The sequence below is a fragment of the Deltaproteobacteria bacterium genome, from assembly GCA_016208165.1.
Lineage (GTDB): Bacteria > Desulfobacterota > Desulfarculia > JACQYL01 > JACQYL01 > JACQYL01.
This window is the reverse complement of record JACQYL010000100.1, coordinates 1-57,671: the sequence shown is the minus strand read 5'-3', so window position 1 is coordinate 57,671 and position 57,671 is coordinate 1. Positions and strand designations below refer to the sequence as shown.

At 56.5% G+C, this 57,671-nt stretch carries 47 protein-coding genes and 1 pseudogene (1 of these 48 running past the window's edge); 22 read left to right on the top strand and 26 right to left on the bottom strand.

The annotated features are described in order from the left end of the window. On the top strand, positions 1-110 hold the final stretch of the coding sequence (locus HY788_18955; GenBank protein MBI4776228.1) for a nucleotide pyrophosphohydrolase. Its footprint begins 196 nt before the window's first position; only the last 110 of its 306 coding nucleotides appear in the window; its start codon lies off the left edge, out of view; it ends in the stop codon at positions 108-110. Positions 111-245: 135 nt separating this feature from the next. On the opposite strand, the gene HY788_18950 is transcribed toward HY788_18955, so the two are convergent. Beyond that, a complete protein-coding gene (locus tag HY788_18950) occupies positions 246-488 on the bottom strand; it encodes a GIY-YIG nuclease family protein (protein ID MBI4776227.1) in 243 nt (80 codons plus the stop codon). Between the two features lie 130 nt (positions 489-618). After that, positions 619-1,239 carry a hypothetical protein gene (locus HY788_18945; protein ID MBI4776226.1) on the bottom strand — a complete coding sequence of 207 codons (621 nt, stop codon included), beginning with the start codon at positions 1,237-1,239 and terminating at the stop codon, positions 619-621. A 601-nt stretch (positions 1,240-1,840) separates the two neighbouring features. Between HY788_18945 and HY788_18940 the strand changes: the two genes are divergently transcribed. Together HY788_18940 and HY788_18935 are read left to right on the top strand one after the other, a co-directional pair. After that, positions 1,841-2,266 carry a response regulator gene (locus HY788_18940; GenBank protein ID MBI4776225.1) on the top strand — a complete coding sequence of 142 codons (426 nt, stop codon included), beginning with the start codon at positions 1,841-1,843 and terminating at the stop codon, positions 2,264-2,266. Between the two features lie 74 nt (positions 2,267-2,340). Further along, positions 2,341-3,471, top strand: coding sequence for an aspartate--ammonia ligase (locus HY788_18935; GenBank protein ID MBI4776224.1), 1,131 nt, complete (start codon positions 2,341-2,343; stop codon positions 3,469-3,471). A 160-nt stretch (positions 3,472-3,631) separates the two neighbouring features. On the opposite strand, the gene HY788_18930 is transcribed toward HY788_18935, so the two are convergent. Then, a complete protein-coding gene (locus HY788_18930) occupies positions 3,632-3,937 on the bottom strand; it encodes a Dabb family protein (protein ID MBI4776223.1) in 306 nt (101 codons plus the stop codon). Positions 3,938-4,299: 362 nt separating this feature from the next. Between HY788_18930 and HY788_18925 the strand changes: the two genes are divergently transcribed. From HY788_18925 to HY788_18915, 3 genes are all read left to right on the top strand, one after another. Further along, complete coding sequence (locus tag HY788_18925) at positions 4,300-5,427, top strand: NADH:flavin oxidoreductase (GenBank protein ID MBI4776222.1); 1,128 nt, start codon at positions 4,300-4,302, stop codon at positions 5,425-5,427. Between the two features lie 186 nt (positions 5,428-5,613). Then, on the top strand, positions 5,614-6,336 hold the full coding sequence (locus HY788_18920) for a DUF169 domain-containing protein (protein ID MBI4776221.1): 723 nt from the start codon (positions 5,614-5,616) through the stop codon (positions 6,334-6,336). 45 nt (positions 6,337-6,381) lie between these two features. Further along, on the top strand, positions 6,382-6,915 hold the full coding sequence (locus HY788_18915; GenBank protein ID MBI4776220.1) for a hemerythrin domain-containing protein: 534 nt from the start codon (positions 6,382-6,384) through the stop codon (positions 6,913-6,915). Positions 6,916-7,323: 408 nt separating this feature from the next. On the opposite strand, the gene HY788_18910 is transcribed toward HY788_18915, so the two are convergent. Together HY788_18910 and HY788_18905 are read right to left on the bottom strand one after the other, a co-directional pair. Continuing rightward, positions 7,324-7,791: a MaoC family dehydratase gene (locus HY788_18910; GenBank protein ID MBI4776219.1), complete on the bottom strand. Its 468-nt coding sequence runs from the start codon at positions 7,789-7,791 to the stop codon at positions 7,324-7,326. Between the two features lie 327 nt (positions 7,792-8,118). Next, positions 8,119-8,556: a MaoC family dehydratase gene (locus HY788_18905; protein ID MBI4776218.1), complete on the bottom strand. Its 438-nt coding sequence runs from the start codon at positions 8,554-8,556 to the stop codon at positions 8,119-8,121. A gap of 409 nt (positions 8,557-8,965) precedes the next feature. On the opposite strand from HY788_18905, the gene HY788_18900 reads away from it, so the two are divergent. After that, positions 8,966-9,838, top strand: coding sequence for a hypothetical protein (locus HY788_18900; protein MBI4776217.1), 873 nt, complete (start codon positions 8,966-8,968; stop codon positions 9,836-9,838). Positions 9,839-9,871: 33 nt separating this feature from the next. After that, a complete protein-coding gene (locus HY788_18895; protein MBI4776216.1) occupies positions 9,872-10,360 on the top strand; it encodes a hypothetical protein in 489 nt (162 codons plus the stop codon). 356 nt (positions 10,361-10,716) lie between these two features. Here the strand turns inward: HY788_18895 and HY788_18890 are convergent, their stop codons facing one another. Beyond that, positions 10,717-12,444, bottom strand: a complete 1,728-nt coding sequence (locus HY788_18890; GenBank protein MBI4776215.1) for a TolC family protein — start codon at positions 12,442-12,444, stop codon at positions 10,717-10,719. A 705-nt stretch (positions 12,445-13,149) separates the two neighbouring features. Between HY788_18890 and HY788_18885 the strand changes: the two genes are divergently transcribed. From HY788_18885 to HY788_18865, 5 genes are all read left to right on the top strand, one after another. After that, the gene (locus tag HY788_18885; GenBank protein MBI4776214.1) at positions 13,150-14,487 is read left to right on the top strand and encodes a KamA family radical SAM protein; all 1,338 of its coding nucleotides are present in this window, start codon (positions 13,150-13,152) and stop codon (positions 14,485-14,487) included. Continuing rightward, positions 14,478-15,494: an ATP-grasp domain-containing protein gene (locus HY788_18880; GenBank protein ID MBI4776213.1), complete on the top strand. Its 1,017-nt coding sequence runs from the start codon at positions 14,478-14,480 to the stop codon at positions 15,492-15,494. The genes HY788_18885 and HY788_18880 overlap by 10 nt, the downstream gene beginning before the upstream one ends. After that, entirely contained in the window at positions 15,479-16,510 is a 1,032-nt protein-coding gene (locus HY788_18875) for a hypothetical protein (protein MBI4776212.1), read from the top strand. The genes HY788_18880 and HY788_18875 overlap by 16 nt, the downstream gene beginning before the upstream one ends. Then, positions 16,470-16,952, top strand: coding sequence for a GNAT family N-acetyltransferase (locus HY788_18870; GenBank protein MBI4776211.1), 483 nt, complete (start codon positions 16,470-16,472; stop codon positions 16,950-16,952). Before HY788_18875 ends, HY788_18870 begins: the two co-directional genes overlap by 41 nt. A 102-nt stretch (positions 16,953-17,054) precedes the next feature. Continuing rightward, positions 17,055-17,288: a hypothetical protein gene (locus HY788_18865; protein MBI4776210.1), complete on the top strand. Its 234-nt coding sequence runs from the start codon at positions 17,055-17,057 to the stop codon at positions 17,286-17,288. Between the two features lie 197 nt (positions 17,289-17,485). On the opposite strand, the gene HY788_18860 is transcribed toward HY788_18865, so the two are convergent. After that, positions 17,486-20,038 carry a PAS domain S-box protein gene (locus HY788_18860; protein ID MBI4776209.1) on the bottom strand — a complete coding sequence of 851 codons (2,553 nt, stop codon included), beginning with the start codon at positions 20,036-20,038 and terminating at the stop codon, positions 17,486-17,488. 55 nt (positions 20,039-20,093) lie between these two features. Further along, positions 20,094-20,714 carry an MEDS domain-containing protein gene (locus HY788_18855; GenBank protein MBI4776208.1) on the bottom strand — a complete coding sequence of 207 codons (621 nt, stop codon included), beginning with the start codon at positions 20,712-20,714 and terminating at the stop codon, positions 20,094-20,096. A gap of 905 nt (positions 20,715-21,619) precedes the next feature. Here HY788_18855 and HY788_18850 point away from each other — a divergent pair. The 8 genes from HY788_18850 to HY788_18815 all read left to right on the top strand — a co-directional run bounded on the left by HY788_18850 (position 21,620) and on the right by HY788_18815 (position 37,718). Then, positions 21,620-22,624 (top strand): ABC transporter substrate-binding protein, encoded by a 1,005-nt coding sequence (locus HY788_18850; GenBank protein ID MBI4776207.1) that lies wholly within the window; start codon positions 21,620-21,622, stop codon positions 22,622-22,624. A 6-nt stretch (positions 22,625-22,630) separates the two neighbouring features. After that, entirely contained in the window at positions 22,631-24,679 is a 2,049-nt protein-coding gene (locus HY788_18845) for a PAS domain S-box protein (protein ID MBI4776206.1), read from the top strand. Beyond that, positions 24,676-26,955, top strand: a complete 2,280-nt coding sequence (locus HY788_18840; GenBank protein MBI4776205.1) for a response regulator — start codon at positions 24,676-24,678, stop codon at positions 26,953-26,955. Before HY788_18845 ends, HY788_18840 begins: the two co-directional genes overlap by 4 nt. Before the next feature lie 206 nt (positions 26,956-27,161). Then, entirely contained in the window at positions 27,162-29,603 is a 2,442-nt protein-coding gene (locus HY788_18835) for a response regulator (GenBank protein ID MBI4776204.1), read from the top strand. Between the two features lie 411 nt (positions 29,604-30,014). Beyond that, positions 30,015-32,840 (top strand): PAS domain S-box protein, encoded by a 2,826-nt coding sequence (locus HY788_18830; protein MBI4776203.1) that lies wholly within the window; start codon positions 30,015-30,017, stop codon positions 32,838-32,840. 188 nt (positions 32,841-33,028) lie between these two features. Beyond that, positions 33,029-34,027: an NrtA/SsuA/CpmA family ABC transporter substrate-binding protein gene (locus HY788_18825; protein MBI4776202.1), complete on the top strand. Its 999-nt coding sequence runs from the start codon at positions 33,029-33,031 to the stop codon at positions 34,025-34,027. 8 nt (positions 34,028-34,035) lie between these two features. After that, complete coding sequence (locus tag HY788_18820) at positions 34,036-35,784, top strand: PAS domain-containing protein (protein ID MBI4776201.1); 1,749 nt, start codon at positions 34,036-34,038, stop codon at positions 35,782-35,784. Continuing rightward, positions 35,781-37,718 carry a response regulator gene (locus tag HY788_18815; GenBank protein ID MBI4776200.1) on the top strand — a complete coding sequence of 646 codons (1,938 nt, stop codon included), beginning with the start codon at positions 35,781-35,783 and terminating at the stop codon, positions 37,716-37,718. Before HY788_18820 ends, HY788_18815 begins: the two co-directional genes overlap by 4 nt. Before the next feature lie 156 nt (positions 37,719-37,874). Here the strand turns inward: HY788_18815 and modC are convergent, their stop codons facing one another. Genes modC through modA form a run of 3 tightly spaced genes read right to left on the bottom strand, consistent with a single transcriptional unit; the run spans position 37,875 to position 40,468 of the window. Continuing rightward, positions 37,875-38,966: a molybdenum ABC transporter ATP-binding protein gene (gene modC / locus HY788_18810; protein ID MBI4776199.1), complete on the bottom strand. Its 1,092-nt coding sequence runs from the start codon at positions 38,964-38,966 to the stop codon at positions 37,875-37,877. Positions 38,967-38,969: 3 nt separating this feature from the next. Then, positions 38,970-39,668, bottom strand: a complete 699-nt coding sequence (gene modB / locus HY788_18805; protein MBI4776198.1) for a molybdate ABC transporter permease subunit — start codon at positions 39,666-39,668, stop codon at positions 38,970-38,972. Next, on the bottom strand, positions 39,668-40,468 hold the full coding sequence (gene modA / locus HY788_18800) for a molybdate ABC transporter substrate-binding protein (protein MBI4776197.1): 801 nt from the start codon (positions 40,466-40,468) through the stop codon (positions 39,668-39,670). Before modA ends, modB begins: the two co-directional genes overlap by 1 nt. 150 nt (positions 40,469-40,618) lie before the next feature. On the opposite strand from modA, the gene HY788_18795 reads away from it, so the two are divergent. Next, entirely contained in the window at positions 40,619-41,557 is a 939-nt protein-coding gene (locus tag HY788_18795) for a helix-turn-helix domain-containing protein (GenBank protein ID MBI4776196.1), read from the top strand. A 158-nt stretch (positions 41,558-41,715) separates the two neighbouring features. On the opposite strand, the gene HY788_18790 is transcribed toward HY788_18795, so the two are convergent. The 15 genes and pseudogenes from HY788_18790 to HY788_18720 form a co-directional block, all read right to left on the bottom strand. Continuing rightward, positions 41,716-42,702: an XcyI family restriction endonuclease gene (locus HY788_18790; protein ID MBI4776195.1), complete on the bottom strand. Its 987-nt coding sequence runs from the start codon at positions 42,700-42,702 to the stop codon at positions 41,716-41,718. Further along, the gene (locus HY788_18785) at positions 42,693-43,553 is read right to left on the bottom strand and encodes a site-specific DNA-methyltransferase (protein MBI4776194.1); all 861 of its coding nucleotides are present in this window, start codon (positions 43,551-43,553) and stop codon (positions 42,693-42,695) included. The genes HY788_18790 and HY788_18785 overlap by 10 nt, the downstream gene beginning before the upstream one ends. A gap of 289 nt (positions 43,554-43,842) precedes the next feature. Next, positions 43,843-44,295 carry a lipocalin-like domain-containing protein gene (locus HY788_18780; protein MBI4776193.1) on the bottom strand — a complete coding sequence of 151 codons (453 nt, stop codon included), beginning with the start codon at positions 44,293-44,295 and terminating at the stop codon, positions 43,843-43,845. Positions 44,296-44,340: 45 nt separating this feature from the next. Further along, positions 44,341-45,762, bottom strand: a complete 1,422-nt coding sequence (lpdA, locus tag HY788_18775) for a dihydrolipoyl dehydrogenase (GenBank protein ID MBI4776192.1) — start codon at positions 45,760-45,762, stop codon at positions 44,341-44,343. Between the two features lie 117 nt (positions 45,763-45,879). Continuing rightward, positions 45,880-46,974 (bottom strand): 2-oxo acid dehydrogenase subunit E2, encoded by a 1,095-nt coding sequence (locus HY788_18770; GenBank protein ID MBI4776191.1) that lies wholly within the window; start codon positions 46,972-46,974, stop codon positions 45,880-45,882. Between the two features lie 103 nt (positions 46,975-47,077). After that, positions 47,078-47,896 (bottom strand): SDR family oxidoreductase, encoded by an 819-nt coding sequence (locus tag HY788_18765; GenBank protein ID MBI4776190.1) that lies wholly within the window; start codon positions 47,894-47,896, stop codon positions 47,078-47,080. A 104-nt stretch (positions 47,897-48,000) separates the two neighbouring features. Beyond that, entirely contained in the window at positions 48,001-48,975 is a 975-nt protein-coding gene (locus HY788_18760) for an alpha-ketoacid dehydrogenase subunit beta (protein MBI4776189.1), read from the bottom strand. Then, positions 48,975-49,946, bottom strand: coding sequence for a thiamine pyrophosphate-dependent dehydrogenase E1 component subunit alpha (locus tag HY788_18755; protein MBI4776188.1), 972 nt, complete (start codon positions 49,944-49,946; stop codon positions 48,975-48,977). The genes HY788_18760 and HY788_18755 overlap by 1 nt, the downstream gene beginning before the upstream one ends. Before the next feature lie 29 nt (positions 49,947-49,975). Beyond that, positions 49,976-50,443 carry a VOC family protein gene (locus HY788_18750; protein MBI4776187.1) on the bottom strand — a complete coding sequence of 156 codons (468 nt, stop codon included), beginning with the start codon at positions 50,441-50,443 and terminating at the stop codon, positions 49,976-49,978. 79 nt (positions 50,444-50,522) lie between these two features. Beyond that, positions 50,523-52,931: a xanthine dehydrogenase family protein molybdopterin-binding subunit gene (locus HY788_18745; GenBank protein MBI4776186.1), complete on the bottom strand. Its 2,409-nt coding sequence runs from the start codon at positions 52,929-52,931 to the stop codon at positions 50,523-50,525. A gap of 293 nt (positions 52,932-53,224) precedes the next feature. Continuing rightward, positions 53,225-54,331, bottom strand: a complete 1,107-nt coding sequence (locus HY788_18740) for a glycerol dehydrogenase (protein MBI4776185.1) — start codon at positions 54,329-54,331, stop codon at positions 53,225-53,227. An 87-nt stretch (positions 54,332-54,418) separates the two neighbouring features. Then, positions 54,419-55,108 (bottom strand): annotated as a pseudogene (locus HY788_18735) (ABC transporter ATP-binding protein). Then, the gene (locus HY788_18730; GenBank protein MBI4776184.1) at positions 55,101-55,862 is read right to left on the bottom strand and encodes an ABC transporter ATP-binding protein; all 762 of its coding nucleotides are present in this window, start codon (positions 55,860-55,862) and stop codon (positions 55,101-55,103) included. The pseudogene HY788_18735 and the gene HY788_18730 overlap by 8 nt, the downstream one beginning before the upstream one ends. Further along, positions 55,852-56,832: a branched-chain amino acid ABC transporter permease gene (locus HY788_18725; protein ID MBI4776183.1), complete on the bottom strand. Its 981-nt coding sequence runs from the start codon at positions 56,830-56,832 to the stop codon at positions 55,852-55,854. The genes HY788_18730 and HY788_18725 overlap by 11 nt, the downstream gene beginning before the upstream one ends. A gap of 44 nt (positions 56,833-56,876) precedes the next feature. After that, on the bottom strand, positions 56,877-57,671 hold a 795-nt coding region (locus HY788_18720; protein MBI4776182.1), incomplete at its 5' end, for a branched-chain amino acid ABC transporter permease.

Below are 57,671 nucleotides of genomic sequence, written 5' to 3'. Positions count from 1 at the left end.
ATATCCTGATCTGCCTGATCAATTTCTCGGATAAGTTCGATATCGATCCCTTACAGTGCGCAGAAACGAAGATCGAGAAAAACCGAATCAAATACCCGGCCGGAAAGTGAATTGGCAATCGGAGGCTTCAGACCGTTCCACCCGCTTCCCATTGCCGCTCGGTGTTACCACCCTCCGTTCCGCCTCAACAACAGGAAGTTCCATCGGCATCGTCTTGTAGTCCAATCTGTCTGGGAAAATCGAGCTTAGAAAAAGTGAGTCTCGGCAAAAGCGCGGCCTGTGTGCGAATCCAGGAAAGCTTCAAATTCGATGGCTTTTTGCGCATCTTCGAAGGCGACGGCCACCACGCACTTCCATGGAGCGCGCGAAGCCGTATCCGTTATTCCGCCCGAGTTGTGATCCGTCATGCTCTGCTTCAGGTCTTGGGTCAGATCCACATATCGTCGATCCGGGTGCGCGACACTCTGGATCAAGTAGACGATGGTCATTGTAAATTCCCTGACTTTAGGCTTCCTTCGTATGGTCGATAGCCGCCTCCCGGATCACGACTCAGGCACGGATTTGCACGGCTGAAGTCGGCAAGCGTCCGGGAGGCTGCTGACAAAGCTGTTTCGGCTGCTATTGCGTCAAACGAAAGATCACGATGCCGCTTTGGAATGTGATGGGATTTTGCGAATCGCCGATGAGGAGTCGGGTGCCGACAACGTGCCCTTTCCAACCCGCCAGGTTACCGGTGGATTCGGTAATCCCCATGGAGAAGTCCGTCCAGCGAACGTCCCCCGGTTGCAGCGACGGATCGTCCGGATCCTGAACCCATCGGATGATGGAGCTCCCCTCAAAAGACATGGTGGCGCCGGACATGGCGAACGACCCCGATCCGCCGAGGATCTGAAATTCCTGACTTTTGTCGGCATAAACGCCCGCAGGAAAGTAGATCTCGGAGGTAGTCGTGCCGATAGGGCTCCCAAGGTCCTGGTCCGGTGGCGGTAAAATCCCGCTGTCCATGGTCGTGTTGATCAAGTACGCCTCAGAGGATGTTGAGAATCCGATGATGCGCGTAGGAGCGTTCTCGTGGCGCTGCTCGTAGATGGGCGTGCTGGAGAGCAGCTCCGACCGAAGCACGATTTCGAAGAGCACCGGCTCCTCGGCGGCCAGAGCGCAACGATCAAACCCGGTTGGTCCCATCCCCACACATAAAGCTAACACGGCTGCCGCCAAAATGAACTCAATCTTCCTCATGATGTTCCTCATAGTGATTCCTCCGTCGAGGTTGTGAGATTCCCGGTAGCTCGTCTCCGAGCCACTCCTCGTCTTCTCCTATACTATTTCCCATTCGTACGCTCATCAACACTTTTTTTGGATCCATTCCGGCCACTGGAGTTCCCTTATGTGCTCCCTATGATAGGACGAAGATCCGGACGCCCAGTGAGATCAACAGGCCGTTTGGAGGTCGTAGCACGATTTGGGGGAAGCGGTAGTGGATTTACTTCCATGGGATGGTATAATAAGTCCTAAATTTTGTTTAGAGCGGCGAGCAATTCGAATCGAAGTGTCGACGTTTTTCGATCCGCTTACTCTCAAGCGGATGAAATCCTTTGCTCCACAGCGCCCGTATGCATGGCAGGCAGGCCTCACGGAGAAGAGGAAACGAAGCCCGGCCCTTTTAACACGTCGGACAGGAAAACGGGAGAGCCTACCGCAGGCTCTTTCGGAAGCTCTTTCCGACCTCGTGGACACACGCCTCTTCGGAGTTGCTATAGTCAAGAATCGTTTGTGCCTGCATAACCGATTGAAGTGCAGCCGGAAAAGGACTGGACGTTTCGTGTCCAGCGGCCATTGAATGGTGAGCGAAAAGAACAAACAGTCTCATTTAGGACGTCCCCCGATCCCCGCCGGAACGGAACGAATTCTGTTTGTGGACGACGAGGAACACTTGGCGGAACTTTGGGGGGAGATGCTCGAGTCGTTGGGCTATCATGTCACGGCATACACCTCCAGCAGGGAAGCTCTCGAGACTTTTAAAGCAAATCCGGACCGATTCGACCTGATGATCACGGACATGACCATGCCGCAGCTGACGGGCGCTGAACTGTCCAAAGAAATAAGACGGATTCGTCCCGAACTGCCGATCATTCTCTGCACCGGGTTCAGCGTGCACATTTCGGAAAGAGAGGCTGAAGACATGGGCATTCGACGCTTTCTAACAAAGCCCCTGGCCCTCCTTGACTTGGCCAATACAATCAGGGAAGTGCTCGACGAACATTGATCGATTCACGGCCTATCCATGCCGGCGGAACTTCAAACGACAACAGCCCGGAAACCTCACAGGAGAAATGGAACATGGCGGACAAAAAAGCGGATCTGGCCGGACCCGGTATAGGCGATTACGCCGACCTCGAAAAGATCCTGCCCCGGAACTACCGCTCGCTGCTGAGCCCCAAAGAAACCCAGAGGGCGATATTCGAACTGAAAAACTACATTGAGGAGCATTTGTGCAGGGAACTCAATCTGATGATGGTCACCGTTCCCCTCATTGTGGATGTCCGGAGTGGCGTGAACGACTATTTGGACCGGGACGGTTCACGCACGCCGGTCCGCTTCCATATTTCCAACGACAACGACCAACATCCCGTCGACGCGGAGGTTGTTCAGGCTGCAACCAAGTGGAAACGCATGGCCCTGAAGCAGTTTGGGATGGATATCGGCGAGGGGTTGTGCACGGACATGCGAGCCGTGAGAAAGGACTATTTCCTCGACCATGACCATAGCGCCTACGTGGATCAATGGGACTGGGAGCTAGCCATCACCGATGCGCAGCGCAACCTTGCATTCCTTCGGGAAGTGGTCGAGAAGATCTGGAAAGTCGTCACCGGCGCCGAGAAGCACGTTCAAGAGCGGTTTCCGCAGCTCAAGACGGATCAATATCACAATCTTCCCGAAGAACTAACCTTCCTGCACGCGGAAGACATCCTGGACAGGTATCCGGATTTGCCGCGCAAGCAGCGGGAAACGACGATACTTCAGGAGCACCCCGCGGTTTTCATTTACGGAATCGGATGGTCCCTCGCGGACGGCTATCCACATGAACTCAGGGCTGCGGATTACGACGATTGGTGTACCGAATGCGTGTCCGAGGACGGCCGGCCCATGCACGGGCTCAACGGCGACATCCTCGTCTGGAACCCGGTGACCAGGCGCCGTCATGAATTGACGTCCATGGGGATTCGAGTGAACGCAGACAGGCTCAGGCAGCAGTTGGAACTCGCCGACCAGACGGACTCCCTCAAATTGCCTTACCACCGGGCGATCCTGAATAACGAGATTCCCCTCAGCATCGGCGGAGGCATCGGGCAGTCGCGCACCAACATGCTGCTTCTCAAGAAAGCACACCTGGGCGAGGTCAGTGTCACCGTGTGGCCGGAAATCCTCAAGGAGATGTGCAAGAAGAAGAACATCCATGTCTTGGAGTAAGAATAGAGGTACGGTAACAGCCGGTACGTATGCCGCGCCCGGTAACCCCCATGTTCTGACCAGGAATCGCCTGCTCCGCCCAAGACGGCGCGGCAGCGCTTGGACATGTGATTGGACATGTGAAAGGAGTCTGAAGGAAGCCATGTGACGCTTCCCTCGCTTAGTCGGATTCATAGTCTACAACGGCGCGCTCCAAACTGACCTTAATGACGAACTCGCGGACGCCGGAATGTTCCGGATGCTTGAGGTACGCTTCCAGATCCCTCCAATCATTGAACGAGGAAGATAGAACGATATCGTAATTGGATGCCGAACGTGCGGCGCCGATGCCGATCTCCATACACTTGATTTCCTCAATTTTGTCTTTAAGTTTCTCCAGCATCTGCTTCATTGTTTTGGCGTTTTGCGCTTTGCTATGGTTGTCAACGAATTCTTTCAGTTTCCACATGACTATGTGTTTGATCATGCTTCCCTCCCGACTTGTGTCTCATCCCAATCATCCATTGGCACAACACGGTTGAAAACGTTCCCCCTACCCGCTTTTGAAATGTGTCGGGCGGGCTTGAATCCTGACCCCGGAGCTGTAACATTTGTAAGCCCGCAAAGGTTCGCGGACCTTACTCTCGGGTAATTCAAGTTGTTTTTGATCAGTAGTTCAAGTAGATTGTGGACCGACCCCAGCTATTGACGGAGACATCCATGATCGAGATCGAGTTGAAATTTATCTTCGTGGCGGGCATCTTCAGGGTGGGATCGTTCCTATCGAATTAAGAAACGACTCCGAGATTTCTTATGAATCTTTTTCCTCACGAGGAAAGGAGGAAACGCATGCGTGGCCTTTTTGAGTCCGGCAGTATCGGAAGTTTGCGTTTGTCCAACCGATTCGTCCGATCGGCCACCTGGTCGGGAATGGCTTCGGACGACGGCGCGTGCACCTCTAAGCTGACAGGCCTCAAATCTTCGCTGGCGCGTGGCGGTGTGGGCCTGATCATAACGGGCCATGCCTACGTCCGACCGGACGGGCAGGCGGGACCGTGGCAGCTCGGAGTGTACAAGGACGACCTCATCCCCGGACTTCGAACCATGACGGACACGGTCCACCGGGAAGGGGGAAAGATCCTCATGCAGATGTCTCATGCGGGTTTCTTCTCGCATCCCAAGCTGACGGGAAAAACGCCCCTGGCCCCATCCATCGTCGAAGGATTTGCCAAATCTCCCAGAAACGAGCTGACCCTTGAAGACATACAGGGGATTGTCGACGCTTTCGGAAAGGCCGCCCTTCGAGCGAAACAGGCCGGATTTGACGGCATTCAACTGCATGCCGCGCACGGGTATCTCTTGAGCCAGTTCCTATCGCCTGCCTTCAACAAACGCACGGACTCCTACGGGGGAAGCATCGATAACCGGGCAAGAGCGCTGATGGAAGTACTCGAAACCGTACGAAAAGCCGTGGGCGAGGACTATCCCGTACTGGTCAAGATGAACTCGCAGGACTACCTGGACGGAGGACTCAGCCTGGAAGACTCGGTTCAAGTGGGCCAGATGCTGGCCGGCGCCGGCATCGACGCCATCGAGTTGAGTGGCGGCACCATAGCCTCGGGAGACCGCAACCCGAATTTCAACAAGGTCCTCTCCGAAGAGCAGGAAGCGTTTTTCCGGGACGCAGCCGGAGCGTTCAAGAAGGAAATCGACGTACCCCTTATCCTGGTGGGAGGCATTCGATCGTACCATCTAGCTGAGAAGATTTTGGCCGAGGGACTGGCCGACTACATTTCCCTTTGCCGGCCCCTGATCCGGGAACCAGGGCTCGTGAATCGGTGGAAAGCCGGAGACCTTCGCAAAGCCACCTGCATTTCCGACAATAGTTGTTTGGGGGCCGCCATGTCGGGCGAAGGGCTGTATTGCGTGGTGGAAAGGAAGGCTGAAAAGGCCGGAACGAACGCACCGGAAGGCTAATTCGCCTTTACAGTCTGAAATTCCACGAACAAGAGACCTGGCGCCCAAAGGTGAACTCGAATACCATTAGATACGGACGACTCATCGCCACGAAAGCGCTTGAACCACGCGACGGCACTGGAACGGGCGACTCCGCTGCACGGGGGCGTCCGTCCGGGCAAACGAGTCAAATACACGAGGTTTCTTATGAACGACTTGAAGGGTGTCTCCCATGACCTGGTGCAACGTCTTTCTCTGGATTACGAACCCGTGGGGGTCGCTTTTTTCAGGCAATCCGACCGGCTCCCCGAGGGAGTTTCGTTCGCCCAAAAAGAGTTGAAGAGCTACTGCCAGGCTTTGGTGTTGGCCGGTAAGGGCGAATCCCTCCTTCTCGGGAAGGAACAGATGGGCTGCAAGCTGGGGACTTCCGTGCTCGGATTCGAAACGGACATGGAGGCGTATCTGGACGACGGCGTGCTGGAAAAATACGGCGTTGGCCTGTATGCCACCGAGGAAGCTTCCGCTGAAACGATCCTCAAGTCCACGTATCTGGAAAAAGGCAACACTGAAGCGGTGTTCATCGCGCCCCTCTCACAGTTCGCGGAGAATCCCGAAGTGGTGATATTTACGGCCAACAGCGAACAGGTTATGTGGCTCCTGTACGCAGTCAACTACGAAACGGGTGGAAAAATGAATCTGCCCCAATCGGGAGGGGCTTTGGGAGGCTGTTCCGACATTACCGTGCTGCCCATGCTGGAAGGGATTTCCAACATTACGTTCCTGGGACTGGGGTGCCGCATAAAATCCGCCATCGATCCTTGTGACCTCATGATGGGCGTTCCCGGCAATCGGGTGGCCATGCTCCACGGCCACATCGTCGATATGGCCAAACCGATCGCCATGCTGAACAAGCTGCGCTCCGGCGCTTGACCCTTTTGATGGACTCGGAAGCGAAATAGGAAGGAGGGCCGACATATGCTGCCCATAGGACCGTTGATGATTGAACACAGACTGATCGAACGCATGGTTACCGTGATGGGCCTGCGGGTGCGCGAGTTCGATGAAACCGGGAAAGCGGATGTTGATTTCATAGACGAAGCGGTGGATTTCATCCGCACCTATGCCGACCGCTGCCATCACGGGAAAGAAGAAGACATCCTGTTTCGGGAGTTGGCGAAGAAAGCGCTTTCCGACGAGCATCGACAGGTCATGAAGGACCTGATCGGCGAGCACGCCATAGCGAGAGACTTTGTCCGCAATCTGACGGAAGCACGGCTTCAGTATGCAGCCGGCGACGAAACCGCTCTCGAGAAGATTAAGCACGCCATATCGTACCTGGTGGATTTCTATCCCAGGCATATAGAAAAGGAAGACAAGCGTTTCTTCATGCCCGTCATGGGGTACTTTACCACCGAAGAAAAGGGTAAAATGCTCGAAGAAGGCTTCGAGTTCGATCGGAACCTGATACACGCCAGATACCGGGATATTGTGGAACGAAATGGTGGGTAGAACGGAGGCTGCGTTCATCGCCTGATACATTCAGGCCTCCTCCGTAAGAAAGACAACGCGGAAACAGTCCGGTCCGCCGCGGTCCCGAAGCATGGCAAGCGAACGGCCTTACGGCCGAATAATACGAACGCCGCGACATCCGATGGCCGCACGCACGGTTGTCGGGTCCCAAGAAAAGTCCGGACCCCGTATCACCGTTTCCGGGTCACCATAATCCGTACCGGATGGGTCTTCAAGTCACCTCTGAAGGGCATGCGGGGTCATCAAAGGCCGTAGTCCCGAGTTCGCACCGCACCCTCTTCAAATGCACATCAAGGAAAGTCGAAGGCGGCCGGAAAAGCCTTTTCAGCGAGCATTCCAGGTCACTTTGCGGATGGTGTAGTCGCATCGTGCTGCTGACGATGGCCTTTATGCGTTGAACATGCCGATGTTTATCCCTTCGGCTACGTTTTCATCAAGTTGGTTTCTCACGACCCATTTGTACCGGCAGAACCAGTTCGTCTTTCCGTTCTTCTCTTTTCGCTCTTTCGAAAGTACCTCGGCTTCCACGCGGATTTCGTCGTACACATAAACGGCTTTGTTGAATCGCAACCCATCGCACCCGAGAAAGGCTTTGGCCTGCATGATGAACCCGGACTGGATCAACAGACCCATGGCTTGAGAGAAGGTCAGAAGTCCTGGAACCAACTGTCCTTTCCATCCCCTTTCCTTGGCGGCTGCTTCGCTCAAAGCGGCAGGAAGCGTGTCGCCATTGATCGTCGCATACAGCTCCACCTCCGTTCTGGTAACGACTTTCGACTTCGTGAAGAACTTGTCGCCGACTTCCAGTTCCTGAATGTGCCTGTGCAAATCCTCTTCACGGTACTCCATACCCATTCTTCGCTCCCTCACTGCGCGGCGATCGAGGCATTGGTTTCACTTTATGGCGCGCCGGATCGAAACAGCTGCGCTCTTGACGCCGCGGACCCGGGTCACGCTCCCGATCATGACATTCCGGGGAACTCGAGAACTCCATGGCTAACACCGGACATGGGGGCCTTTGAAACCCAAAAGGTTCAGAAAGGCGCCCCACTTGTCATCATCCTCTTTGTTCCCTTGGGATTGGATTAGCGCTTCGCCGGGAGCAAACGCATTTACCCGATATCGAAGGGGATGTTTTTTCCCCCTCACACGGCCGTCGGATTCTTTGATGGCTGCTCGATGCTATTTCCTGGGAGGCACCACCACAAAAAAACCCGTTATGACCACTTCATTCCGCTGATTGTACCATTCGACCTGCATTCGCACCCATTTCTTCTCCTCCAGCTTTTCGGCCACCTTGGCGACCGCAGTGATCGTATCCCCTATAAAGACGGGCCTTTTGAACCGAGTATTGATCTCCACCAGTATGGTTCCTATGCCCGGGAGCACCATTCCGAGTATCGATCCGGCAAGACTCATGGACAACACCCCGTGAGCCACCCTTTTCTCAAACCGGGTCTGCCGGGCATACTCCTCGTTCAAGTGGACCGGATTGAAGTCGCCGCTGATTCCGGCGAACTGGTAGATGTCACATTCTCCGATAGTCTTTGAAAAAGAAGCCTCGTCTCCGATTTCAAGCTCTTCGTAGCTTTTCCCCAACGCGATCTTTGTTTGCACCATGAACCTCCTGATAGGATTTTCAACGGGCCATGGGAATACACCGGCCCCAAACGGCGAGGTAAGATTCTAAGCCGGTTCTTAGGAGCGGGCAACCCCAAACTTACTCCGTCGAGCTATACCGACGCTTCCACCAGCCTCCACCCGGCGAAGCGGCCGAGCGATGCCGAGAACAAACGCTTACGATGGTCCGAATATATCGTCCAGGCCGCTTCGGGCACAGCGATGGCAAAATCTATTCGAAAACGGTGGAGACGCTCCCGAGGACGACGTCCCATGGGCTCCCCTTGCGATGGGCATGCGAACAAAACCCGCTCACAATGGGATTGTCAGATTTCCCCGTGAGATGCTATATTTTTCGAGAAACGCTGCAAATCGCCCCTAGATTTCCTTCAGCCGTCGTATGAAGAGCATGTTGATCAGAAGCTATTCCGAATTTCGCCTGTCCAGGGCGGGGGTACGATCGCATTTTTTGCCTGGAACGAGTTTGAGCGCTCGATTCAGGCTGGACAATGACGTCGCTTCTCTGTTCCCGTATATCAATTCACAATGTAAGGACGCCAAATTTCACGATAGCCCGGAATACATTCAATTTGTAATGGATAGTATCATCTGTACCCTGTATCCGGTCGACGTTATCGCGGCGCCGTTTTCGAATCGGGACCAGGCCCTCGGGTTCGCTGACCGTCTTGTGGCCTTTCTCAACGATCTTCATATCAATAGGGATTCGATCGAACCGAACCATAGAAAATTCAGGCCTCTTTCCGCTATCGATATCTACCGGCTGCTGCCGCGGACAAACTGTGGGCAATGCGGATTCCCCGCCTGTCTGGCCTTTGCAGGCGCGATGAGCAGAGGCCGGGTGTTTCCGAACCGGTGTCCGGGTTTCCGTGAGCCGATTTACGAGAACGCCGTCTACCCTGTGTACGACAGATCCGGAAACCTGATTTCCACTATCGCCGTGGAGCTGGATACCGCATCGAAAAGAAACGAATCCCGAGCTGACCCGACAACGGAGAGCCCGAACGTTGAACCCAATGGAGAAAAACAGGAGAATCCGACCTGTTCGGAACGCGATCCGACATACATTCCAACGGAGCTGACTCGGCGGGAGGTTCAGGTGCTCCGCCTGGTTGCGGATGGGGACACCAACAACGAAATCTCCGACGCCCTCTCCATAAGCCCCCACACGGTAAAGAGTCACATTGTCCACATACTCGACAAACTGGGCGTCAACGACCGGACCCAGGCGGCCGTTTGGGCGACCCGCAACCGTCTGATCTGAAACGAGATGCCGGCATTTTCATAGGGGATCGCTGTGGAAAACTCCCAACAGTTTGATTTTTCCGATGATAAAGCGCGAAGATATGCTACGGAACTTGGAATTATTTTCTTTCTCACCGTTCTGGTCTACTTTATTTCCGCTCGATACGATATCTTCGAACATATCTATCGATTTTCGAGAACGCATGAAGCCTATGAACTGGATGAAGTTCTCTCGATATTCATCTTCCTGGTCTTTTCCATGTCCTTTTTTGCCATATGTCGTTGGATGGAAGTCAATCGTACTCTGGGAGAACTAATCAAAAAACATGGAGAGCTGGAAAAGGCATTTGCTGAAATCAAACAACTAAGGGGCATCATACCGATCTGTTCGTCCTGCAAAAAGATACGGGACGACGAGGGATATTGGCATATGGTCGAAGAGTACATCCAGAATCATTCCGATGCGCAATTCAGCCACGGTATCTGCCCGGAATGCTTCGAGAAGGTCTACCCCGAGCTCATGAAGATGAAGGCTGAGTAAAGAACGGAGGTTCAGGAGGATAGCCAAAACGCTGATACATGTGGCATCATTTCACCGGTGCGCTGAACATTTCATCGACTGCCGCAACGCCGGTCGCCCAGCCAAGGTAAAGAGACTCCCCCTGCGGAGATGTGTCGCGATTCCTCCTGTCCCGCCAACGCCGGCTGGGAATCCCCAACGCTCCGGATTGATCCCGTTTTTCTGAATTCCCGCTGCACTGCGTCTGTCCGCAACGACGTTTCGAAATTGCGACATCAACTCCTTGCCCCGAAATCTTCTTGAAATCCTCCTTCTTCTCATTCTGATGAAACCTGCTCAAGGGAGATATGGAAGGCCCCTCCCGATACTTTGAGCGCCTACGGTGAGTTTCTTCGCATTGGACGGGTCAGGCTCCCCGAAGAACGTTCCACAGGTTCGGCGCCGGGCGCGGCGATACCGCGCCGCACCAGGAGGGAGCCCTCGAGGCGGTAGAAGCTGACCAGCGCTTTCAGGTAATTGACCACGGATTGCACCTCGTTGATACGGCTGACGAGCAAATCCCGCTGGGCCTGAGCCACAAAGAAATTGGTGGATCGGCCCACCCGGAACTTCTCGGTTTCAACCCGCAATTTTTCTTCCTGAAACTTTCGCGTGGCCGTGCCGGCTGAAATCTGTTCTTTGGTTCGGTTAACTTCGATGTACGCATCCCGCACGTCGAGTTCGACCAGTTGTCTCAGATTTTGCAGGGCCTTTTCGGCCTGATCCCGTTGAAGAAGAGCCCTCGTGTGCTGCGCCCCGGCGCTGCGGTTGAAAATAGGATATCCGAGATTGATCCCTAGAAGGGCGTCATAGCTGCCTCCGTCCATTTCGCTCACGGACCTGGGGAACGAGTCGGCATATCCGGACTTACCCAGGGTAATGAAGAGATCCATGCGGGGAAGCAACCCGTTTCGGGTGCGAACGATTTCCAGATCCTCCCGCCGGATACCCAGTTCGGCCTGGTTGATCTCGGGCCGCATCCGAAACGCCACAGCCACATGTGTTTCCACATCTCCCAGGGTGATTTCCGGCAGCGCGGGCGGATGCACCAGCGTGACCTCGCGCTTCCACAGGTTCTCTCCCGGCGGGTTGAGCAGCCGGAGCAGTCGGAGGCGGGAAGATTCCTGCGCGCTTTTTGCGTTGATGAGTTCCTGCTGCTGGACAGCGACCTCGGCCTGCACCGCCGCAAGCTCGGCTTTCGCCATGCTTCCTACCTGGATCATCTCTTCGGTCTCATGCAACTGCTGTCTGGCAAGCTTAAGCGATTCATCCACGATTTCGATCTGCCGCAGGGAAAGGGCGTAATCCCAATAGGCATCCTCAACCTGAGCCAGCAGGCTTTCGCTGAATCCCCGGAGTTCATATTGACTGATATCGGTTTCGAGGCGCGACTGGCGCAGGCGAGCGAGGTTCACGTCCGTTCCGTACCCGCGAAGCAACGACTGGGTGACCGACAGTCCCAGCCGGGTCTGGGTAAAGGGATCCAAGTATAGCGAGGAATCCGTGGTGTCCGAGGTGACCCCTGCTTCAACAAACGTCCCTGTGGGAAAAAACTCTCTCAAAAACACGCTCCCTCGGTATTCATCGCTTCTCGAACTTTCAGCCGCGCTCACGGAACGGGTGAGGCGTTCACTGTCCGCCCGCCCGACGGAGACTTCCGCCTCCACGGTCGGGTCGAACTCGGCCCGCTCCTCATCTTCGAACGTTCGCCGGATTTCGGGATTGAGTCGTTCGACTACGAGCGACCGGTTATTTTCCGTTCGCTGGATTTCGGGATTGAGCCGTTCGACTACGAGCGAGCGGTTGTTTTCCAGTGCGGTGAGAACGGCGTCTTCGACCGTAATGCGGAGCGGGCCCGGTTGGGGCTCTTCCGCGCTTTCCGGAGGCTCCTGAGGCCTCGCCTGCACCGTGCCCGACAGCTCCTGTTGGTTGTAGCCGGTCCACGGCGTCGCGCCCGGCTGTGCGATCGTCGAGCGCTCGTCGGTCGCACAGCCGGGCGCCGGCAGCAAAAGGCTCCAGAGGAGCACTGTACCTAGGAATTGGGAGATGGAGCGCGGCTCTGACATATGAGATCCTCGTCGGACGTTTTCCGGGGCTTCAGGTCCCCCGTCGACCTATGGCTGGACGGCCCGTCAGCAGGCCCCTCTTATCCAAAAGCCGGCCGGCGGCATCAACCGCAGACCATTTAAGGGGTCTCGACAAAACCTTCTACCCGGATGGCGTCATCATCCCTAAAGGGAAGAACGTACTTGTGCCGGAGACTATGCACACATTTAGGATAGGATCAAATAAAAAAACGAACCATCGCTGACAGATCTGAAAACGGGATCGAGGTCGCTGCCTGACGACACGGCATAAAGACAAATGGCTTTCCCCTGCACTGAAAGGATTCGTGGCTGCGGCTATTGAGGTCCCAAACGAATCCCATCTGGGCGGAAACGCACTTCCGGAGCGGGAACCATACCCAAGTTCATGAAAACACCACGATTTCGGAACCGAGAGTTCCGAAATCGCCCATAAATTGGAATCCTGATTTCGACCATTTTTTCCCTTTGTTATCAATGGGTTATCCTCACACTTCCACCACGAGGAACCGGAACCCGCTTCTCATCCCAGGCAATGGGAGATCCATGTTCCGGTGCCGTAGGTTTGTTCACAATAAATCTAACTATATCAAAGTCTTGCACTTTGGAACAACTTATGCTAATGCTGACCTCAAACGGCGAGGCTCTGCCTCAAGACTACCCAAAAAGGGAAGGAGCAAGCACAAAATGGAAGAAAGCCATTGCGGCCAGGATTGGGAACCTCCAAGTTCCAGCGGCGGTCGGGCAAGGGTATGTTGTGAACAGTGCCCGGAAGCCTCACTGCCGGAAGGAGGATTGGAAGCACCGAAAGTCACATCGATACGAATTGTAAAGAGTACTCCGAGGTTTCGCTCGAGTGAGCGGACATCGGCATTTCGCAGAACGTTTTTCCCTCAAGCCGGCCAGTCGGAATGGAACGACTGGCGTTGGCAGCTGCGTCACTGTATCAGAAACATCGAGTTTCTGAGTCAGGTAGTTTCGCTCTCCGAAGATGAGAAGAGAGGCATTTCCAGCCATACGGCTCTGCCCCTGTGCATCACCCCTTATTATGCCAGCCTCCTGGATAAGGACAACCCTCTGCAGCCCCTTCGACGAACGGTCATTCCGGTTTCAGCCGAATTTCTCCAAACTCCCGGCGAAGCGGAGGACCCTTTAGGAGAGGAGCATGACAGTCCGGTTCCCGGTGTGGTGCACCGCTACCCGGATCGTGTCCTTTTTCTAACAACGGACATGTGTTCAACGTATTGCCGGTACTGCACCCGTTCGCGCATGGTGGGAAACGGCAAGTCGGCCACATTCGGAAAGAACAGGTGGAAGGAGGCGATAGAGTACATCGAGCGCACTCCGTCCATCAGGGACGTTCTCCTATCCGGCGGAGATCCGCTGACCCTGTGCGACGAGGATATCGAGTGGCTTCTCTCTCGTGTTCGCGCGATACCCCACGTGGAGATCGTTCGAATCGGCACCAAAGCGCCCGTGGTCTTGCCCCAGCGCGTAACGCCGGCTCTCACGCGCATGCTGAAAAAGTACCACCCGCTATTGATGAGCATCCACTTCACGCACCCCGATGAGTTGACGCCTGAAACCGCCCAGGCGTGTGAACGCTTGGCGGACGCGGGTATTCCATTGGGCAGCCAAACGGTCCTGCTCTCGGGAATCAACGACAACGTGGATACCATGAAAAAGCTGGTGCACGGACTACTCAAAGTCCGGGTAAGGCCGTATTACCTTTACCAGTGCGACCCCATTTCAGGTTCGTCCCACTTCCGTACGCCGGTGGCAAAAGGCTTGGAAATGATCCAGGGCCTCAGAGGACACACGAGCGGCTATGCCGTTCCCACCTACGTCATTGACGCGCCGGGCGGCGGCGGTAAAATTCCGCTGCTACCGGAATATGTGGTAGGCCGGGATGAGGACAACTGGATATTGAAGAACTACGAAGGGGGCATTTACCGGTACCCCGACAGGCCCGTGTCCGGCGACTTCAAATGTTCTCTAACGGCAGGGATAGAGCCATGCGGGTAGGAATTACGTACGATCTTCGAAACGATTATCTGGATCGAGGCTTCACGGAAGAGGAGACGGCGGAGTTCGATCACGTCGATACCATCGATGCGATCGATGGGGCCCTTCTGGAGCTTGGCCACGAGACGGTTCGCATTGGAAACGTCCGTCGACTGGCCTCGCGCCTGGTGGCGGGCGAGCGATGGGATATGGTCTTCAACATCGCCGAGGGACTCCGGGGGTTCGGTCGGGAGGCGCAGGCGCCGGCGTTGCTGGACGCCTACGATATCCCCTACACGTTTTCCGATCCGCTGGTGCTTTCGCTGACCCTGCACAAGGCCTTGACCAAACGGGTGATCCGGGATCTGGGTTTGCCCACTCCTGAGTTCCGTGTCGTGGAGGAGGAATCGGACGCGGTTCAGATGGATCTGCCCTTTCCTCTGTTTGCCAAGCCGGTGGCGGAGGGCACTGGAAAGGGGATCAATACGGCGTCCAAGATTCGGGGAAAAGACGAGCTGGTGTCCGTATGCCGGGACTTGCTCCAGACCTATCGACAGCCCGTTCTGGTGGAGAGCTTCCTTCCGGGACGCGAGCTCACCGTTGGGGTGCTGGGCACCGGAGCCGCGTCTCGGGTCCTCGGGGTTATGGAAGTGATCCTGAAGAGCGAACGTGAATCCGGTTGGTACTCCTACCACGAGAAGGAAAACTGGAGAGCCTTGGTCAGTTATCGCCTGGCTTCGGATGTCACCGCCGTAGCGGCCGCCGAGACCGCCCTGGCGTTGTGGAGAGGCATTGGGGGACGGGACGGGGGACGTATAGACCTGCGGGCGGACGATAAGGGAGTGCCGAATCTGCTGGAAGTGAATCCCCTCGCCGGGCTGCATCCGGGGCATTCGGACCTCTGCCTCCTGGCGGACCTGACGGGCATGTCCTACGTCGCCTTGATCGGGGAAATAATGAACTCGGCGAGCGCGCGCATTTCCGGTGCGGGATTCGGGCCGGGGGAGCGAGGATGGACCACGGCTTGATCGGTATCCTTCACAATGTGCCTTTGGCGCCGGGCTCTGCTTTTTCGGAGGCGTCACGCGACGTCTTGGACCAGGTGGAAGCCATCGAGAAGGCCCTGGGAGAGTTGGGGCGCCCTGCTGTTCGCGTTCCGTTCAGCAGAGATCCCGGCGAGCCCGTCAAAGCGATCCGCGATCGAAACGTGATGATGGTCTTCAACCTCTGCGAGACGGTGGACGAAGACCCACGATTATGCGGACACCCGGCGGCGGTCCTGGAACTCGTGGGAATACCCTTCTCGGGCTCCCCATCGTCCGCCCTGACCCTCAGTACGGATAAATGGGTCGCCAAACAGCTCCTCGATGCCGCCGGGATTCCGACACCCGCCTATGTGCTGCACGGGAGTACGTCTCCCTTGGAATCGGTCGGCCTGAGATACCCGGTCATTGTCAAACCGAGGTTCGAAGACGCGAGCATCGGAATCGATCAGGACTCGATCTTTCGGGACGAGGGGGAACTGAGGGGGGGCATACTCTCCTTTTCCCGTCGTTTCGGAGATGTACTCATCGAGGAGTACATCGATGGAAGGGAATTCAACGTATCCGCTTTCGGCTATCCGAACGCTTTTGTCCTGCCCGTAGCCGAGATCGATTTTTCGGGTTTTCCCGACGATCTCTACCGCATCGTGGGGTATCGGGCGAAATGGAAAAGGGACTCCGTGGAATTCCGGCACACGCTTCGGGTGTTTCCGGAGACCCTCAAGCCGTCGGTTGCGTCGGAGATCGAAAAGCTGACCGCTCGTTGCTTTAATTTGTTCATGCTTCGGGACTACGGACGAATTGACTTCAGGATGGATGGGCGTGGAAATGTCTACGTTCTCGAGGTCAATGCAAACCCCTGCTTGAGTCCGGACGCCGGCTTCGCCGCCGCTATGGAAAGGTCGGGAATCAACTACCGGAGTATGGTGGATCAACTAGTATCATTTATGGTTCTGCGAAATGGAAGAATTGACCGTTCGATCACTACTCCCCCAAGATAGAAACCGCATCCAACAGATCATCGAAGGAGTCGGTGTTTTTACCCCGGAAGAACGCAAGGTCGCTCTCGAATTGATAGACGAAGCGATTCACCACGCCGAGCGGGATGAATACCATGTCCTTTGCGCGGTGAAGAACCCGGACACGGTAATCGGCTATGTGTGCTTCGGCTCTATCCCCATGACGGATCGACGCTTTGATCTCTACTGGATCGCCGTGGACGAGAGTTGTTCAAAAAAGGGAGTGGGAGGCAAGCTGCTCGCCCGCGCTGAAGATTTGATCGAGAGCAGAGAGGGAAGACGCATCTATGTGGAGACTTCTTCAACCCCTCCCTACGAATCTGCGAGGATCTTTTATGAGCGTTATGGCTATCGCCTGATATCCGTCCTGAACGACTACTACCGGCAGGGTGATCACAAGATGATTTTCATGAAAGAGCTCTAAACCATTGCAACCGCCCACGAGGGAATCATCGAAGATCGAAATGGCGCACACCGCCATAGGGACAGGTACACGTGGTCCAAGACGGAATTTTCCGAGCCCTTGGTGCAGAAGATGATAGACACCTATCGCCGTCACGGCGTGGAACCCGAAGTGTGGCCCATCGCCCCATGGGCGGCTCCCTATTTCGTTTTTTCCGGAATCCTGGGTTTACCGGTGATCTCCGGCGGTCTCGGTCACGGAGGGAGACAGCACGTGGCCAACGAGTACATGACCGTAAAGGGACTCAAGGACTTTGAACGCTTTGTCGCCACATTCCTTTACGTGTTGGCGGAATAGCGCCGCCGTCGGCACGGGAACCCCTGTCTATTCAATTGTGGTCCAACCAAAGAACGGTACGGCGGGTCGGAGAAAAGATACACGTAGCAGCGGCTCGGGCATGTATCGCCCCTACCGTTGGCAATCATCGGTTTGTCGATAACCTATTTCGATTTGTCTAAAAACCTCCGGCTGCAACTCTCTTGGAGGAGTCCGGGCTAGCCGCGGCCAACGACCCGGCAGATCGCCTTCAGCAGTTCGGCCGAGGAGGCGGTTTTGCTCACAAGGGCCTCCGCCCCTGCCTGGCGCATCGTATCTGCTATCAATTCATCCTCGTACATCGAGAGGCCGATTACCCGCACTTCAGGCGACTCGGCCTTGATGCGTCGAGTGGCCTCGATGCCGTCCATCACCGGCATGGAGACGTCCATCACCACCACATGAGGTTTTAGCTGTCGGACTCCTTCGATGGCCTCGTGCCCATTGGCAGCCTCACCAACGACCCGAATGTCCGGGTGGCCGGAAATCAACCGATTCAGCCCCTGACGCATCACCTGATGGTCGTCGACGAGCAGTACCCGGGTTCCTCCTGCAACGGTGGAACCCTGGCCTCCGGCTTGTCCGCTGTTCCTCGGTTCGGACGGCGGCGCTCCATACGGCTGCAGTCGATCCGCTTCGGGCAGGTTGAGCGGAACCCTCACGGTGAAACGGCTGCCGCACCCCGGTGCGCTTTCGATGTCGAGATTTCCCCCGACGTATCGAGCACGCTCCCTCAGACTCAGCAGTCCAAACCCCTTCATCCGGGTGGAGCAATCCAGGACCTCGGGATCAAATCCTTGGCCACAATCGGTGATCTTCATGACAACGTGGGCGTCAAAACCGGAAAGCGCGACGCGGGCGTGTTTCACGCCGGCGTGTTTGACAACATTGAACAGAAGCTCCTGCGCGGCGCGGAACAGAAACACCTTCAGGGGGGAACCTTCAAATCGACGCGTATCGTCCGCCTCCAGCTCGACTTCCAGTCCAAACTGGTCCTTCATTTGCCGGGCGAGCCATTCCAGGGCGGCGACAAGGCCGGAGTGGTGCAGCACGGCGGGACTTAGCTCGTGCGACAGGCGGCGTGATTTTCCGATAGACTCCTCGAGCAACTGCTCGACGTTTTCCAGCAGAGGTACGTAGAACAGGTCTTCGCGAGCCGCTTGGAGCTGCATCCGGGCGGCGGCGAGAAGTTGCTGCAGATCGTCGTGCAGGATTTCGGCAACTCGCCGACGCTCCCGCTCCTCGGCCTCGATCAGTTCCGCCGCCAGGGCCTGCAGCTGCTTCGACCGGGTCTCGGCCATCTCAGTGCGCTCGGCCACCCGCCGCTCGAGGACTTCATTCAACTGACGGAGGGCCGCCTCTATGCTCCTTCGCTCGGTGATGTCGCGGAAGACCAGTACCACTCCAAGAATACGGCCTTCATTGTCCCGGATGGGCGCCCCACTGTCGTCAATGGGCACCTCGGTCCCGTCCCTCCGGAGCAGCACCGTATGGTTGGCCAGACCTGCGATCTTACCGGTCTGGAGCACTTTTCGCACCGGATCCTCTACGGCCTCACGGCTATTCTCGTTGACGATGTGGAACACCTCCTGCACCGGTTTCCCGAGCGCCTCCGGCATGTTCCAACCCGTCAGCTCCTCCGCCACCTTGTTTAGAAACGTGACCCGTCCCGCTGTATCGGTCGCAATCACCGCATCCCCGATGCTGGCCACAGTAACGGCCCAGAGCTGCTCGCTTTCCCGAAGCGCCTGCTCCGCCCGCTTGCGCTCTGTTATGTCGCTGAACGTCACGGCGAAATAGCCCTTGTGCGGACTGAAGGCCGAAATCGAAAACCACTTTTCAAGCAACTCGGAATAGCGTTCAAATTGCACCGGTCTTCCGGTCAGAGCGACTCGTCCATACGTTCCGATCCAGTCGGCAGGGTCCTTCTCTATGCCGGGAAGAACGTCCGTGGCTTTCCTACCGAGGATGCTTTCCGCTTTGAGCCCGGTGAGTCTCTCGAAGGCCTCGTTGACTTGACAAAAGACGTAATCGCAGGGCCGCTCTCCGGCATCCAGCACGATCCGGTGATAGGCAAAGCCCTCGGACATGTTGTTGAAGAGCGAATGCAGCTTTTCTTCGCTCCTCTTGAGAGCATCCTTGATGGTCCGCACTTCCGAGCTTTCGATGAGCTCCCAGCGGTCTCCATTCCGGACAAGGGCAAACCGATGGTTCTTAATGGCTTGCATAAAGCCGGCAGCATCGAACTCATCGCGCGGATACGAAAACAAGGCTATTATGTTGTGTCTGCTTATAACATCGGGCCCGTCCAGGATAATGCCACCGCCGCCCCCTTCTTCGGGGAAAGCGTTATATGCGAGTCTGAGACCGTCAAAACCACTCAAAATAGCCCTGTCCAGCATTGAAACGACGGCCTCGTCCGTCCTTCCATACCGGGCCCACCACCGGCTTCGAGGAATGATAACCATCTGCCCCTTATCGACATATTCCTTGAAGTGGGGCGGGAATGTTTCCAAAGCCGTACACGCGTCTTCACTATCGAACGGTCCGGACGTGATCCATATGCAAAGCTCGTTGCTCTCGACACCCGCCTTGAAGTAGGGCGCCAGAATCTCGAACAGGTCCTCCTCCGTCTGATAGAACTGACAGAAATCGGTACCCCAGGGAAGATCGCCGATCAACGGGATGCCGGATTTTCGTGTATCCGAGTAAATGGTCTGCATGCTTTCCATTGGCCTCTGCCTTACGCCGAGTCTGCCCATAATCGCGGGTGTTTGCCGCCGAATATCATGCAAGATATCCTTGAGCGAAAGCGGGGTTGGTGACCATCTGCCATGTCCCCCGATTCTTGGCAAGCGCAAACGCGTGGTTTTTCACCACGTCCAAGATCTCCATCACACCGCATTTTTTGAGGGAGTAAGTACAAAGCACCAGCAGCTTCGTTCCCCCGATTACGTTGTTGATCTCCGCTTCATAAGCCGCGAAATCGTCCCAGTCCTTTTTGTTGTCTATCCAATAAGGGTTGCCGCTTACCCTCGTGCCCGCAAATCCTTTGGACAGAGCGTCATCGTGCTTTTCCATCCACATGTTGAGCGTCCTCTGGAGATCGAAATTCCCGCCTATGAGGTACCAGTCAGTGTAAGGAAATATCTCCATCTGCCCCTTGGCCAAGTGATCCGAAAAGCCGGGCACGCTCTTTTTCAAGGCATGCAGGGCTTCCCTCCTAGTCAGGAAGTCCGAGGTCACCCATACACAAAGTTCGTTATTCTCGAGACCTGCCTTAAAGTACGGGATAAGCACGTCCAACAGGTCCTGCTTTGTCTGGTAAAATTGACAGAAATGGCTACCCCAGGGCAGATCGCCAATCAGAGGTATTCCAGATGATCTTTTCTCGGTTGATGGTTTCATTTGGGGAGCCTCCTCCTGTGTGTTAAGGCGGGTGTCACTTTTTGTCTCATGCCTCTGCCGCGCTTTGTTGCGTTGCTGCTCGTGGACGATCGCTGAAAATCATGGGCAGGACTAGGAGCGCATTCAAGATGTTTTCTGAATCTCGGTTGCCACCGGCTTCATGCAAGGGCCGTCCTTGTCTTTACGCCGGGGTCGTACACGCTTTCGGTTAATGGCGGTCTTTTCGTTTGGATAGGCGCGGCGACAGCAAGATTGTGGAAATTTATATCCCTAATTCTTAATTGCGTCAACACAACCTTTCGTCCATACAACCCCTGTTAGACGCCCCCAATGGAAAGAGGAAAAAAGATCCGGATCTTCCAAGCCGTGTAATCCGTTTTGTCCAAAAAAATTCGCTACGTCTGCGCCTCGACCGATAACATGCCGAAGATCCCTGGAATATCCATGGGTGCAGCTATCAGCCCGTTGAAAAAGCCGGGTTGTTACAGGCCGTTGAAAAACGATGAGATGCAAGGCGCGCGAATCTCGAGGAATGAGGCGTACATAGAGTACGTCGCAGTGACGAGGGATGAAGCGCAACGCCGCAGATCGCGTCTTTCAAGAGCCTGTTATGGACGAACGAGCTTCCCTCCATGCCCGCATTCTCGGATCGGAATGAATAATCCGATGTGCGCACTCTATTTCATAGTACGCTCATGACCCCTTGTACTTACACATTTTTTCGGTTACTCTTGTCGAAATTAGCTGGGTTCGAACTTCTCTGAGCCAAATTCCAAGCAGGGACTCGGAAGGTATTCTATTCATTCGCACGCAATCCACCCTTACGACCCCTCCGGAAAAGGACGACAAATCGTTATGGAAAGAAGTTCTATCCGTTCCCTTGAGCCCATGGATAGGGGCCGCAAATGACAAACTCCCCGCATAAACCCAAGCTGCTGAAAGTCCTGCTGTTGATCGTGGTCCTCGTTGCATGGGGATGCGAAAACGACGAGTATCCGGCGCCCGAGGGTCCCCCTGTCAAATTGTCCCTGGCCGTTTCGCCTGCCACCTATTCCGGACTGATCGCCATAGCCGATGACAAGGGCTACTTCAAGGATGCGGGACTCGATCTGTCGATGGATCTGTATCCGTCCGGGCGAGAGGCCCTCGAGGCGGTGTGCCGTGGAGAAGCCCAGGCGGCCACGGTGGCGGATATCTCTTTTTCCGCCAAGGCTCTGGAAGAACCTTCCATCCGTGTTCTGGCGTCCATAAGCACAACCGTGGGAAGCAGGATCGTGGCCAGAAAGGATAGAAACATCCAAAGTCCTTCCGACCTCAGAGGAAAGAAAGTCGGTTTCAGCACCGGCACGGTGAGCGACTATTTTCTTTATGCCTTTCTCATGACGGAAAATATTCCGCCAAGCGACATCACGGCTGTGGACATTCCCCCTGCCCGACAGGTCGAGTCCGTGGTAAACGGGGAATTGGATGCGGTGTCCGCCTTTGAGGTTTTCGCATTCGAGGCGGAGAAGCGCTTGGGGGAGAACGCGGTTTCCTGGGACAGCCAGAATAACCTGGCGTATCATTGGTTGCTGGCAACCAAAGCAAGCCTCATCCGATCGCCCGAGCCGCTGAAACGGCTCTTTAGAGGGCTGCTGAGGGCCGAGGGTTTTGCCCAGACCCATGAGGAGGAGACCCGGACGATATTGGTTCGCAAGTGGAATTTAGATCCCGCATTTGTGCTGGAGTCCTGGCCGCGAACACGATTGAGCGTCTCACTCGGTCAGTCCGTAGTCACTTCTCTCGAGAATTATGCCCGTTGGCAAATGGTTAAGGAGGGGAAGCTCGAAGACTCGACCGATGTTTTGAATTATCTCGACACCGGAATTCTGGACGAGATGGCCCCAAAAGAAGTCACCATTTTCAGATAGGTTCCCATGAGAATTCAGAAACGAATCCTGCTGAGCGTAGCCGCATCCGTCGCTATTTCTCTAGTGATCGTCTTTATTGTCTTTTCCGTCCTTCGGGAGCTCGACAACGAAGCCGCGCGCAGAAAAATTTACAGGGAAATCGGAAGCAAGATTTATGCCCTGAACATGTCGATTGCACGATTGTCTAGCCTGCCCCATCCCAGCCGTACCCGCCAGATCAAGGAAATCCAAGGCTCGTTGGAGATCCTTCTTGGAACCATAGCCCCCTTGGGCGCCGGTGAAGAATTCCTCATCCGACAGATCAAAACCAACTCCGAGGAACTCCAATATTCCCTCGAGAAGCTAATATCCGGCTCCATGGAGTCGAAGGGCGCCATGGACGCCGAACGATACAATGTTCTCGTCTCTCAGCTCTGGATGAAGACTCAATTCATCTCGGACGATATTCAACACCTCATAACCATCAGCCAGTCTCGAATCGAATCCTCCCGGAGAAGGGCCCGCATCTTGATCCCCGGCTTGATTGTGGCCCTGATGCTGATCAATGCCGGCATTTCTTTCTTTTCCGGCAGGAGCATCGCTCGTGCGCAGCAAGCCCTGAACCTGGCCCTGGCCAAAGCCGAAGAAGGCGACCGGATGCTTTCCGCCTTGATGGAATACGTGCCCGAAGGGATCACCATGGCCGATAGGGAGTTGAATTTAACACGGGTCAGCCGCTACGGGCAGAGGCTGCTCGGGGATACGCATGAGGGCATGTCCGCGGAAGAGGTGGCCTCACAATGGAACGTGTATCACGCCGACGGGAAGAGCCCTATGGCCGTCGAAGACCTGCCCCTTGTGCGGGCAGTCCGGCGCGGTGAGGTGGTCCATGATGCCGAGATCGTTCAGATTAACGCTTCCGGCGATCGTCTGCCCCTGCTGTGCACGGCGGGACCCATCCGCGACGACGCCGGCGTTGTCATCGGGGGCATCGTCGCCTGGCGCGATATTAGCGACCGCAAGCACGCTGAGGAAGCGGTACGCGCCAGGGAAGTGGACCTCAGCGAGGCACAACGAGTGGCGCACATTGGCAGTTGGCATTGGGACGCGCAAACGGATATCACCACCGGCACGGACGAACTGCTGAGGATTTACGGCTTCGATCCGGCGACGCAAACCATCCCCAATTTTAAGGACCAGCGCGGGCTTTGGTATCCGCCGGAGGAATGGGACCGGCTCAACGCTGCTGTGCAGGAGTCAGCCCGGACGGGCGCAGGTTACGATATAGAAGTGCAGGCGCTGCGCAACGGCCGGTGCATCTGGGTCCAGACGCGCAGCGAAACCGTATGCGACGCCGAAGGGCGGATTGTGGGCCTGCACGGGACCGTCCAGGACATCACGGAGCACAAGCGGGCAGAAGAGGCGCTGCGCCAAGGTGAGGAGCGCCTGAGGGCCTCGCTCGGCGAAAAGGAAGTGCTGCTCAAGGAAATCCATCATCGCGTGAAAAACAACATGCAGGTTATCTCCAGCCTGCTGGCCTTGCAGGCCGATGAATTGCAGGATACGGCCATGCGCAGTATTTTGCGGGACGTCACCCATCGGGTGCGCTCCATGGCCATGGTTCACGAGAAACTCTACCAGTCGACCGACCTGGCCAGGGTCGAGTTTGCCGACTACGCCCGAAGCCTGCTCAACTACCTCTGGCGCGCGCACGGGGCTGCCGCTTCCGGTGTGGGTCTGGATCTGGACCTGGAGCCGGTGTTGCTTCCGGTGAACGAAGCGGTGCCGTGCGGGCTGATCCTGAACGAATTGTTCAGCAACGCCCTGAAACACGCCTTCAGCGGCCGCGACGGCGGTCAAGTGGCCGTATCGCTACGTGGCGACACGCAAAGGCATGTACGCCTGAGTGTACGCGACAACGGGGCCGGCCTGCCGCCGGGCATGGACTGGGGCCAAACCCGCTCTCTTGGCTTGCGCCTGGTGCAGATGCTCGCCGGGCAATTGCGCGCCGACGTGGAAGTCACAAGCGATAAAGGAACCGAATTCACCATCACCTTCGAGAGACTCGAGACATGAGCAAGACCAGCATCCTCATCGTTGAGGACGAGGCCATCGTCGCTGCAGACCTGGCCAACAAGCTGACCCAGTTAGGATATGAAGTGGCCGGGATCGCCGCACAAGGTGCGGAGGCCGTGGAAATGGCCCTGAGCCTTCGTCCGCAGCTCATTCTGATGGACGTCCGGTTGGAAGGCCCGCTGGACGGCGTCGAAGCGGCCGGGGAGATCCGAGCCCGACACGACGTGCCGGTGATCTACCTGACGGCCCATTCCGATTCCGCCACCCTGGCCCGAGCCAAGCTCACCGGGCCTTTCGGTTATATCCTGAAACCCTTCGAAGAGCGGGATCTGGCGACGCAGATCGAGCTGGCGCTGTTCAAACATCAGGCCGAACGAAAGCTCCGCGAGCAGCGCGAGTGGCTGCGTGTAACCCTCACCAGCATCGGCGACGCAGTGATCGCCACCGATGCCGAAGGCCTCATCAGCTTTCTCAATCCCGTAGCCGAGTCCCTTACCGGCTGGAGCATGGCCGAGGCGGTCGGAAGGCCGCTCAAAGAGGTCTTTCGCATCGTCAACGAACACACCCGAGCGCCCGTGGAGGATCCGGTGATCAAGGTACTCCGGAACGGCAAGATTGTCGGGCTGGCCAACCACACAGTGCTGCTCCGCAAAGACGGCCGCGAGGCGGCCATAGACGACAGCGACGCACCCATCATAGACGAACAAGGACGCGTTCAAGGGGTGGTTCTAGTCTTTCGGGATATCAGCGAGCGCAGACGGACCGAAGCCGAGCGTGAACAACTGCTGTCCGCCATCGAACACGTCGCCGATACAGTGGTCATCACCGACCCCGGGGGAACCATCCAGTATGTCAACCCGGCCTTCGAGCGCGTCACCGGTTATACCAAGGCGGAAGCACTGGGCAAGAACCCGCGCATCCTCAAGAGCGGGAGGCAGGACCAAACGTTTTACAGCGAATTGTGGCAAACGATCTCTCGAGGAAAGACGTTTCAGGGACGGATGGTCAACAAACGCAAGGACGGAACCCTATACACCGAGGACGCCACCATTTCCCCGGTATTTAGTACGAAAGGCCGTATTGTTGCCTACGTGGCCGTGAAACGCGACGTCACCCATTATCTGGCGCTTCAAGAACAGTTTCACCAGGCCCAGAAAATGGAGTCCGTGGGCCGTCTGGCAGGCGGCGTGGCCCATGACTTCAACAACATGCTGGGCATCATCATCGGGCATGCGGAACTGGCGCTGGAAGAAACGGCCCCTGTTTCGCCGGTGTATGACGACCTTAACGAAATCCGAAGAACGGCCCTGCGATCCGCGGATCTCACACGTCAACTACTTGCATTCGCCCGGAAGCAGGTCACTTCGCCTCAAGTCCTCGATCTCAATGACACGGTGACCGGCATGATAAAGATGCTCAGGCGTCTTATCGGCGAAGATATCGATCTGGCTTGGGCGCCGGGTGCGAACCTTTGGCTGGTCAAGATCGATCCGGCTCAGACCGACCAACTTCTGGCAAATTTGTGTGTTAACGCCCGGGATGCCATCGGCGGGGTGGGGAGAATCACGATCGAGACAAAAAACACAATCCTTGACGAGGCCTATTGCGCCGCGCACGCGGGAACCAAGCCGGGACAATACGTGACGTTGTCGGTAAGAGACAACGGCTGCGGTATGAATGAAGAGACGCTGAATAATCTTTTCGAGCCGTTTTTCACCACAAAGGAAGTCGGAAAAGGAACGGGACTGGGGCTTTCCACGGTATACGGTATTGTGCGGCAGAACGAGGGATACATCGACGTAATCAGCCGGCCGGGGCAAGGTGCCAGATTCACGATATACCTCCCAAGGACCCTCGAGGCTCTGCAATTGGACGGAGAACCGCACGGCAAGCCAACGGCGAAAGGCGCCGAGACCTTGCTCCTGGTGGAGGATGAACAATCCATACTTCGTCTCGCAAAGGCCGTGCTTGAACGGCTCGGGTACACGGTTCTGGCGACCCCCTCACCGGTGGAGGCGCTAACCATTGCCGAGCGGTATGAAAACCCGATTCACCTGTTGATCACGGATGTAGTGATGCCCGGGATGAACGGTCAGCAGTTAAGGGAGCGAATCGAGAAACATATTCCAGCCGTCAAAGTTCTCTTCATGTCCGGTTACACGGCTGACGCCGTAGCGCATGGGGGAATTCTCGAAAGAGGTGTCCGGTTTCTTCAAAAGCCTTTTTCGAACAAAGCTCTTGCCGAAAAAGTGCGGGAAGTCCTGGACGGGGAATAACATCCGGCGAACACATCCGAGCGGAATCTCGATGCATGTTATAGCGTCTTTGCTCGGACAGGGCGACCGTATGGGTCTATTAGCGAGGATGTGGCTCGGCGGTTTCGCGCGGCTCTAGGCGCCGGAGCTCGCTCAATCAGCGCCGCCGGGGCAGTAGCGGGAGATGAAGGAATCGTGTTCACGACTAGATTAGGGGTACTGAAGAAATGAGCCATACCGGCATCCTCATCGTCGAGGACGAGGCCATCGTCGCTGCGGACCTGGCCAACAAGCTGACCCAGTTAGGATATGAAGTGGCCGGAATCGCTGCACAAGGTGCGGAGGCCGTGGAAATGGCCCGGCGCCTCGACCCGCAGCTCATCCTGATGGACGTCCGACTGGAAGGCCCGCTGGACGGCATCGAAGCGGCCGAGGCGATCCGAGCCCGACACGACGTGCCGGTGATCTACCTGACGGCCCATTCCGATTCCGCCACCCTGGCCCGGGCCAAGCTCACCGGGCCTTTCGGTTATATCCTGAAACCTTTTGAAGAGCGGGACCTGGCGACGCAAATCGAGTTGGCGTTGTTCAAGCATCAGGCCGAACGAAAGCTCCGCGAGCAGCGCGAGTGGCTACGTGTAACTCTCACCAGCATCGGCGACGCAGTGATCGCCACGGATGCCGATGGCCTCATCAGCTTTCTCAATCCCGTTGCCGAAGCCCTTACCGGCTGGAGCATGTCCGAGGCGTCCGGAAAACCGCTGAGAGAGGTCTTTCGCATTGTCAACGAATACACGAGAAAGTTCGTGGAAGACCCCGTGGCCAAAGTGCTCCGGAACGGCAAGATTGTCGGGCTGGCCAACCACACAGTTCTGCTCCGCAAAGACGGCGGAGAGGTGCCTATAGACGACAGCGGAGCCCCCATCCTCGACGATCAAGGCCATATTCTCGGCGTGGTGATGATCTTCCGCGACATCAGCCGGCGCAGGCAGGCCGAAGAGGAATTGCGAACGAGCAAAGAGCGTTTGGAACTGTTGGCCATGGTGGCGGAACGGCTGCTGCGCGCCGAGGATCCGCAGGCCATTGTCGAGGAACTCTGCCGGGCCGTGATGGCGCACATCGACTGCCGGTTCTTCTTCAATTACCTCGTCGAAGAGCCCGGCCGGCGGCTGCATCTCAATGCCTGCGCAGGTATTTCCCCGGAGGCGGCCGCCGCGATACGGCAATTGGATTTCGGCGTGGCGGTCTGCGGGTGCGTGGCCCGCGACGGGGAACGCATCATTGCCGAGGATATTCAATACAGCAATGATTTCCGGACCCAACTGGTCAAGTCTTATGGGGTGCAGGCCTATTGCTGCCATCCGTTGCTCTTCCAGGGCCGATTGATCGGAACCTTGTCCTTTGGCGCAACAACACGGACAAGGTTTGCATCCGACGAAATAGCCCTCATGAAATCCGTTTCCGACCAGGTGTCGGTGGCCATGCAACGATTGCAGTCGGAACAAGCGCTCCGGGACCTGAACGTAACTCTGGAGCAACGGGTGGCCGAACGCACCGAACTGGCCGAGCGCAGGACCAGCCAGCTTCAGGCCCTGGCGGTGGAGCTGATCGAGGCCGAGGAGCGGGAGCGGCGGCGGGTCGCCGAACTGCTGCACGAAGATCTGCAGCAGATCTTGGCCGCAGCCCGGATGCAGGTTCAGGCGGTCTGCGAGAGTATGCCCCACGAGCCGATGCTGGCGAACGTGGAGCAACTGCTGGAGGACTCGATAAGCAAATCCCGCCGCCTGTCGCACGAGCTGAGCCCGCCGGTGCTTTACCATTCGGGTCTGGTCCCTTCGCTTGAATGGCTGTCCCGTCAAATGGGCGAGCAGTTCGGGCTGCAAGTCGAGCTTAAGACGGACTCGGAATGCCGGCTGGAAAGTACCCCATTGAAGATGTTTTTATTCCGCGCGGTGCAGGAACTGCTGTTCAATGTTGTAAAGCACGCCGGGGTGAAAAGCGCTCGTGTCGTGTTTTCGACCTTCGACGGCCGCCTGATGATTACCGTCAGCGATCGAGGCCGGGGATTCGATCCCGAACGTCTGGATTCCGTTGCAGCGACAGCCGGTTTGGGACTGCTGAGCCTGCGGGAGCGGGCTCGCTACATGGGGGGCGACCTTGTGATGGAGAGCGCCCCGGGGCGGGGCAGTCGCTTCTGTCTGACGATTCCTCCAGATATGGCCAAAACCGGAGTGCGGCGGCCGGCGGCCGTCCAACAGCCCGGCATTGCGGCCGACGCCGCATCTACGCCGGTCACGGCCGTCATCCGGGTGCTGTTCGCCGACGATCACCGGGTGATACGGCAGGGACTGATCCGATTGATGAACGGCCAACCGGACATCCAGGTGGTGGGCGAAGCGGCCAATGGCCGGGAAGCCATCGATCGGGCCCGTCAGCTCAAGCCGGATGTGATCCTGATGGACGTTTCCATGCCGGAAATCGACGGCATCGAGGCCACCCGGCGCATCAAGGCCGAGTTGCCCGAAGTGCGGGTGATCGGCCTGTCGATGCACCAGGACGAGCAGATCGCCCAGGCGATGATCGAGGCGGGGGCGGAAGCTTTCGTAAACAAGACCGCTTCCTCGGCGGAACTGCTGAAGGCGATCTATGGGATGGATCGCGACCGCTAGGGACATCAAGCCGAAGCCGTCTACGAATATCCTCCTCGATCAAGAAGGCTGGAAGGCGATCATGACCTTCCGTGGCGTGTTCTCTTTGGGATCGTCGGCCTGGAGGGCGATTTGTATCTTCCCGAAGCCGAATCCGGAATACGTATTTTTTTAGGGTGTTTTGTGTACACGGATATCATCGATAAATCTAAATGGTCTCGGGAACCAAGCCGTCCGACCCCACGAGGATCACGCAAGGACGCGCGGGGCCTTGCCGTCTCGCAGGATCCTAATGGTAAACAGCGAAATCAGCGGCTCCGATTTGCAGTCCGGCGACGGAATGTTGCGATCCTTTTTCTTATGGCGATGCTTTCCTCCTTCGTGTTCCATGCAGAGGCCGCCTTTTCTCAAGAGCATCCGGGGGACCGGATCTTGCTCAAGCCGAAGCATATCCTGGTGCTCTGCTCCTACGGGTACTCGTTGCCCGCCTATCGAAAGATGAATCCCGCCTTCATTGCAGTAATGGAAGACGCCGGCGTAAGCACGAACACGCTGTTCTTCGAGTACCTCGACCTCTTGCACATCAAGGGCAACAAGCACCGGCAGGCCTTGACGGAGATGCTGCGCCACAAATATACGGAGAGCGATATCGACATGGTTGTCACCTTTCACGCGCCTGCAATGGGTTTTCTCCTGAACGACGCCAAAGATATCTTTCCCAATGTTCCCGTGGTGTCCTGGAATGTGCAAGGGGCCTTCAAGGAGGAAGACACGGAACATCGGGTTTTCCGCCTGCTGATCAGCCTTGACATGCGGGGTACTTTGGAACGGGCATTGGACTTGTTCCCACAAACGGAACGAGTGGTTTTCGTCAGCGGTGTTTCCGAGACGGACCGATGGGTCGAAGCCGAGGCCAAGAGCGCTTTTGCCGATTGGGAAGATAGGCTTCAATTTGAATACACGTCCAATAATTCCGTCGAGGAGATGATCGAGCGGGTCGCCGATCTTCCTCGCCGAAGCATCGTTATCTATTGCAACGTCTTCACGGATAAAACCGGCCGGACCTTTACCCCCAGGGACGTGGGGGAGATGGTTGCCGAGGCCGCCAACGCGCCTGTGTTCGGTCTTTACGATACTCTACTGGGATTGGGCGTGGTCGGCGGATCCCTGCTCAGCTTCGAGGCGGAAGGCGCCCGGGCCGCCAGGCTCGCCCTGGATATTCTGAACGGGAAGATCCGTTTCACCGAACAATCCAAAATAATGATCGGCAAGCCGGTACCCATGTTCGATTGGCGGCAGATTCAAAGATGGGACGGCGAGGCAGGCGAGCTTCCCGAAGAAAGCATCTTTCTAAATAGAGTCCCTTCCCTCTGGGACCGGTACGCGTGGCCTATGACCGGCATACTCAGCCTCTTGGTGGCCCAGTTGTTACTGATCGCCGCGCTTTTCACACAGATCCATCGCAGGAGTCGGGCCGAAAAGGAACTCAAGGAAATCAACGCAACGCTCGAGCAGCGGGTGGCCGAGCGCACAAGGGATCTGCAGGAAAGCGAGGCGCGTCAGCGCTCGCTCTTCAACAACATGACGGAGGGGTTCGCCCTGCACGAGATCGTCATCGACGCCGACGGCAAGCCCTGCGACTACCGTTTCCTGGAAACCAACCCGGCCTTCGAGCGCCTCACCGGCCTGAGCCGCGAGGCGGTGATCGGAAGAACGGTGCGGGAAGTCATGCCCGACATCGAGATCTACTGGATCGAGACCTACGGTCGCGTGGCCCTCGAGGGGACCCCTGCCCATATCGAGAATTATTCGGCTCCATTGGACCGGTGGTACGAAGTCTTTGCCTACCGCACCGCACCCAGCCAGTTCGCCGTGCTCTTTGTGGACATCTCCGAGCGCAAGCAGGCGGACAAAGCTCTCCGTCAAAGCCGGGAAGACCTGGATCGTGCGCAGGAAGTGGGACAGATCGGCAGTTGGCGCCTGGACGTTAACCGCAACGTCCTCACGTGGTCCGACGAGAATTATCGCGTTTTTGGCGTACCCAAAGGGACACCGTTAACCTACGAGACGTTCCTTCAGATCGTTCACCCCGACGACCGTTCGTATGTGGACACGCAATGGCAGGCGGCTTTGCGCGGCGAACCCTACGACATCGAGCACCGCATCGTGGTGGCCGGCAAAGTCCGATGGGTGCGTGAAAAGGCCTATCTCGAGTTCGAAGAAACGGGCAACCTGCTTGGAGGCTTCGGGATTACCCAGGACATTACCGAGCGAAAGAATGCCGAAGAAGCGCTGCGAAGTTTGTCCCAGTTCCCGGAGGAAAATCCATATGCTGTGCTCCGATGTTCTCCCAACGGGGTGATCTTGTACACCAACGCGCCTGCAAGGGACTGGATGGCGACCTTGGGCTGGCAAGCCGGCGGACCGCTGCCGGACCCTGTGTACGCCGCCGTGGCCCAAGCCCGAGGAACAGACCACGCCATCGAAACTCAGATCACCAATCCGGCCGGCAGCGTGTTCAGCGTTTCCGCCGTGCAGCCGCCGGGTGAGGAATACATCAACCTCTACGGTATCGACATCACCGGCCGCGTGCAAGCGGAGCTCGACTTGCGCGAAGGGGAGGAGCGCCTCAGAGCGTCCCTTTGCGAGAAGGAAGTCCTGTTAAAGGAAATTCATCACCGCGTCAAAAACAACCTGCAGGTCATTTCCAGCCTGGTCGGTCTGCAGGCCGAAGAAGTGCGGGATCATGCCATGCGCGACGTCCTCCAGGACGTGACCCACCGGGTGCGTTCCATGGCTATGGTTCACGAGAAACTGTACCAGTCGGCGGATCTTGCCCAGGTGGATTTCGCCGACTACGCCCGAAGTCTGCTGTACTATCTCTGGCGCTCTTATGGGAGTGATGCGGACGGCATCCGGCTGGCTCTTGATCTGGAGCCGGTGTCGCTCTCGGTGAATGCGGCGGTGCCATGCGGTCTGATCCTCAACGAACTGTTCAGCAACGCGCTGAAGCACGCCTTCGACGGCCGAGACGGCGGCCAGGTCACCGTGTCGCTTCGAGGCGATGCCCAAGGCCGGGTGAGCCTGTGCGTACGCGACAACGGCACGGGCCTGCCGGAACGCTTTGACTGGACGCAGTCCCGAACCCTGGGCTTACGCCTGGTGCAGATGTTGGCCAAGCAACTGCACGCCGCCGTGGACGTTTCCAGCGTCGAAGGAACCGGGTTTACGATCGCTTTTTCGGTATCGAAGACGTGAGCAACACCGCTGTACTCGCCGTCGAAGATGAGGCCGTCGTCGGGGAGGACCCGGCCGGTCATCGGATTGCCTCGAACGAGGGTGTGTCGCCATTCGACATCTCCTGAATTGTTCCGCACCAACATCCCAGTGGTGAACGTGACCAGGACGGGATAGAGCCTGCCACGCACTCTATGGAGAGAGGTGATATGGTTAGAGCGTTCCTGGTGCTGCTCATGATTGTTGTGGCCGGCATGGCCGGGTGCAGCCCGAAAGAAAAGCAAGGCGGCTCCCAGAAACAGGAGAACATCGTTGTTGCCGTGACACCCTGGCCCGCGTCCGCCCCGATCTACGTCGCCCAAGAGAAAGGCTATTTCAAGCATGAAGGGCTTGATGTAACCCTCCAAACTTACCTGTCCGGCCACTTGGGCCTGGATGCGGTCCTTTCAGGAAAGGCGGACCTCGCCACGGCCGGTGAAACGCCGATTGCCCGCGCCGCCATGCACGGCAAGCCGCTTGCCGTCATCGCTACGATTTGCGAGATCGACCGGGCGATCCTGATCGTCGGGAGGAAAGACAGGGGAATATCGGGGCCCCAAGACCTCAAGGGCAAGAGCATCGGAGTAGTGGCGGGAACCACGTCCGATTTCTTTCTCCATATCTATTTGATCACTTCCTATATCGATCCAAAGGATGTCCGGATGGTCCATCTTTCCACCGATAGGGTGGTCGACGCTTTGCTGAAGGGCGAGGTGGACGCCGTAAGCACCTGGGCGCCCCACACGATCATGCTTCGAGAAAAGCTCGCCGGCAACGCGACGGTGCTTCAAGATCCGAGCATCTACACGATGACATGGGACATGGCAGCCACACAAGGCTTCGTCAGGGACCGTCCCGAACCTATCAAGAGATTCCTGCGGGCAATCATATCCGCCAACGAATTCATTTCGGAACGCCCTTCCGAGACACGCGCCGTCTTTTCGAGACACATCGGAGCGGACGGCTCTCTTTTCGAGAGGGACTGGATCGATTACCGATTTACCGCGGTGCTGGATCAGAGCCTGATATTGAACATGGAAGACCAGGCGCGATGGATCTCCAAAGGAGAAGGCGCCGCCGGCCGGAGGCTTCCCAATTTCTTGGATTTCGTTGATGCCTCAGCGCTTAAAACGATAAGACCTGAGGCTGTCCGGATCACGGGGAAATAGGAAAGCCTATGAGAATCTCCAGGAAATTGAAACTTTCCGCATGGACGCCGGTACTCATGGCGGTGGTCATCGGCCTCGCGCTGCTCATCTCCCATAAAACGATGGAGCGCTCCCTGGAAGAAGGTAAGACGACCCGGCGAATCATGCACGGCGTGAATGAACTCAGCAGCTTCGCCCGTTCCTACATGCTTTACCCCGACGATCGCCCGATGCTGCAGTTTCTTTCGGAGCACGATTCGGTAACGGAACTCACTGCAACGATCCGGTTCAATAGCGCTGAAAAGCAAGAGATGTTGGAAAATATTCGCCATAATAGCAGATCGATGAAAGAAGCCTTCCTCAAATTGGTCTCCAATTACCAACATCCTGCGCAGGCAGCAAGCACCGAGTTGATCGAAGAGGCGGAGGAACGCCTGGCAGGACGTGTACTTATACAATCGAGAGGGGTGCTCTCGAGCGCGTTACGCCTCGAGAGTCTGATTCATGATGAGATTACGACGACCCAGAGAAGGATTAATATACTCATCTTTTTCCTTGTCATCGCCGTAACGTTCCCTCTCACCACCGCCTTGATCGGGATGGTGAGAAACATCAATACGTCTCTTACGGCACTGCGAAAAGGAACTGAAGTTGTCGCGGCCGGAAATCTCAGTCACCGCATCGCCATATCGACACAGGATGAAATCGGGGAACTCTCCCGTTCCTTCGACGCGATGACGGAACAACTGAGAGACACCACGGTTTCAAGAGATGAATTGAGCAGAGAGGTGGAAGAGCGCAAACGGGCCGAGGAGCTGCTCCGGACAACACTCGAGAGTATAGGCGACGGATTCTTCGCCTGTGATGGAGACTGGCGATTTATCTACGTCAACGGCCCGGCTGAACGCATTCTGGACATCCGCCGCGATGAGGTGCTCGGCAAGAATCACTGGCAGGTATTCCCTCTCACGCGGGGCACCCGTCTGGAGCAAGAATTCCGCCGTGCGGCGGCCGGAGAAATCCGGGATTTCGAGAACTTCTACGAACCATGGGGCCGCTGGTTTCACAACCGATGTTTCCCTCGAGAGGGTGGCGGAATGTCCGTCTACTTTGAGGACATAACCGAGCGCAAGCAGGTGGAAGAGGCGCTCAGGGCGTCGCTGGCTGAGAAGGAGGTGCTGCTGAAGGAAGTGCACCACCGGGTAAAGAACAACATGCAGGTCATTTCGAGCCTGGTGGCCTTACAGGCGGACGATACGGACAACGCGGTCATTCGAGACATACTCCAGGACGTGACCCACCGGATACGTTCCATGGCTATGGTCCATGAAAAACTTTACCAGTCTACCGATCTGGCTCGAGTTGAGTTTGCCGACTATGCCCAAAGTCTGCTAAACTACCTTTGGCGAGCCCACGGGAGTGACGCCGACGGCGTCCGGCTGGTTCTGGACCTGGAGCCGGTGTTGCTCCCGGTTAATGTAGCGGTGCCGTGCGGGCTGATCCTCAACGAGTTGTTCAGCAACGCGCTGAAACACGCCTTCAACGGCCGGGCCGGCGGTCAAGTAACCATGTCGCTCCGCGGCGACGCGCAAGGCCGGGTGCGCTTATGCGTGCGCGACAATGGGACGGGCCTGCCGGAGCAGTTTGACTGGAGGCAGTCCCGATCCCTTGGTCTTCGTCTGGTGCAGATGTTGGCCAAGCAGCTCCGCGCCGCCGTAGAAGTATCCAGCGTAAAAGGAACCGAGTTCACGATCGCGTTCGGGGGACCGAAGACATGAGTAAAGCCACCATACTCATCGTTGAAGACGAGGCCATCGTCGGAGCGGACCTGGCAGGCAAGCTGGGACGGCTCGGATATGAGATTGCCGGGATCGCCGGGGAAGGCGAAGAGGCCGTCGCCCTGGCCTCTCGTCTACGCCCGCACCTCGTGCTGATGGACATCCAGTTGGAGGGTCCGATGGACGGCATTCTAGCCGCGGAGGCGATCCGCCAGCGGCACGACGTGCCGGTGATCTACCTGACGGCCCATTCCGACCCCGGTACGCTCGCCCGCGCCAAACTCACCGGTCCGTTCGGATACATCCTCAAACCCTTCGAGGAGCGGGAACTGGCGGCCCAAATCGAGGTGGCGCTGTTCAAACACCAGGCCGACCGTCAACTCCGCGAGCAGCGCGAGTGGCTGCGCGTCACCCTGACCAGTATCGGCGACGCGGTCATCGCCACGGACGCTGAAGGCCGCGTTAGTTTCGTCAATCCCGTGGCCGAGTCGCTGACCGGGTGGAAGGCCGAGGAGGCCATAGGCCGGCCCGTCCAGGACGTGTTTCGCATTATCGACGAGCGGACCGGCCAGGCGGCGGAGGAGCCCATCGCCCGCGTTCTGATCGAGGGCCGCGCCGTGGCCCTGGCCAATCATACCGCTCTGGTGACCAGGGACGGCCGCACCGTGCCTGTCGAGGACAGCGCGGCGCCGATCCTGGACGCATCAGGACAGCTAATCGGCGCGGTGCTTGTGTTTCGCGACGTCACCCAAAAGCGGCGAGCGGAAGAGGCGCTCCGGCAGTTGAATGAAACACTGGAGCAACGCGTGGCCGAACGCACCGAGTTGGCTGAACGCCGGACCAGCCAGCTTCAGACCCTGGCCATTGAGTTGATCGAGGCCGAAGAGCGGGAAAGGCGAAGGATCGCCCAACTGCTGCACGACGATCTTCAGCAGATTGTGGCCGCCGCCCGATTTCAGCTGCAGGCGGCCTGCGAGAGCCTGCCTCACACGCCCTCACTGGCGATCGTGGAGCAACTGCTCGAGGAGTCCATCGACAAGTCACGCCGCCTCTCGCACGAGCTGAACCCGCCGGTGCTGCGCCACTCCGGCCTGGTCGCGGCCCTCGAGTGGCTGGCCCGTCAGATGAACAAGCAATTCGGATTGCAGGTAGAGCTGCAAGCGGATGCAAAGCTGCACCTTGAAAGCCCGCCGTTGAAGCTGTTTTTCTTCCGCGCCGTACAGGAGCTTTTGTTCAATGTCGTCAAGCACGCCGATGTCAGAAGCGCCCGCGTCGTCCTTTCCAGCTTCGACGAACGCCTCGATATTACGGTCAGCGATCGGGGTCGAGGGCTAAACCCCGAAATGCTGGATTCGGTAACCGCACCGGCCGGATTCGGCTTGTTGGCCCTGCGGGAGCGCGCCCGCTACATCGGAGGCGACCTGGTGATCGAAAGCGCCCCGGGCCGGGGCAGCCGCTTTACCCTGACGATCCCCCTCGAGCCGGCTGAAGTCGAAGAGACGAATCGGCCGGCGGTCGGCCGGCTTCATGTAACTCCGCCTGAATCGATTCGTACCGTCGCGCCGGGAGGCGTTCGGGTTTTGTTCGCCGACGATCATCAGGTGATGCGTAACGGGTTGATCAAGTTGATGGCCGGCCAGCCGAACATCCAGGTGGTGGGCGGGGCGGCCAATGGTTTGGAAGCCATCGAACAGGTCCGGCAGCTCAAGCCGGACGTGGTCGTCATGGACGTCTCCATGCCGAAAATGGACGGCATCGAGGCCACCCGCCGAATCAAGGCCGAGTCGCCCGAGGTTCGGGTGATCGCTCTGTCGATGCACCAGGATGAGCAAATTGCCAGGACAATGTGCGATGCGGGGGCCGAGGCCTTTGTGTGCAAAACCGCCTCCTCGGCGGAACTGCTGAAGGCGATCTACGGGATCACCAGGCACTGACAAGTCCTACCTTGCACCCGGAAATAGGACAACAGAGGAAAGTTACCGGATAGACGGCAGGGAACCCTGTCATTGCACTTCGATTGCACAAACCGCCCAAGGGTGGGCGATGAGTACTCTCCCTAACGCCCCGACAACCACAAACGACGATCGCGATCAGCGGTATTCGGCCGAGGCTCCCTGAGAAACGGCAACGCTCTTTATCAAAGCAAAAACAGACTGACCGGATCTCAAATTCAAGTCCAGAAAGGATTGACGAGTGATCCGGGACCATAAGGGACGCCCGATGTCGAGACGAACATCCACAAAAGGGGCGCCCTGATCCGCGATCTCGCGAATCTCACCCGGGAATATGTTCTGGAAACTGGTGCGGACGGGCGATTCCAAGGCTATGGCCACGTGGCGGGCCGGAATGCGCACTCGCACCGATTCCCCCCTGGCCGCATCCATGCGCGGCGCCTTGAGGATGTGGCCGCCGAACCGCAGGCGGGTCAGGCCGGAGGGATCTTCCGGGTCGTCGACCACCGTCGAGATAACCGAACCGCTCTCACCCCAGCCGAACCGGCTCTGCAGATCCGACCGGGACAGGAGGTCTTCCAGATCCCCATCGGCCAGGACGCAGCCTTCTTGCATCATTACCATGCGGGTGGCTAGATTGACGATTTCATCCAAGGCGTGGCTTACGTAGAGAATCGGGACGGCAAACTCACGGCCCAGTCGGATGATAAAAGGCAGCACTTCGGCTTTGCGCGCCGCATCCAGCGAAGCCAAAGGCTCATCCATAAGCAGCATGGCCGGGCTGGTCAACAGGGCGCGGCCGATGGCCACCCGTTGTTTCTCGCCGCCGGAAAGCCTGGCCGGCCTGCGATCCAGCAGCCGGCGGATACCGAGAATTTCCACCACCTGATCGAATTGCACAAAACGCCGGGCGAGTGGTGTTCGGTTCATTCCATAGGTCAGGTTGGAACGGACCGAAAGGTGGGGCAGCAAACGGCCGTCCTGAAACACATAGCCGACGCGGCGTTTTTCCGGCGGCAGATCGATGCGTCGGGTCGAATCAAACAGGCAACGGCCGTTGATGGCGATTCGACCGGCATCCGGTCGCACCAAGCCCGCCACCATGTTGACGACCGAGGTTTTTCCCGCACCCGAGGGACCATACAGGGCGGTCACTCCCGATTTAGCCCCCTGCAACGAGACGTCCAGCTTGAAATTGCCCTGTTGGTGCGTGATGCTGATCTCGAACACGGGTTATCCTTTCATGCGGGCGGCAAACCGCCGGGCCAAGAACTCGGAGCATATCAGTGCAGATAGGGCGATCAGCACCGAAAGAATGCATAACCGCATGGCGCCCATTTCGCCGTCCGGGACCTGGGTCAGGGTGTACAAGGCCAGCGGCAAGGTCTGGGTCCGGCCCCGGATGTTGGATACGAATGTAATCGTGGCGCCGAATTCACCCAAACTCCGAGCAAACGCAAGAATGACGCCGGTCATGATACCCGGCGCCACCAGCGGCAGTGTGACCGTGAAGAAGACGCGCACCGGACCGGCGCCCAGGGTGCGCGCCGCCGCCTCCAGTCCCTGATCCACGCTTTCCAAAGAGAGACGCACGGCGCGGACCAGCAAGGGAAACGCCATGACGGCGGCGGCCAGGGCCGCCCCTTTCCAGTTAAATGCCAAGACGACGCCCAAGTACTTATTCAGCAAGGCTCCGATGATTCCGTTGCGGCCCAGCATCACCAACAGCAAATACCCGATGACCACCGGCGGCAGCACCAGCGGCAGATGCATCAACCCATCCAGCAGGGTTTTTCCCGGAAAGCGCAGGCGCGCCAGGATCCAGGCCGCCAGGACGCCGGCCGGCAGACTGACGGCCACAGCCCATCCGGATACCCATAGGCTCAGCTTCAGCGCGTCCAGTTCCACCGCCGTCAAGCGAAAGACATCCATCACCGCACGATGAATCCGTATTTTTCAAACACCGTCCGGGCTGCCGGCGCTCGTAAAAAATCCAGGAATTGCTGCGCCTCGGACGTCTTCCCGCCGGAGACCGCAGCCACGGGGTAGACGATGGGCGGATGGCTGCCTTCAGGAAAAGTTCCCACCACCCGTACCTTCCCGGAGATGGCGGCATCGGTCGCATACACGAGACCTAGAGGCGTTTCGCCGCGTTCCACCAGCACCAGGGCCGCGCGCACGTCTTTCATGGGCGCCAGACGGTCCTTAACCCGGTCCCAGATCCCCAGATGTTCCAAGGCCTGCTTGCCGTACATACCGGCCGGCACATGATCGGGATCCCCTAGGGACAAACGCCCGTCCTTGCCCAAAGCGTCGGTCAGGGAACATCCGGGCGCCAGTTCGATCTTCTCTATGGGACTGTTCGCCGGAGCAATCAATACGATCCGGTTGCTCAAGAGATCGAATCGGCTTCCCGGCAACAGCAAGTGTTTCTCTTCGAGGTAATCCATCCATTCCTGATTGGCTGAAAGATAGATATCGGCCGGAGCCCCTCTCTCAATTTGCTTGGCCAGTGTAGAGGCTGAAGCAAACGACGGCGTAATGCGACCCGAATTCCGGGCGGCATAGAGTTCTCCGATTTCAGTGAGGGCGTTGGTGGTGGAAGCGGCGGCAAATACCAGCAGATCGGTTTCCGCGGCAGCCCTTCTACCCATAAAATCCTCCAACCCCAGGCCGGTGAGCACTAGCAGCACCACGGCAAACCGGTGTAATCGGCGATTCCTTGATTCCATTCGTAACCTCTGACTAGTCCTTCCGAGAAGGAAATGCCCGAAGGATTGTCTCTTTAAAACGATATTTGACGTGATTTAATTACATATGCTATACAAGCCGTCAATCTCTTTTTTAGAGATGAATGGAAGATCGTAGAAAGGAGGCCGTCTGTGGCCCGACCCAAAAGCGGCTTCGCATGCCATGTTAAAGCGTACCGTCTGACCAAGGAGTGGTCTCAGGAAGAACTCGCCGAAAAGGTGGACGTCCGGCGTCAGGCCATTTACGATATCGAATCCGGGCGCTATCTGCCCAACACGGCCATCGCTTTGAGATTGGCTCGCCTCTTCGGTTGCCGGGTGGAAGACCTCTTCGTGGAACAGGCGGAAAAAACGATTATTTTGATGGGTTGCGACCCGGCCTTTGAAATCCTCGGCCAACATATCTCCCGCCTGGCCCCCGATGCGCGCGTTCACTGCCGGTTCGCTTCGAGCCATCGGGCCCTCGAGGGCCTGGCCGAAGGCGTTGCGCACGTGGCCGGCACCCACCTTCATAACACGGGCAGTGCCGAATCCAACGTGGTGACGGCCGGTCGGAAGCTGGCCGGAGTAAGCGGTCGGGTCCTGGGTTTCTCCCTGTTGGAGGAGGGCCTCATGGTAGCCAAAGGCAATCCTCTAGGCGTTCGAACGGTCGCCGACCTGGCCCGGCCCATGGTGCGTTTCGTCAATCGCGAGCCGGGGGCCGCACTGCGAGTGCTGCTGGACGACCTCTTGCAGCGCGCCGGCATCCCTGTGGATGCCGTTAACGGTTATCGCAACCAGGTCACCTCGCACCGCGAAGGCGCTTATCGCATTGCCTGTAACGTGGCGGACGCCGCCCTGGGTCTGAGAGCCATTGCCGAAGCCTACGGTTTGGGTTTCGTTCCCATCACGAATGTCCGCTGCGACCTGGTCATACCAAACGACCTGAGCCGTCATCCCACGATCCGGATCCTTCTGGATGTCCTTCAATCCGCGGCCCTGCGCAGAGAGATCGACACCCTTCCCGGCTACGACGGCTCGGTCACCGGCAAAGTGATTGCCGAACTCATTCCTGATTCAGGCCATGCCTGAAGGCGAAAAACACATGCCTGATCGGACCGGGAGTGACAAAGTGACTTTTTGTCCGAACTCCGGGAAGGTGCTATAGCGCTCTTTGGGTGGATTTGCGGGTAAAGCGTGGTTCATCGTCGCGTCCCACATCAAGAAGAGATGCGATAACAGTCCATGGCCTAAATCCTTATTCCCATCAGGGAGCCGAGCAAATCTCGAAACTGAGCGTGCTCTTGGGTGGTTACGTCCATGATGCGATCGAGGTGAAAAAAGTGGCTGGTTGTCGGGGATTCACGTTTAACCATTTCAGCGTTGGCATCGACTCTAATTATCGTCCAAAACTCGAAAAAACCACGGTTCCGTGCTTTCTGATGGCTCTTCTCCGCTTCTCCTACTCGGTTATGGATGTTCGAAACGTCCCTGCCGCCTTTTATTTCCATTGAGACCAGCGGCCTGATGCCGGATTGTAGTTTTTCGGTAATTCTTACGTCCGGATCGCTAAAGAACTCGATCAGGACCTTTCTTCGAGAATCATTCTCAATGAGAATCGTGCGCTCGGTAGCCTCTTTCAGGTAGGGGGAAACCAACTGTTTTATGAGAACGAAGACCTCTTTCGAAGATTCCTGTCCTATCTTTGTATTCGCACCACCTCTCAGTTGGGGTCCTAACGTGAGTAATTGGAGATCATGGATGATGGAGATAGAGATCTCGTCTATGTTTTCAACCAGCAATTCCGCGCTCTTAGTGAGGCTGGCACACAGGGCAGGAAGCTCGGTTTTCAAGGAATCAGTGAGGGTCCCCCTCTCCTCCAGCCGCTTAAACCTCCCGAACGGCCCCTTGCTGTAAAACTCCTTTTGGGACATGCCTATGAGGAGCCTATAGTAACCCAACAGAAAAGGGTTTGTTTCCAGTATATAGGGAACCGGAAACAACACCTCTCCCCGCAAACCAAAGGAAGCCACTTGTTTCAGACGTCCGGGCTCGACATACATGGAAAGCTGCCGGTCAAGGCGAGCGATGTCCAGCGTTTTGATGGTGTCTTTCAGGGCCTTATGCAGGTAAAGCTCCCTGATCTCCTGGAGCCTGAAATAGAAGGAAATCTGGAGATTCGGCTCCACCACAGGGAGTGCTCGTTGCTTATCGGAACGCCTCGCGGTCATTGCCACTTCAGTCGCCTTCTGGCGAGCGATGCATACGCCTCTTTCAGCTCGATTCCAGTGAACTTTCGGCCCAGCCTTAAGCAGACCTCTCCCACCGTTCCTGAGCCGAAGAAGGGATCGAGGACACGATCGCCGGGGTTTGAACCGGCGAGTACGCAGGGCTCGACCAATTCCGGCGGGAACGTGGCAAAATGGGCGCCGGGGTATCCGATCGTATTAATTGCCCAGACCGAACGCCGATTTCGCCGTCCACCGTGTGAATTTGCCTGCTCTCTCACAGCTTCGTAGTTATACAGATACTTCTCGGATTTTGAGAACATGAACACATACTCATGCGCCCGGGTCGGTCTATCCTTTACGGATTCCGGCTGACAGTTCGGTTTGTACCAGATTATGTCCGAACGTAAATACCACCCTGCTTCCTGGAGGGCAAAAGCGATTCGCCAGGGAACGCCGATAAGATCCTTTGGCTTCAATCCCTCTGGTGTGGGCGGCCGATACCTCATGCTACGGGCAGGGTTTTTCTTGTCTTCCGCCCGCCAGGTCCGGTTTCCGCTTGTGTAGGAGTCTCCAATGTTCAGCCAAAACGTCCCGTCTTCAGTGAGGACTCTTCTCGTCTCTTCAAAGACCTTTGTGAGATGATCAATATAATCGTTCAGATGGAATTCCGAACCAATCTGGTTGGGTATGCCGTAGTCCCTCAGTCCCCAGTAGGGTGGGCTCGTCACACAACATCGGAAAGTATTAGACGGAAAGCCGGTCAAAACGGAAAGGGCGTCGCCGACGATGATCTCACAACCGGGCGGGCGGGGATCAAAAATCAGTCTCTGGTAGGCCTCCGTAAGGTCTCTGCCCATTCGTTCCTCGATGCGGGGTTATCATCAATATTTGAGTAAGCTTACAGGTTGAGGATTCTAGTATCAAGTCTGATTGAATAAAGGAGGCATGCACAAAGGGGCCGACCGTTAGTGCAGGCTGGAGAGAATAGACTTTACCCCATTTCCAACCTTGACTCACGGCCATCAGGACCGTTTGTAGAGCGGTCCGGAAAACCCGATACCTCGCGATGCGCTTACTGCGAGCTCCCATCTATGTCGGATCCGATATGCCGTGACCCGCCCAACCGAAATCGGAAGCCCGTTTCGCTTAGCCGATGCGCTCCCACACCAGCACGGCCGACCATTCCTGGTCCCCGATCCGCAGGGAACCGGTGGACAACGTCAAACGATTCCCGGAAAAATCGTAAAAACGAACCTGGTCCTGACCCACCCAGTTGGGAAACAGGCTCACCTCCACGTGGTGAGTGACGGTCTTGCTCTCCTCGCTTATGGAGTACGTCCCATAGTAGGAAACAAAGCCCTCGAACGCGGCCTTGATCTCTTCGGGAGCGCCCAGCCACTGGTTGTCGTCGGCGAATTTTGGGACCGACGGATTCGCCAACTGAGCCGACATGTATCCGCATTCGTGGTATACGATCAGGCCTTGGGGGTCCTCTCCCAACAGATGGGCGGTCTCCCCCTGTCGCCCGTGCATGATGAAGGATACCAGTTTCCACGCCCCGATAAATGGTGTTGCCTTGTCCATGTCCGCTCCTTCCATATAAACCTCCGTTTCAGTGCCCGAGAACGAAAGGGCGGGTCTGTACTAATCTCCGGGCTCATGCCTTTCACCGTTTACCAACAGATGGATGGCTTCTCCGTCTGTGGCCAAAGCAGCCTCAAAAAAGGTCTCCGCCAGTGTTGGATGGGCAAAGACGGTCTTTTTGATGCCTTCCAAATCAATCCCGTTTTGCATCGCCATGGTTGCCAGTGAGATGAGCTCGGTAGCCTGCGGTCCCATGATGTGAACGCCCAGAATTTCCCTGGTTTTCGAATCTGAGACCATCAGAACGAGGCCTTGATCCACGCCCATGGTGCCGGCGCGCCCGTTGCCCACAAAATGAAACTCCCCGACCCTCACGGACCGACCTGCCTTCAGGGCTTGTTCCTCTGTCAGGCCCACTGTAGCGACCTCCGGATCACCGTAGATGCAGTTCGGCACGAAAAGAGATTCGTGAGAATCCTTGTTGCCAAGGATATGGTCCACCGCCACCAAGGCGTGCGAAATGGCCTTGTGCGCATAATAAGGGGGACCGGCCGCGTCGCCGATCACATAAATACCCTCAACGGCCGTCTCCAAAGCCGCGTCATGTTCCACCACCCTGTCCACTGGAGACAAGCCCGCCGAAGCCAGACCCAATCCTTCATATCGAGGATGCCTATGCCCGGTGAGGAGGACTTTATCGACCTGAACTTCATGACGGCCCTTCTCCCCTTCCAGAGTCAATGTTACTCCAACGTCAGGCGATTCATGTGCTTCCAACACTGTGGTCCGTGTCAGGACCCCTATCTTGCGGTCCAGTAAGGCTTTCTTATAACGGTCCGCCAGTTCCGGATGCAGACGAGGCAACACCCGTTTGTCTTTTTCTATGAGCACGACACTGACGCCCAGGTTGCGGTATATGGAGGCGAATTCCACGCCCCTGTTTCCTGCACCCACTACGGCCAAACGTCGGGGGATCGATTTGAGGGACAGGGCGTCATCCGTGGAACAGATGTTTTGTCCGTCAACTTGAAGTCCGGCGCCGTAGTCCTCCACGGCGCCTGTGGCCAGTACGATCTTTGAGGCGCCGATCTCTTTTGTGCTTCCGTCCGTCGCCTCCACTTTCAGCGTCTTGGGACCGTTGAAAGACGCCTTACCGAGCATGGTGGCGACGCCGTTTCCCGAGAGAACATTTCGAACCCACTGACGTGATCCCTCCACCACCAACCCTTTGCGTTCGGCGATGCGCTGAACGCTTATTTTCATGTCACCCTTCAAGAAACGGCACGTGCGCACGGCCGTAATCATACCCGTGTCTTGCAGAAGGCTTTTTGTCGGCACGCAGCCCCGATTGAGGCAGGTTCCACCGAGGGAGCCTTTCTCTACAAGGACTGTCTTCAATCCTTTTTGAGCCCCGCGGATGGCCGCCGTGTATCCGCCCGGACCTCCTCCGACCACCAGCAAGTCGCACTCGTTCTCTGCCATATTTATGGACTCCTCAAATGCCGGTTTATCCCGGCATATGCTTACTTCACCCCACACTCCAGACCGGTAGCGGGGACAAAAGGCATCAGACATAACTCCCGGATACTATCTTCAAGATCATTTGAGGATTCGCCGGAAGAGCTCCGGTTGCTCGATAACCCGTTTCAATCTTCCCAGGAAACCGGCGGCGGGAACACCGTCGATTACTCTGTGATCGTGGGTCAGGCAAAGATGCGTCATGGTTCGGATGGCCAGCTCATTCCGATAGACGGCAGGCTTGGGGGCTATTTTACCGATACCGATGATGGCGTTTTGCGGGGGGTTGATGATGGGTGTCATAAAATCCACATCCACATTGCCCCCACTACTGAGCGTAAAAGTCCCGCCTTGATATTGATCCGGCTGCAGTTCGTTGCGCCGCGCTTTTTCAGCCAGCCTTTTGATCTCCCGGCTGACGGCAACGAGGCTTTTTTGATCTGCATTTCGCACCACCGGCACCACCAGTCCGTTTTCAAGGGCCACGGCCACACCGATATGATATTCTCCCCAGCAAATGATCTCGTCCTGTATAATAGTCGAGTTCATAACGGGAAACTCTTTGAGAACGGAAGCAAGCAGCTTGACGAGCAGATCAACAAAGGTAATCCGTTCCCCGGGACGGTCCAACATGAACTCCTTCCTGAATTGAGCGACTTCCGTCATGTCGACCTCCGTAACAACGGTCAACTGGGCGCCTGTCTGAAGGCTCGAGACGAGGTTGTCGGCTATGGTCCGGCGCATTCCGATAAAAGGGATCCTGTCAAGAACGACCCGGTCACCCAAATCCGCGGCGGCCTGGGGTACGGCGCGCCCTTCCTCCATACGTTCCTCAAAAGATAATCGGATGCCCCACTCTTCCTCGGGCTCGTCAAAAAAGCCGCCCGCTTCGGATCTTGGTTCCTCCTTCAGGGTCTTTCCATACGCTTCAAATTCCTCCCTGCTGTCGGACACAACACCCAGGGTCTCCCCGATCTTCACCTTGTCCTTAACCTTCTTCAGTGCGAACACCATTCCGGACGCCGGTGTCTCAATTTCATAGGTTACCTTGGCCGTTTCGATGACAACAACCGGCTCCCCCTTTTCGAGGGATTCCCCATCTCCCTTCAGCCACTTCACCACCGTAATATCGGATTGGGTCATTCCCAGCTTCGGCACTAAAATCGGTGTAACCATTTCCCAAATATTCCTCTCCAAGTTATGTTTACGTGCGAACCAAGTCGCGGTCCCGCCTCTTCAAAAAGGGCCGCAAGCGGGGTCTGTGGCTCCCTGTTCGGGTTCAATTAAACATGGCCCCGCCATCCACGTTGATGGCCTGGCCTGTAATCTCCCTGGCTTCTTCGGATGCCAAGAAAACCACGGTGTTCCCGATATCCTCGGCCGTTTGAGGCCTTCTCATGGGGATCATGTTCTCGACGACCGCGTTGAAGACATCGTCCGGGCTCATGCCCTTAAACGGGGGATAGGATTGGGACAGCACCTTAGCGCCCGTGTCCCACATGGGCGTCCTGATGACCCCGGGGCAGATCGTGTTCACATTCACGTTAAAAGGAGCCAGTTGAAGGGCAATGGCCTGTGTCAGAACAATCACACCGGCCTTGGTGGCCGAATAGTGAGGGATCCAATCGATTCCTTTACGGCCTGCGACGGATGAAATATTGATGATTTTCCCTTTCTTCTTTTGCTTGAAATGCGGGGCGACCGCCCGATTACATAGAAAGACACCTTTGAGGTTCACGTCAACAGTCAGATCCCATTCCTCTTCGGAGATATTTTCCAGGATGGGCGGCTCCTCCGACTCACCCCGGAAGACAAATCCCCCGACACCGGCCCCGCATACCAGAATGTCGATTCGGCCCATCTCACTGAGGGTTTGCTTGACGAGCTTTTCACACTGTTCAGGGACGCTCACATCGGTGCGGATGGACATGGACTTTCGGCCCATGTCCTTCACCTTGAGGGTTACCCTCTCCGCCAGATCTTGCTTGAGGTCACTCACAACAACATGAGCGCCTTCTCTGGCCAGACAAAGACAGATGCCCTCTCCCAAGCCGCCCCCGCCACCAGTCACGATGGCCACTTGATCCTGCAGTCGCATCTTCACCCTCCTCACTTGCGATTAGTAAAGCGCCGGTCGATGGGTTGAGCCGGGGCCCAAAACCTTCATTGCCCGCTTGGGCCCCGGTTTCTTTTGGACAAGGACTAGAGGGTGCGCTTCACGGCGCGCATGATGGAGTCCTTGTTGGGCAAGTAAAGGTCTTCCAAGACGGGGCTCCCGGGAATGGGCACCATGGGCGCGGCGACCCTCTGCACCGGAGCCTTGAGCAACGAGAAATAATCCCCGCACGCATGCGCCGCTATTTCGGCGCCCAAGCCGCCCCTTATCCTTCCCTCCTCGACAGTGACTAAACGTCCTGTTTTCTCTACCGATTCGAAAATGGTATCCCTGTCCAAAGGGACTATGGTCCGGGGATCGATGATCTCAATATCAATCCCCTCCTTCGCCAACTCCTGGGCTGCATTCAATGCTTCGTAAACCATAAACCCAAAAGCCACCACAGTTACATCTTTACCCGGCTTCCGAACAACGGCCTCGCCGAAGGGGATGGTGTACTCCCCGTCAGGCACCTCGCCTTGGACGCCTCCCAGCACCAGTTTCTTGTGCTCAAAGAACACCACCGGATCATCACTTCGAATGGCCGATTTCATGAGTCCTTTTGCATCATACGGCGTGGAGGGCTCCACCAGAATGAGGCCGGGAGCTTGAATAAGCTGCGATTCGAGGCACTGGGAATGACCGTAAGCCATGCGGAAGCCCGCGCCCACGGCGGTTCGAATGGTGATGGGAACGCTATATTGGTTTCCCGTAACATAGCGCCACTGGCCGATATGGTTGCAGATCTGATCCATGGCCAGCATGGCGAAATCGCAAAACATGAGTTCCAGGATGGGGCGCTGACCGTTCAGGGCGGCCCCCATGGCAACACCGGTAATGGCGTTTTCAGCAATGGGGGTGTTCAGGACCCTGTCCTCTCCGAACTCCTTGACCAATCCGGCGGTTTGTCCAAAAGCGCCGATACGAACATCCTCCCCAAGCACGAAGACACTCGGGTCCCGACGCATTTCCTCAGCCATGGCCTCATTGAGGGCCTGCAAAAAACTGATCGTCCGGGCCATTATATCACCCCCTTCTGAGCATATACGTCTTCGAACAGATCATCCACTGTCGGATCCGGTGCTGCGAACGCCGCGTCAACAGCTCCGTCCACTTCCGCCTGCACCTTCTGTCTGAGCTTTTCGTCGGCATCGGGCGTAAGGGCTTTCCTTTCCAGCAGTTTGGCCTTGCACAGGTCAATCGGATCCCTCTTTCCCCATTTTTCCAGATCCTCTGGTTTTACATAACCTCCGGGGTCTCCCGAAAAGTGGAGCGCCATGCGAAAGGTCTTATATTCCAAAAGATAAGGGCCGTTGCCGGTGCGGGCATGTGCTATGGCCTTTTCCGTTGCCTCGTACGTCGCCTCGATATCCTGGCCGTCGACAATCTCGAAAGGGATGTCATAACCTGCAGCCCTTGGGGCCACGTCGTCGGTAGGATAATGATCGCACATATAGGATAATTCGCAAAACTGGTTTGTGCACACGGCAAACACCACCGGAAGTTTCCATAGGGAGGCCATACACATGGATGGGCCCGCTTCGCCCTGGTTGCAGGTCCCCTCACCGACGAAGTAGAGGGTCACCTGGTCCCATTTCTTCATTTTGGCCGCAAGCGCCGCTCCTACAGCGTGGGAGAAATCTGATCCAAGACTGGAGACCAGACCCGGGATGTTCACTTTTCGGTCACAAAGGTGCAAAGTCCCTTTCCCCTTACAAGTTCCTGTCCTCTTTCCCAAGTATTCCAGCCAGATATCCTTTGCGCTCATTCCTTTTCCAATGTATTCACCCACACCTCGATGCGTCCCAAACAGGATGTCATCTTGTTTCAGTGGTCCTGTCACCCCAACAGCCACTGCCTCCTGCCCGGTTCCGAAATGAGACATCAATTGGATTTTGCCCTCCTGCAACAGGCTCCCGTGCTTTTCTTCCATGGCGCGGACCAACAGCATCTTACGATACAATCCCAAAAGCTTTTCGTTTCCCAAAGACATAATGATATCCTTCCTTTCTAAACCAAGCCCTAGGGTGTGATCTCAATTAACTCGAACAGGACCCCACCAACCTCATCTGATTGCATGTACGCCGCACGGACGTGCCCCATGCCTTCAACGTCGGTTTCAGCGTTCATCAAGACGCCGATTCCGTTTTCCTTTAGGTAGTTCAGCCATTCATCATAGTTGTCTACAATAAAGCCTAAGTGCTGCAAGCCCTCTCCGCTTTCATCCAAGAACCACTTGTGAGGGGCGTCCCCTTCGATGGGCTGAATAAGTTCAAGGATGAGTGATCCCCATTCACACATGCCAATATTCAACCGAATTGGGGTGGGTTCGCCCTTGACCCAGTGCCGGGCAGGGGCGAATTCTACTTTCTGGAAGGGACCGAGCCCGAAGACCCGGGAGTAATAATCGATCGCCTCGTTCAGATCTCTAACCACAACACCGACTTGGGCGGGAGGCGGCAGAACCATCTGTTTTCTTTTCTCATCCATAATGTACCCTCCATTTGAAAAAGGGGTTTTCAAGTTCGTCCTATTTCCTGTTTACCTCGAATCCTTTGCGCCGTTTCTGTCAAATCTTGTTTAGCGCTTTCAGGACTTTTGCGGGTATGATAGGGAAATCGTCGATCCACACGCCCAGAGCGTTGTAAACGGCGGGTCCTAACAGTGCCGGCACAACAGTGGCAATGTCTTCTCCGATACCGACCACTCCGTACGGACCATACCCCATTTTCGTCTCAACCAATTTGGTTTCGATGGGTCCGACATCTTTCATGGTACAGAATTTATAATCCAGAAGATTGCCGTTGAGCATTACGCCCGTAACCGGATCATGAACCACCTCCTCGAACAGACCTCTCCCGACACCCATGTAGGCGCCTCCGTATTGCTGTCCTTCGCATGCCTCCCAGTTGATGACTTTGCCGACATCATTGACGTTGACCACTTTTGTGACCAGGATTTCCCCGGTCTCCGTATCCACCTCTACCTCCATAAAATGCGCCTGTCTGCAGAATCGAGGGCGATAGTTTGCGTAAGCGCCCTGTTGCACCTGCCAGCCGTGCGCAAAAAGAGGCGCCGAAAAATTGCTTCTTTGGGCGCCTTTCCCCATTTCCGGCGTATGGCACAAGGGACCCTCGGCCCCCATCGGCTGAACAAAATCGGCCAATGACATCCTTTGAGAAGGGTCGGCTTTCACACAGATAACACTGTCCAGGATGTCCAGTTCATCGGGCTTCAGCCCGGGAAAAGCCGCCGGGTAACCGCCTCGCTGCGTCACCCCGCTCGGGCTTGTCGCCTCCTCCAGAATCATCTGTTTCAAGAGCCTGGCGGCGTTCCTGACGGCAAATCCGTTGACAGACATATTAGTGGAAGAGTCGGGCGTCATCGTGAAAAACCCCGGGTCTGAATGAGGTCTGTAAAAAACGTCCTCCATGCGCATCCCCAGCTCGTCCGCGGCGATCTGGCAGTAAGAGGTCTCTGCATTAACACCGTTGTCACAACGCATCCCCAAAATCCTCGCCGTACCATCGCTGCGTTCGATACGGATGGCCATTTCGCTAGAGCCTGCTGAATCTTCCCACTCATGCGTCCATGTGAATCCAAGACCATGCATTCGTCCGTTCTCGAGTCTCCTCGTTCCAGGCGGGCGCCATTTATTATCCCAGTCTATCGCGGCCTTCCCTTTCTCAACACACTCCCTAAGGCTGTCTCTGACCTCGAAACCTCTTTCCGCCTTGCGATCGTTCAACCACTCCGTATCATGGCCATCAGCCCCGTCGTTCTTAAGCGCCACCTCGATGGGATCCAAACCCAAAGCATCGGCAATGTGGTCGAAAACCAGCGTAAGGCTGTGACAGTTGGGATTCTGTTCACACCTGGTTGGCACGTTTGGCCCCTTGTTTATCTGTACGGCAATCACCTTCCCATACACATTGGGTATGCGGGTATTTTCGATGAAGTGCTTGGCAACGCCAAAAACGGGAAACAGGAGGTTCGAAAGAACGGCGCGCACCTTGACGGCCGTTATCGTACCATCCTTTTTCGCGCCCACTTTGAAGAAGTAAACGCCTTCATCCATTTCCCCTCCATAGAAATCCTCTCTTCTGCTAAAAACCCACTTCACAGGCCTTCCCGTCCTCTTAGCCAGCACGGCGGCACAATAATGCCCCCCCATGTTCCATGGCGCCTGACTCCAACCGCCGAAGCTCGCCCCCTGATACGGACAGTGCATCTGTATCCTGTTCATGGGTATGCCGCCGAACCAACTCGACACCACGCGTTTACTTATTTGAGGACGCTGCTGCTTGACCCAGACCTCCGGATACTCTCCATTCCATCTGAAAACGCCGCAAGGGCGTTCCGGCCCGATCCAGGTGTGAAGGCGTCGTATAGACTTGAATTCAATGATTCTGTCCGCTTCGGCAAAACCCTTTTCCAGGTCCCCGAGTTCTTCCACATCCAGCATGCCCTGGTTGTAGTAATTTCCATCAGGAAACGATTCCGGGTTCGCAAGGGGGGCGTCAGGCCTCAAAGCTTCCTCCGGGTCGAGGACAAAGGGACGTATCTCCCATTCGACCTTTATCATCCGTATGGCCTCTTCAGCGATGGCCTCACTATCGGCAAGTACTGCAGCGCCCACTTCTTCCCCCTCGAAATGGGCCACTTTGGGCAGAACCGGAAGGGATGAAGGGGCGTGGCCGCCCAGATCGGCTTCAGAGGGTAACTCCGGATCATCGTACCGCAGCACGGCTCTAACCCCGGGGAGAGCCTCTGTGCGGCTTGTGTCCATACGCTTGATTTCCGCGTGGGGATAGGGGGACTGAAGAAATCTCAGATAGAGCATGCCCGGCTGCTGGATATCCATGGTATAGACTGCTTTTCCGCCGGCTTTCTCATACCCGTCAAGTCGACGTACACCTCTTTTCCCGATATGGGTGAATTCTTCAAGAGGATATTTGTCCGACCTCAAGTTATCCATCAATTCGGATATCTTTCGCTTTTCCTCACCAAGCATGGCCATTCGCTCCCATTTCCGTTCGCCTTAACAGGCTGTTGAAAAACGCGATCTGCGGCGTTGAGCCTCATCCCTCGTCACTGCGACGTACTCTATGTACGCCTCATTCCTCGGAATTTGCGCGCCTTGCATCTCATCGTTTTTCAACGGCCTGTGACAACCCGGCTTTTTCAACGGGCTGTTAAGCCTGCCATCGACATCTAACCCGCCTCGGAATGTCCGGCACGGCTCCCTCCCAATACTTCCGATCGCCGATCTCAGCCGCCAAGGTCTTTTCGGGCCGCTTCGCCCAAAGCATTGGCGCCTATAAGGGCCCCCAGAATCAATTCAGGATCGATCTCGAAATAGGAATTGTGGGTGGTGAGGCCCTCCATACAGGCGACTTCAGCCGCCTTCACGAGGTTCCCGGCAGAGGTATCCGTTACGCCAAGCTGCCTCAACGTCACCGGGAGTCCCACGGCATTGCAGAAACCAATCACCTTGGCTATTTCTTCTTTCGGATAGTTTTCCATGACAAGCTGAGAAATGGTTCCGAAAGCGACCAATTCTCCATGCAAAGCCTTCCGGGTCCCTTCCAGGGCCCCCAACCCTTCGTGGATTCCATGGGCTGCAGCCAGGCCGGAACTCTCGAAACCCAATCCGCTCAGAAAGATATTTGTTTCTATCACCATTTCAACCGCCGGCGTCACTGTGTTCCGATCAACGGCCAATTTGGCGGATACACCGTATTCCATGAGGTTCTCATAGCACAGCTTTGCGAGGGTCAACGCAGCAGACGTCGATACGCCGCCGGGAAGATTCTTAGCACTCGACTTGGTACAGGTGTAGGCCTCGAACCAGGTGGCAAGCGCGTCGCCCATGCCTGCCACGAAATATCGGGTCGGCGCATTCGCAATGATTTTTGAGTCCACCAGAACCACATCCGGGTTTCGCCGGAGGATCAGAAAACGGTCAAGTGTATGATGGTCCGTGTATTGAACCGACAACGCACTGCAGGGTGCGTCATTTGAGGCGACGGTGGGAATGATAACAAGGCGAGAATCGAGAGCATGGGAAACGGCTTTGGCAGTATCGATGGCCCTGCCGCCGCCCACTCCAATGATCGCTTCCGCGCCGAAACTCCTTGCCTTTTCTGAGAGCTCCGCAGCGCTCGACCGGGTGCATTCGCCTGAGAATAGCTCAAAACGGCAATCCAAGGAGTTTTTCCTGAAGTTCTCAGTGATCCGATCAGTGACAATGGACAAGGCTGTGGGCCCGCCGATGAAGAAGAACCTGGATCCCAGTTGGGAGACATAGGTCGCCACATCCGCCGTGACCCCGGGACCTTGTACATAACGATTCGGGGCAATCATAATCCTGACCATATGCATGATCCTCCTAAATGAAGAGCGATTTATTCGCCCAAATAGGCCCGCTTGACCACCTCGCTGTTCTTCAACTGTTCGATATCCCCCTCCAGGATGACTTTCCCGACTTCGAGCACATAGCCTTTGCCCCTCCAGGATGACTTTCCCGACTTCGAGCACATACCCTTTGTGGGCCACTTGAAGCGCCAGGAAGACATTTTGTTCCACCAGTAGCACACTCACTCCTCCGCGATTGATATTTCGAATCACGGAAACCATCTCGAGCACCAACAAGGGGGCGAGCCCAAGAGTGGGTTCATCCATCAGAAGCAGCCTGGGTTTCGCCATGAGCCCTCGGGCGATGGCCAACATCATCTGCTCTCCCCCGCTCAGGCTTCCGGCCTTTTGCTTTCGTCGTTCCCCCAATATGGGAAAGTGCGCAAAAACGCCCTCCAGGTCTTGCTTGATGCCCTCCTCGTCTTTGCGCAGGCTGGCGCCGAGCTTAAGGTTTTCGAACACATTGAGGTACGGGAAAAGCCTTCTCCCTTCCGGAATATGAACGAGACCGCGGCTCACAATTTCGGTAGTTCCCATTCCCAGAAGGTCTTTGTCGTCAAAGTATACCTCCCCTGAGGTCGCAGGCCATAGTCCGGACAAGACCTTCAACACAGTACTTTTTCCTGCTCCATTTGCACCAATGATCGTAACGACGGACCCCTTGGGCACTTCGAGGGAGACGTCTACCAAGGCCATGGCCTTCCCGTAGTACACGCTCAGACCTTTCACCCTAAGCAGCATCTTCTCTCCCGAAATAGGCTTTCATCACCTCCTGATTTTCTCTGACTTCCTCCATCGACCCTTCCGCGATCTTGTTCCCAAAATTGATGACGACGACCCTGTCGCACAGGGTCATGACTCTCATGTTATGCTCAACGAGCAGGATCGTGACTCCTTGAGACCTGATCTTTTTGATGACGGACATGGCGTAATTGACCTCTTCGAGGTTCATTCCGGCGATGGGCTCGTCGAGGAGCAGAAGTTTTGGCTTAATGGCCAGCGCCCTGGCCATGGTCAGCAGTTTCTGATACCCGTGAGGCAAATTCCGGCCGAGCACATCCTTAACCTTTTCAAGCCCGACGAGGTGCAGAATCTCCTCTGCCTGCTCCAGGATATATCGTTCCTTCCGGCGGTAGGAAGGGGTCTTGAATAAGGCCTCCCAAAAACCGGATTTCGGGTGGAGATTAAAGGACGTCACAATATTCTCGAAAACGGTAAAACCGGGAAAAAGGTAGGCGAGTTGGAAAGTGCGACCGATGCCCATCTTTGCGACCAAGTGGGGTTTCTTACCGGAAATATCCTTGCCCCTGAATAGGATTCTTCCAGCCGAAGGAGTAAGAAAACCGGTGATCAGGTTAAAGACCGTTGTCTTGCCCGCACCGTTGGGGCCGATCAAGCCTACGATTTCCCCTTCCCGGATAGACATTGTAAGATCGAGTACCGCAGTGAGGCCTCCAAAGTTTTTGGTCAATCCTTCCGTCTCAAGAAACATCTACGGGCCTCTTTCTATCTCTAAGTTGCACAAACTTCGTCTTTAACACATCGAGCAAGCCGGCGATTCCCTGAGGCACGAAGAAAGCCACAAGGAGCATGATCCCTCCAAAAATAAACGGGGCAAAGGCCTTCAGCCAGCGGAAGATCTCGGGGACGATCACCAGGACCCATGTTCCGATGATGGGCCCGGCAAAGCTCCCCGATCCGCCCACAAGGACATAGATCAGAAGATTGACGCTGGCGAGGAAACCGAAGCTGCTCCTGGTGAGCACCATATTATAGTGGGCATATCCGGCGCCGGCGATACCTGCGAAAAAACACCCCACCGCAAGGGCGAGGACTCGGAGTCCGGCCTCATTGATGCCCACACTCGAGGCCACCAGATAGGATTGCGAAATGGCCTTCCAACTCATTCCAATTCTGGAGTTTTCCAGGCTGTGGAGAACCAGGAGGCTGAAGATCGTCAATAGGAGGAAGAAATAGTAGTAGGGAACTTTGGAACCGAGAAAATTGATGACGGCCAGGCCGGGAATGGGAATGGAAGGCAGGGGAGGAATGCCGATGAGACCGATGTCCCCACCCGTATATTTCTGGAACACCCCCATAAGAGCGACGATGGCCAAGCCCACGAAAAGACTCACCATAGAGAAATAGATGGCCCGCACCCTGCTCAGGGGGTAGCCGACCAAAACCCCTACAACCATCGCCGAGATACCCCCCAAGGGCATGGAGAGCCAGGGCGTCCAGCCGAATTCCTTGGCAAATACACTCGAAACGTAGGCCCCGAGCCCCATGAAAGCGGCGTGGGCGATGGAGATCTGCCCGGAAATCAGTATGGTGCGCAAGCTGCATGCGGCAATCGTGTAAATTAACGTGATGATAAAGGTGTGCAGGTAATAGAACGACTCCACCAGTAAGGGCGCCAGGAACAGGAGAATGAGGAATCCCGCAAAGCCGGCGGTTTTCATCCAATGCCCTTCTCGCCTTTTAACGCGTTCTCGGCTAACCATCGTTATACTTCACGTCCGAACAGTCCCTGAGGTCTGATGAGCAAGATGACAATGATGATACAGAGTCCTGTCAAATCCGTCGCACTCCCGCTGATAAACAATGGCAGAATGGCATCAACCGCTCCCAGAATCAGTCCTCCGACGAGGACACCGCCGATGCTTCCTATTCCTCCCAAGATGACGATCTCGATGGCTTTTATCAGCATCTGGTCCCCCATAAAGGGACTTAGGCTGAGGATGGCGCCCATGAGGCTTCCTGCCACAGCGGCCAGGGCGCAGCCAATGGCTGTGGTCACTCCGAAAATGCGGTGAATCTTGATCCCCTGGAGAGCCGCCCCCTCCATATCCTGAGAAATAGCCAGCATCTGAAGTCCGGTTTTCGTCTTGCGTATAAACAGGATGACCCCAAGCAGCAGTGCTGAACCAATGGCAAAGGTAGCCAACCGGTCTCCGCTGATGGATACGCCGCCGAACCTGAGGATTTCCGGGACAAACGATGGAATTCGCCGGATGTAGCTACCCACCGTCACATTGATGAGAGCCTCCAGAATGATGATCAACGCCAGGGTGATCACCACAATTCGGTTCATGTCGTTCAGAAAGGGGCGGAAGAAAACCCTCTCGAGAAAGAACCCGAAAAGCCCCATGATGATCATCGAGACCAGGAGGGATGCCCACTGGTTGAAGCCTACGACCACGGCAAGCTGATAGCAGATGTAACCGCCCACCATGTAGATGGAGGCATGGGTAAAGTTCAGAATTCCCAGGACGGTCAAGAGGAGTGCAAAACCCAGCGC

Excerpts from the sequence above, each read along its gene's own strand:
- HY788_18835 (MBI4776204.1), top strand. The coding sequence starts at position 27,162 with ATGAGCCATACCGGCATCCTCATCGTCGAGGACGAGGCCATCGTCGCT.
- HY788_18740 (MBI4776185.1), bottom strand. The coding sequence starts at position 54,331 with ATGGTCAGGATTATGATTGCCCCGAATCGTTATGTACAAGGTCCCGGG.
- HY788_18940 (MBI4776225.1), top strand. The coding sequence starts at position 1,841 with ATGGTGAGCGAAAAGAACAAACAGTCTCATTTAGGACGTCCCCCGATC.
- HY788_18785 (MBI4776194.1), bottom strand. The coding sequence starts at position 43,553 with ATGGGCAGAGACCTTACGGAGGCCTACCAGAGACTGATTTTTGATCCC.
- HY788_18755 (MBI4776188.1), bottom strand. The coding sequence starts at position 49,946 with ATGTCTTTGGGAAACGAAAAGCTTTTGGGATTGTATCGTAAGATGCTG.
- HY788_18930 (MBI4776223.1), bottom strand. The coding sequence starts at position 3,937 with ATGATCAAACACATAGTCATGTGGAAACTGAAAGAATTCGTTGACAAC.
- HY788_18745 (MBI4776186.1), bottom strand. The coding sequence starts at position 52,931 with ATGGATAACTTGAGGTCGGACAAATATCCTCTTGAAGAATTCACCCAT.
- HY788_18900 (MBI4776217.1), top strand. The coding sequence starts at position 8,966 with ATGTTGATCAGAAGCTATTCCGAATTTCGCCTGTCCAGGGCGGGGGTA.
- HY788_18920 (MBI4776221.1), top strand. The coding sequence starts at position 5,614 with ATGAACGACTTGAAGGGTGTCTCCCATGACCTGGTGCAACGTCTTTCT.
- HY788_18825 (MBI4776202.1), top strand. The coding sequence starts at position 33,029 with ATGGTTAGAGCGTTCCTGGTGCTGCTCATGATTGTTGTGGCCGGCATG.
- HY788_18870 (MBI4776211.1), top strand. The coding sequence starts at position 16,470 with ATGGAAGAATTGACCGTTCGATCACTACTCCCCCAAGATAGAAACCGC.
- HY788_18855 (MBI4776208.1), bottom strand. The coding sequence starts at position 20,714 with ATGAAACCATCAACCGAGAAAAGATCATCTGGAATACCTCTGATTGGC.
- HY788_18725 (MBI4776183.1), bottom strand. The coding sequence starts at position 56,832 with ATGAAAACCGCCGGCTTTGCGGGATTCCTCATTCTCCTGTTCCTGGCG.
- HY788_18750 (MBI4776187.1), bottom strand. The coding sequence starts at position 50,443 with ATGGATGAGAAAAGAAAACAGATGGTTCTGCCGCCTCCCGCCCAAGTC.
- HY788_18815 (MBI4776200.1), top strand. The coding sequence starts at position 35,781 with ATGAGTAAAGCCACCATACTCATCGTTGAAGACGAGGCCATCGTCGGA.
- HY788_18765 (MBI4776190.1), bottom strand. The coding sequence starts at position 47,896 with ATGCGACTGCAGGATCAAGTGGCCATCGTGACTGGTGGCGGGGGCGGC.
- HY788_18950 (MBI4776227.1), bottom strand. The coding sequence starts at position 488 with ATGACCATCGTCTACTTGATCCAGAGTGTCGCGCACCCGGATCGACGA.
- HY788_18845 (MBI4776206.1), top strand. The coding sequence starts at position 22,631 with ATGAGAATTCAGAAACGAATCCTGCTGAGCGTAGCCGCATCCGTCGCT.
- HY788_18935 (MBI4776224.1), top strand. The coding sequence starts at position 2,341 with ATGGCGGACAAAAAAGCGGATCTGGCCGGACCCGGTATAGGCGATTAC.
- HY788_18880 (MBI4776213.1), top strand. The coding sequence starts at position 14,478 with ATGCGGGTAGGAATTACGTACGATCTTCGAAACGATTATCTGGATCGA.
- HY788_18905 (MBI4776218.1), bottom strand. The coding sequence starts at position 8,556 with ATGGTGCAAACAAAGATCGCGTTGGGGAAAAGCTACGAAGAGCTTGAA.
- HY788_18860 (MBI4776209.1), bottom strand. The coding sequence starts at position 20,038 with ATGGAAAGCATGCAGACCATTTACTCGGATACACGAAAATCCGGCATC.
- HY788_18850 (MBI4776207.1), top strand. The coding sequence starts at position 21,620 with ATGACAAACTCCCCGCATAAACCCAAGCTGCTGAAAGTCCTGCTGTTG.
- modB (MBI4776198.1), bottom strand. The coding sequence starts at position 39,668 with ATGGATGTCTTTCGCTTGACGGCGGTGGAACTGGACGCGCTGAAGCTG.
- modA (MBI4776197.1), bottom strand. The coding sequence starts at position 40,468 with ATGGAATCAAGGAATCGCCGATTACACCGGTTTGCCGTGGTGCTGCTA.
- HY788_18760 (MBI4776189.1), bottom strand. The coding sequence starts at position 48,975 with ATGGCCCGGACGATCAGTTTTTTGCAGGCCCTCAATGAGGCCATGGCT.
- HY788_18820 (MBI4776201.1), top strand. The coding sequence starts at position 34,036 with ATGAGAATCTCCAGGAAATTGAAACTTTCCGCATGGACGCCGGTACTC.
- HY788_18925 (MBI4776222.1), top strand. The coding sequence starts at position 4,300 with ATGCGTGGCCTTTTTGAGTCCGGCAGTATCGGAAGTTTGCGTTTGTCC.
- lpdA (MBI4776192.1), bottom strand. The coding sequence starts at position 45,762 with ATGGCAGAGAACGAGTGCGACTTGCTGGTGGTCGGAGGAGGTCCGGGC.
- HY788_18840 (MBI4776205.1), top strand. The coding sequence starts at position 24,676 with ATGAGCAAGACCAGCATCCTCATCGTTGAGGACGAGGCCATCGTCGCT.
- HY788_18945 (MBI4776226.1), bottom strand. The coding sequence starts at position 1,239 with ATGAGGAAGATTGAGTTCATTTTGGCGGCAGCCGTGTTAGCTTTATGT.
- HY788_18770 (MBI4776191.1), bottom strand. The coding sequence starts at position 46,974 with ATGGTTACACCGATTTTAGTGCCGAAGCTGGGAATGACCCAATCCGAT.
- HY788_18910 (MBI4776219.1), bottom strand. The coding sequence starts at position 7,791 with ATGGGTATGGAGTACCGTGAAGAGGATTTGCACAGGCACATTCAGGAA.
- HY788_18915 (MBI4776220.1), top strand. The coding sequence starts at position 6,382 with ATGCTGCCCATAGGACCGTTGATGATTGAACACAGACTGATCGAACGC.
- HY788_18875 (MBI4776212.1), top strand. The coding sequence starts at position 15,479 with ATGGACCACGGCTTGATCGGTATCCTTCACAATGTGCCTTTGGCGCCG.
- HY788_18730 (MBI4776184.1), bottom strand. The coding sequence starts at position 55,862 with ATGTTTCTTGAGACGGAAGGATTGACCAAAAACTTTGGAGGCCTCACT.
- HY788_18780 (MBI4776193.1), bottom strand. The coding sequence starts at position 44,295 with ATGGAAGGAGCGGACATGGACAAGGCAACACCATTTATCGGGGCGTGG.
- HY788_18885 (MBI4776214.1), top strand. The coding sequence starts at position 13,150 with ATGGAAGAAAGCCATTGCGGCCAGGATTGGGAACCTCCAAGTTCCAGC.
- HY788_18890 (MBI4776215.1), bottom strand. The coding sequence starts at position 12,444 with ATGTCAGAGCCGCGCTCCATCTCCCAATTCCTAGGTACAGTGCTCCTC.